The sequence below is a fragment of the Streptomyces tubbatahanensis genome (genome assembly GCF_022699385.1).
In the GTDB taxonomy this organism is placed as follows: domain Bacteria; phylum Actinomycetota; class Actinomycetes; order Streptomycetales; family Streptomycetaceae; genus Streptomyces; species Streptomyces diacarni.
Map to the genome: position 1 here is coordinate 1,895,144 of NZ_CP093846.1, position 55,540 is coordinate 1,950,683.

At 73.4% G+C, this 55,540-nt stretch carries 55 protein-coding genes and 1 pseudogene (2 of these 56 cut by a window edge); 20 read left to right on the forward strand and 36 right to left on the reverse strand.

Features of this window, described 5'->3' with window-relative positions; genetic code table 11:
* From gltB to MMF93_RS08155, 3 genes are all read right to left on the reverse strand, one after another.
* On the reverse strand, positions 1-528 hold the 5' end (the start) of the coding sequence (gltB, locus tag MMF93_RS08145) for a glutamate synthase large subunit (protein WP_242750518.1). 4,089 nt of this gene lie to the left of the window's left edge; only the first 528 of its 4,617 coding nucleotides appear in the window; the start codon lies at positions 526-528; its stop codon lies off the left edge, out of view.
* Between the two features lie 441 nt (positions 529-969).
* Positions 970-2,295: a cytochrome P450 family protein gene (locus MMF93_RS08150; protein WP_242750520.1), complete on the reverse strand. Its 1,326-nt coding sequence runs from the start codon at positions 2,293-2,295 to the stop codon at positions 970-972.
* On the reverse strand, positions 2,295-3,602 hold the full coding sequence (locus MMF93_RS08155) for a cytochrome P450 (RefSeq protein WP_423835374.1): 1,308 nt from the start codon (positions 3,600-3,602) through the stop codon (positions 2,295-2,297). The genes MMF93_RS08150 and MMF93_RS08155 overlap by 1 nt, the downstream gene beginning before the upstream one ends.
* A 329-nt stretch (positions 3,603-3,931) precedes the next feature.
* Here MMF93_RS08155 and MMF93_RS08160 point away from each other — a divergent pair, with 329 nt between their 5' ends.
* The 10 genes and pseudogenes from MMF93_RS08160 to MMF93_RS08205 all read left to right on the forward strand — a co-directional run bounded on the left by MMF93_RS08160 (position 3,932) and on the right by MMF93_RS08205 (position 15,972).
* On the forward strand, positions 3,932-5,026 hold the full coding sequence (locus MMF93_RS08160) for a LacI family DNA-binding transcriptional regulator (RefSeq protein ID WP_242750522.1): 1,095 nt from the start codon (positions 3,932-3,934) through the stop codon (positions 5,024-5,026).
* The gene (locus MMF93_RS08165) at positions 5,023-6,030 is read left to right on the forward strand and encodes a carbohydrate ABC transporter permease (RefSeq protein WP_242750524.1); all 1,008 of its coding nucleotides are present in this window, start codon (positions 5,023-5,025) and stop codon (positions 6,028-6,030) included. The genes MMF93_RS08160 and MMF93_RS08165 overlap by 4 nt, the downstream gene beginning before the upstream one ends.
* Positions 6,027-6,932 carry a carbohydrate ABC transporter permease gene (locus MMF93_RS08170; protein WP_242750525.1) on the forward strand — a complete coding sequence of 302 codons (906 nt, stop codon included), beginning with the start codon at positions 6,027-6,029 and terminating at the stop codon, positions 6,930-6,932. The genes MMF93_RS08165 and MMF93_RS08170 overlap by 4 nt, the downstream gene beginning before the upstream one ends.
* Entirely contained in the window at positions 6,932-8,281 is a 1,350-nt protein-coding gene (locus tag MMF93_RS08175; RefSeq protein ID WP_242750527.1) for an ABC transporter substrate-binding protein, read from the forward strand. The genes MMF93_RS08170 and MMF93_RS08175 overlap by 1 nt, the downstream gene beginning before the upstream one ends.
* 330 nt (positions 8,282-8,611) lie before the next feature.
* Positions 8,612-9,607, forward strand: coding sequence for an ADP-ribosylglycohydrolase family protein (locus MMF93_RS08180; RefSeq protein ID WP_242757365.1), 996 nt, complete (start codon positions 8,612-8,614; stop codon positions 9,605-9,607).
* A pseudogene (locus MMF93_RS33665) lies at positions 9,499-9,867 on the forward strand (ADP-ribosylglycohydrolase family protein); the annotation flags it as partial. The gene MMF93_RS08180 and the pseudogene MMF93_RS33665, both read left to right, overlap by 109 nt.
* A 1,296-nt stretch (positions 9,868-11,163) precedes the next feature.
* A complete protein-coding gene (locus tag MMF93_RS08190) occupies positions 11,164-12,336 on the forward strand; it encodes an ADP-ribosylglycohydrolase family protein (RefSeq protein ID WP_242750529.1) in 1,173 nt (390 codons plus the stop codon).
* On the forward strand, positions 12,333-13,823 hold the full coding sequence (locus MMF93_RS08195; RefSeq protein ID WP_242750531.1) for an ADP-ribosylglycohydrolase family protein: 1,491 nt from the start codon (positions 12,333-12,335) through the stop codon (positions 13,821-13,823). The genes MMF93_RS08190 and MMF93_RS08195 overlap by 4 nt, the downstream gene beginning before the upstream one ends.
* Positions 13,824-13,828: 5 nt before the next feature.
* Positions 13,829-15,064 (forward strand): CaiB/BaiF CoA transferase family protein, encoded by a 1,236-nt coding sequence (locus MMF93_RS08200; protein WP_423835583.1) that lies wholly within the window; start codon positions 13,829-13,831, stop codon positions 15,062-15,064.
* Between the two features lie 20 nt (positions 15,065-15,084).
* On the forward strand, positions 15,085-15,972 hold the full coding sequence (locus MMF93_RS08205) for an HpcH/HpaI aldolase/citrate lyase family protein (RefSeq protein ID WP_423835584.1): 888 nt from the start codon (positions 15,085-15,087) through the stop codon (positions 15,970-15,972).
* 26 nt (positions 15,973-15,998) lie between these two features.
* Here the strand turns inward: MMF93_RS08205 and MMF93_RS08210 are convergent, their stop codons facing one another.
* The 18 genes from MMF93_RS08210 to hisI all read right to left on the reverse strand — a co-directional run bounded on the left by MMF93_RS08210 (position 15,999) and on the right by hisI (position 32,951).
* Complete coding sequence (locus tag MMF93_RS08210; RefSeq protein ID WP_242750535.1) at positions 15,999-16,730, reverse strand: VIT1/CCC1 transporter family protein; 732 nt, start codon at positions 16,728-16,730, stop codon at positions 15,999-16,001.
* 114 nt (positions 16,731-16,844) lie between these two features.
* Entirely contained in the window at positions 16,845-17,222 is a 378-nt protein-coding gene (gene mnhG / locus MMF93_RS08215; RefSeq protein WP_242750537.1) for a monovalent cation/H(+) antiporter subunit G, read from the reverse strand.
* The gene (locus tag MMF93_RS08220) at positions 17,219-17,632 is read right to left on the reverse strand and encodes an MrpF/PhaF family protein (protein WP_242757369.1); all 414 of its coding nucleotides are present in this window, start codon (positions 17,630-17,632) and stop codon (positions 17,219-17,221) included. Before MMF93_RS08220 ends, mnhG begins: the two co-directional genes overlap by 4 nt.
* Entirely contained in the window at positions 17,629-18,213 is a 585-nt protein-coding gene (locus MMF93_RS08225; protein ID WP_242750539.1) for a Na+/H+ antiporter subunit E, read from the reverse strand. The genes MMF93_RS08220 and MMF93_RS08225 overlap by 4 nt, the downstream gene beginning before the upstream one ends.
* A complete protein-coding gene (locus MMF93_RS08230) occupies positions 18,213-19,883 on the reverse strand; it encodes a Na+/H+ antiporter subunit D (protein WP_242757371.1) in 1,671 nt (556 codons plus the stop codon). Before MMF93_RS08230 ends, MMF93_RS08225 begins: the two co-directional genes overlap by 1 nt.
* A gap of 127 nt (positions 19,884-20,010) precedes the next feature.
* A complete protein-coding gene (locus tag MMF93_RS08235; protein ID WP_242750541.1) occupies positions 20,011-20,643 on the reverse strand; it encodes a Na(+)/H(+) antiporter subunit C in 633 nt (210 codons plus the stop codon).
* Entirely contained in the window at positions 20,640-23,723 is a 3,084-nt protein-coding gene (locus MMF93_RS08240) for a Na+/H+ antiporter subunit A (protein WP_242750543.1), read from the reverse strand. The genes MMF93_RS08235 and MMF93_RS08240 overlap by 4 nt, the downstream gene beginning before the upstream one ends.
* Before the next feature lie 142 nt (positions 23,724-23,865).
* Positions 23,866-24,879, reverse strand: coding sequence for a prolipoprotein diacylglyceryl transferase (gene lgt, locus MMF93_RS08245; RefSeq protein ID WP_242750545.1), 1,014 nt, complete (start codon positions 24,877-24,879; stop codon positions 23,866-23,868).
* A 104-nt stretch (positions 24,880-24,983) separates the two neighbouring features.
* A complete protein-coding gene (locus tag MMF93_RS08250) occupies positions 24,984-25,715 on the reverse strand; it encodes a DsbA family protein (protein ID WP_242750546.1) in 732 nt (243 codons plus the stop codon).
* 323 nt (positions 25,716-26,038) lie between these two features.
* Positions 26,039-26,851 carry a tryptophan synthase subunit alpha gene (trpA, locus tag MMF93_RS08255; protein WP_242750547.1) on the reverse strand — a complete coding sequence of 271 codons (813 nt, stop codon included), beginning with the start codon at positions 26,849-26,851 and terminating at the stop codon, positions 26,039-26,041.
* Positions 26,848-28,086 (reverse strand): tryptophan synthase subunit beta, encoded by a 1,239-nt coding sequence (trpB, locus tag MMF93_RS08260; protein WP_242750548.1) that lies wholly within the window; start codon positions 28,084-28,086, stop codon positions 26,848-26,850. Before trpB ends, trpA begins: the two co-directional genes overlap by 4 nt.
* 135 nt (positions 28,087-28,221) lie before the next feature.
* Positions 28,222-28,374: a tryptophan biosynthesis modulator TrpM gene (gene trpM / locus MMF93_RS33670; protein WP_369126522.1), complete on the reverse strand. Its 153-nt coding sequence runs from the start codon at positions 28,372-28,374 to the stop codon at positions 28,222-28,224.
* A 4-nt stretch (positions 28,375-28,378) separates the two neighbouring features.
* A complete protein-coding gene (gene trpC, locus MMF93_RS08265; protein WP_242750549.1) occupies positions 28,379-29,188 on the reverse strand; it encodes an indole-3-glycerol phosphate synthase TrpC in 810 nt (269 codons plus the stop codon).
* Positions 29,189-29,398: 210 nt separating this feature from the next.
* Positions 29,399-29,818, reverse strand: coding sequence for a DUF2752 domain-containing protein (locus tag MMF93_RS08270; RefSeq protein WP_242750550.1), 420 nt, complete (start codon positions 29,816-29,818; stop codon positions 29,399-29,401).
* 23 nt (positions 29,819-29,841) lie between these two features.
* Positions 29,842-30,126, reverse strand: a complete 285-nt coding sequence (locus MMF93_RS08275) for an HGxxPAAW family protein (RefSeq protein ID WP_242750551.1) — start codon at positions 30,124-30,126, stop codon at positions 29,842-29,844.
* Between the two features lie 152 nt (positions 30,127-30,278).
* On the reverse strand, positions 30,279-31,019 hold the full coding sequence (locus MMF93_RS08280) for a TIGR02234 family membrane protein (protein ID WP_242750552.1): 741 nt from the start codon (positions 31,017-31,019) through the stop codon (positions 30,279-30,281).
* A complete protein-coding gene (locus tag MMF93_RS08285) occupies positions 31,016-32,533 on the reverse strand; it encodes an anthranilate synthase component I (protein WP_242750553.1) in 1,518 nt (505 codons plus the stop codon). Before MMF93_RS08285 ends, MMF93_RS08280 begins: the two co-directional genes overlap by 4 nt.
* Before the next feature lie 61 nt (positions 32,534-32,594).
* Positions 32,595-32,951 (reverse strand): phosphoribosyl-AMP cyclohydrolase, encoded by a 357-nt coding sequence (gene hisI, locus MMF93_RS08290; protein WP_242750554.1) that lies wholly within the window; start codon positions 32,949-32,951, stop codon positions 32,595-32,597.
* Positions 32,952-33,044: 93 nt separating this feature from the next.
* Here hisI and MMF93_RS08295 point away from each other — a divergent pair, with 93 nt between their 5' ends.
* Positions 33,045-33,677, forward strand: a complete 633-nt coding sequence (locus tag MMF93_RS08295) for a TIGR03085 family metal-binding protein (protein WP_242750555.1) — start codon at positions 33,045-33,047, stop codon at positions 33,675-33,677.
* 91 nt (positions 33,678-33,768) lie between these two features.
* Positions 33,769-34,998: a serine hydrolase domain-containing protein gene (locus MMF93_RS08300; RefSeq protein ID WP_242750556.1), complete on the forward strand. Its 1,230-nt coding sequence runs from the start codon at positions 33,769-33,771 to the stop codon at positions 34,996-34,998.
* A 24-nt stretch (positions 34,999-35,022) separates the two neighbouring features.
* Here the strand turns inward: MMF93_RS08300 and MMF93_RS08305 are convergent, their stop codons facing one another.
* Both MMF93_RS08305 and MMF93_RS08310 read right to left on the reverse strand, forming a co-directional pair.
* Positions 35,023-35,832: an SAM-dependent methyltransferase gene (locus MMF93_RS08305; RefSeq protein ID WP_242750557.1), complete on the reverse strand. Its 810-nt coding sequence runs from the start codon at positions 35,830-35,832 to the stop codon at positions 35,023-35,025.
* 73 nt (positions 35,833-35,905) lie between these two features.
* Positions 35,906-36,799 (reverse strand): LysR family transcriptional regulator, encoded by an 894-nt coding sequence (locus MMF93_RS08310; protein ID WP_242750558.1) that lies wholly within the window; start codon positions 36,797-36,799, stop codon positions 35,906-35,908.
* Between the two features lie 96 nt (positions 36,800-36,895).
* On the opposite strand from MMF93_RS08310, the gene MMF93_RS08315 reads away from it, so the two are divergent.
* From MMF93_RS08315 to MMF93_RS08335, 5 genes are read left to right on the forward strand one after another with little or no spacing between them, the layout of a single operon-like run.
* A complete protein-coding gene (locus MMF93_RS08315) occupies positions 36,896-37,651 on the forward strand; it encodes a succinate dehydrogenase cytochrome b subunit (protein ID WP_242750559.1) in 756 nt (251 codons plus the stop codon).
* On the forward strand, positions 37,651-39,609 hold the full coding sequence (locus MMF93_RS08320) for a fumarate reductase/succinate dehydrogenase flavoprotein subunit (RefSeq protein WP_242750560.1): 1,959 nt from the start codon (positions 37,651-37,653) through the stop codon (positions 39,607-39,609). The genes MMF93_RS08315 and MMF93_RS08320 overlap by 1 nt, the downstream gene beginning before the upstream one ends.
* Positions 39,606-40,346 carry a succinate dehydrogenase/fumarate reductase iron-sulfur subunit gene (locus MMF93_RS08325; RefSeq protein ID WP_242750561.1) on the forward strand — a complete coding sequence of 247 codons (741 nt, stop codon included), beginning with the start codon at positions 39,606-39,608 and terminating at the stop codon, positions 40,344-40,346. Before MMF93_RS08320 ends, MMF93_RS08325 begins: the two co-directional genes overlap by 4 nt.
* A gap of 21 nt (positions 40,347-40,367) precedes the next feature.
* Positions 40,368-41,135 (forward strand): class I SAM-dependent methyltransferase, encoded by a 768-nt coding sequence (locus MMF93_RS08330; protein ID WP_242750562.1) that lies wholly within the window; start codon positions 40,368-40,370, stop codon positions 41,133-41,135.
* Positions 41,132-41,491, forward strand: coding sequence for a hypothetical protein (locus tag MMF93_RS08335; RefSeq protein ID WP_242750563.1), 360 nt, complete (start codon positions 41,132-41,134; stop codon positions 41,489-41,491). The genes MMF93_RS08330 and MMF93_RS08335 overlap by 4 nt, the downstream gene beginning before the upstream one ends.
* Positions 41,492-41,559: 68 nt before the next feature.
* On the opposite strand, the gene MMF93_RS08340 is transcribed toward MMF93_RS08335, so the two are convergent.
* The 9 genes from MMF93_RS08340 to hisD all read right to left on the reverse strand — a co-directional run bounded on the left by MMF93_RS08340 (position 41,560) and on the right by hisD (position 47,891).
* Positions 41,560-41,919: a DUF6463 family protein gene (locus MMF93_RS08340; protein WP_242750564.1), complete on the reverse strand. Its 360-nt coding sequence runs from the start codon at positions 41,917-41,919 to the stop codon at positions 41,560-41,562.
* Between the two features lie 19 nt (positions 41,920-41,938).
* Positions 41,939-42,697: an imidazole glycerol phosphate synthase subunit HisF gene (gene hisF, locus MMF93_RS08345; RefSeq protein WP_242750565.1), complete on the reverse strand. Its 759-nt coding sequence runs from the start codon at positions 42,695-42,697 to the stop codon at positions 41,939-41,941.
* Positions 42,694-43,116, reverse strand: coding sequence for a RidA family protein (locus MMF93_RS08350; RefSeq protein ID WP_242750566.1), 423 nt, complete (start codon positions 43,114-43,116; stop codon positions 42,694-42,696). The genes hisF and MMF93_RS08350 overlap by 4 nt, the downstream gene beginning before the upstream one ends.
* Positions 43,113-43,841 (reverse strand): bifunctional 1-(5-phosphoribosyl)-5-((5-phosphoribosylamino)methylideneamino)imidazole-4-carboxamide isomerase/phosphoribosylanthranilate isomerase PriA, encoded by a 729-nt coding sequence (gene priA, locus MMF93_RS08355; protein WP_242750567.1) that lies wholly within the window; start codon positions 43,839-43,841, stop codon positions 43,113-43,115. Before priA ends, MMF93_RS08350 begins: the two co-directional genes overlap by 4 nt.
* 53 nt (positions 43,842-43,894) lie before the next feature.
* Positions 43,895-44,545 (reverse strand): imidazole glycerol phosphate synthase subunit HisH, encoded by a 651-nt coding sequence (hisH, locus tag MMF93_RS08360; RefSeq protein ID WP_242750568.1) that lies wholly within the window; start codon positions 44,543-44,545, stop codon positions 43,895-43,897.
* Positions 44,545-44,709, reverse strand: a complete 165-nt coding sequence (locus MMF93_RS08365) for a hypothetical protein (RefSeq protein ID WP_181856503.1) — start codon at positions 44,707-44,709, stop codon at positions 44,545-44,547. The genes hisH and MMF93_RS08365 overlap by 1 nt, the downstream gene beginning before the upstream one ends.
* Positions 44,710-44,845: 136 nt before the next feature.
* Positions 44,846-45,436, reverse strand: a complete 591-nt coding sequence (hisB, locus tag MMF93_RS08370) for an imidazoleglycerol-phosphate dehydratase HisB (RefSeq protein WP_242750569.1) — start codon at positions 45,434-45,436, stop codon at positions 44,846-44,848.
* A complete protein-coding gene (locus tag MMF93_RS08375) occupies positions 45,433-46,569 on the reverse strand; it encodes a histidinol-phosphate transaminase (protein WP_242750570.1) in 1,137 nt (378 codons plus the stop codon). The genes hisB and MMF93_RS08375 overlap by 4 nt, the downstream gene beginning before the upstream one ends.
* Positions 46,566-47,891: a histidinol dehydrogenase gene (gene hisD / locus MMF93_RS08380; protein ID WP_242750571.1), complete on the reverse strand. Its 1,326-nt coding sequence runs from the start codon at positions 47,889-47,891 to the stop codon at positions 46,566-46,568. Before hisD ends, MMF93_RS08375 begins: the two co-directional genes overlap by 4 nt.
* Before the next feature lie 240 nt (positions 47,892-48,131).
* Between hisD and MMF93_RS08385 the strand changes: the two genes are divergently transcribed.
* The 3 genes from MMF93_RS08385 (at position 48,132) to ybaK (ending at position 51,296) form a co-directional block, all read left to right on the forward strand.
* Positions 48,132-49,751 carry an oxidoreductase gene (locus tag MMF93_RS08385; RefSeq protein WP_242750572.1) on the forward strand — a complete coding sequence of 540 codons (1,620 nt, stop codon included), beginning with the start codon at positions 48,132-48,134 and terminating at the stop codon, positions 49,749-49,751.
* Positions 49,752-49,945: 194 nt separating this feature from the next.
* On the forward strand, positions 49,946-50,764 hold the full coding sequence (locus MMF93_RS08390; RefSeq protein WP_242750573.1) for an LON peptidase substrate-binding domain-containing protein: 819 nt from the start codon (positions 49,946-49,948) through the stop codon (positions 50,762-50,764).
* Positions 50,765-50,798: 34 nt separating this feature from the next.
* Positions 50,799-51,296: a Cys-tRNA(Pro) deacylase gene (gene ybaK, locus MMF93_RS08395; protein WP_242750574.1), complete on the forward strand. Its 498-nt coding sequence runs from the start codon at positions 50,799-50,801 to the stop codon at positions 51,294-51,296.
* A 93-nt stretch (positions 51,297-51,389) separates the two neighbouring features.
* Here ybaK and MMF93_RS08400 read toward each other — a convergent pair whose 3' ends face one another.
* The 4 genes from MMF93_RS08400 to MMF93_RS08415 all read right to left on the reverse strand — a co-directional run.
* Positions 51,390-52,073 (reverse strand): hypothetical protein, encoded by a 684-nt coding sequence (locus MMF93_RS08400; RefSeq protein WP_242750575.1) that lies wholly within the window; start codon positions 52,071-52,073, stop codon positions 51,390-51,392.
* A gap of 68 nt (positions 52,074-52,141) precedes the next feature.
* The gene (locus tag MMF93_RS08405; RefSeq protein ID WP_242750576.1) at positions 52,142-53,062 is read right to left on the reverse strand and encodes an ABC transporter permease; all 921 of its coding nucleotides are present in this window, start codon (positions 53,060-53,062) and stop codon (positions 52,142-52,144) included.
* Positions 53,063-53,240: 178 nt separating this feature from the next.
* Positions 53,241-54,248, reverse strand: coding sequence for an ABC transporter ATP-binding protein (locus tag MMF93_RS08410; RefSeq protein WP_114022707.1), 1,008 nt, complete (start codon positions 54,246-54,248; stop codon positions 53,241-53,243).
* Positions 54,249-54,395: 147 nt separating this feature from the next.
* On the reverse strand, positions 54,396-55,540 hold the 3' portion of the coding sequence (locus MMF93_RS08415) for an NYN domain-containing protein (RefSeq protein WP_242750577.1). 196 nt of this gene lie beyond the right edge of the window; only the last 1,145 of its 1,341 coding nucleotides appear in the window; the start codon falls outside the window, past its right edge; its stop codon occupies positions 54,396-54,398.

Here is a 55,540-nt window from a genome sequence, read left to right on the forward strand (position 1 = left end):
GAGCCGGTCGAGTGCGATGCCCTCGCGCTCGCCGTCCGCCGCGGTGACGAACAGCTGGCGGAAGGTCGGCATGGTGGCGCGGGCGCCGGGGCCCAGCAGCTCGGGTGCGACGGGCACGTCGCGCCAGCCGAGTACCGTCAGCCCCTCTTCGGACGCCAGCGTCTCGATGTGTGAGACGGCTGCCGAGGTGGCTTCGGCGTCCTCGTCCTCGTGCGGCAGGAAGCCGATGCCGACGGCGTAGGACCCGGGCTCGGGCAGGGCGAAGGGGACGTTCTCGCGCAGGAAGGCGTCGGGGATCTGGAGGAGGATGCCGGCGCCGTCGCCGGTGTCGGGGTCGGACCCGGTGGCGCCGCGGTGTTCGAGGTTGCGCAGGACGGTCAGCGCCTGCTCGACGAGGTCGTGGCCGGCCTCGCCGGTCAGGGTCGCCACGAAGCCGACACCGCAGGCGTCGTGCTCGTATCGGGGGTCGTACATGCCCTGCTTGGCAGGGCGGTGGGCGGCCCAATCCGCTGTCGGCACAGCACGCATCGGCAGCTCCCGTCGTCTCGTGGCAGTGGTACATACCGAGGGACGACGTTGGCCCTCTTGTGGCAGAAGAATTTTCGAGCAGGTTACAGGGTGGCCGATTCCCCGGGAAGTGGAAGACGCGTCTCGCGATGCGGACACGGGGCGGCCTGGTCCTCGTGGGACCTGCACGGAAAGGGGGCGGGGTCGAAGGTGGTGACCCCGGTGAGGAACAGCTTGCTCGCCACCCGCGTCGTTGCCGGCGGCGTTACGGACTACTGCCCGGGGCCGCACGAAATGAAACCGCCGGGTAACACGCGGATCATGCCCCGGAAGGCCCGCACGACGCTGTGACCTGGCCCACGGCCTTCCGCCAGGCGGACGGACCGATGTCCCGGTCCGTCCGCCTGGCGGGGGCCGGAGAGGCGGGCGGGGGCCCGGCAGGAGGCGGTGCCGGTAAAGGGCTCAGCAGGCGGCGGCGCCCAGCACCACAGGCAGCACCTCCAGCTCGTTCTGGCTGAGGACCGGACGGTTGCGGATCCGCTCCGCCGGGACGGCGAGCCGCAGCGCCGGGAACCGGGCGAACAGCGCGGGGAGCGCGATCGACGCCTCCAGCCGGGAGAGCGCGGCGCCCGGGCAGATGTGCGGCCCGTGTCCGAAGGCGAGGTGCCGCACGGGCCCGGCGGCCGCTCTGCGCAGGTCGAAGCGGTCGGCACCGTCCCCGTGCTGCGCGCGGTCCCGGCCGATGGCGCGGTAGGACATCACGACGCCCTCGCCCTCCTCGATGACCGTGCCGGCGACCTCGATGTCCGAGGTCGCGAACCGCATGAGCAGATGCGTGGAGGGCGACTCCCAGCGCAGCGTCTCCTCGATGACCGCGTCCCAGCCGACCTCACCGTCGAGCACGAGCCGCAGCTGCTCCGGATGGGTGAGCAGGGCCCGCACGGCGCACAGGATGAGGGTCACGGTCGTCTCGTGTCCCGCGGCGACCATGGCTTCGAGGTTGCCGCGCACCTCTTCGGGGGTGAGCGGTTCGCCGCCCTCGTCGGCGAGGACGAGGGCGCTGGTGAGGTCGTCACCGGGAGCGGCCGTCTTGGCGCGGACCATGTCGTGGTAGAGCCCGTCGAGCTCCTCGATGACGGCGAGGCGCTCGTCCTGCGGGGTCAGCAGCGAGAAGAAGGCCTCGTACAGCTCGTGCAGCCGGGGTTCGAGTGCGGGGTCGACGCCCATCAGGGAGCAGACGACCGACATGGGCAGCGGCTGCGCGAAGGCGGCCTTCAGATCGACGGTCTCCTCGGGGCCGTGCTCCGCCATGCGGTCCAAGAGCGCGGTGGTGATGCCCTCGATCACGCCCCTGTTGGCCTCCAGCCGGCGCGGGGTGAGGGCCTGCGCCGTCTTGACCCGCAGGCGGCGGTGTTCGGCGCCGTCGACGGTGAACATGGAGCGGCCTGCGTCGACCATGCCGATCAGCGGCCAGGTGTGGTCGATGCGGCCGCTGCGCCACAGGTTCCAGCGGCCGATGTCCTTGACGAGCCGGCTGTCGGTGAGCAGCTTGCGGGCCTCGGCGTGGGTGGTGATCGTCCAGGCCTCGGCGCCCATGAGCGCGATCCGGACCACGGGTCCCGCGGTCCGCAGCGCCTCGGTCTCCTCGGCGAGGCCGCCGACGAGCGGGTCGATCTCCAGGGGGCAGCCCGCGGACGTGTCCTGCGCGGGCGCCGCGGGGCCGTGGGCGGGGCAGCGGCTCTCGGGCACCTCGGCGAGGGGGCTCTCGGCCGTGGGCTGTGGATACATCAGTGTCCTCCGTGGGGCGGGGTGGTCTCGAACCTGACGGGGAGCACCGTCATGCCGCGCAGGAAGGGCGAGGGGCGGCGTGCCAGCGCCTGCGCGGGCACGGCGAGTTCGATCCCTGGCAGCCTGTCGAGGAGCACCTCGATGCCGGTACGGGCGAGGATCTCGGCGATCTCCTGGGCGGGGAAGGGGCACTGGTACTCGCCGTGGCTGAAGGCGAAGTGGGCGAAGTTGTTGTTGCGGAGCCCGTCGCCGGAGTGCGGGGTGTGGGCGTCGGGGTCGGCGTTGGCGCCGGCCAGGCCGAGCAGCAGCATGTCGCCCTTGGCGATGTGGCGCCCGGCCAGCCGGGTGTCGCGGGCGGCCCAGCGTCCTGCGAGGATCTGGGTGGGGGTGTCCTCCCACAAAACCTCGTTCATGGCCTCGGGGATGCTGTGGCGGCCGCCGGTCAGCGAGGCGGCGAAGCGGTCGTCGGTGAGCATGAGGCGCACCGAGTTGCCGAGCCAGTCGGACGTGGGCAGGAACCCGGCCGAGGTGAGCGCCATCAGGTTGAGGACGTACTCCTCGTCGGTGAAGGGCGCGGGGTGGGCTGTCATCGCGGAGGCCATGTCGGCTCCGGGGCGCAGGTGGACGCGTGCGACGAGCCGGCTCATCGCGGCGAGCGCGTCCTGGAACCCCTGGAGCGCGTCGGGTCCGCCGTCGCACATGTCGCTGAGGGAGCGGATGAGTGCGGGTCCGTCGGAGTCGGCGAAGCCGAGGACGCGGGCCAGCGCGAGGATGGTCAGCGGCCGGGCGTAGCCGGAGATGATCTCGGCTTCGCCCGTGCCGCAGAAGCCGTCGATGAGCCGGTCGGCGATCTGTTCGGTGGTACGGCGCAGTTCGATGTGGTCGACGCTTTCGAGCGCGTCCTGGACCATCGCCAGGTGGCGGCGGTGCTCTTCGCCGACGGTGAAGTAGACCGAGGGCTGCGGGGTGCCGATCATCGGGCGCAGCGGCCAGTCCTCGGGCACGTTGGGCCACTGGTTCCACAGGCCCTGGTCGCGGGGGAAGAGCAGCGGGTCGCCGGTGACGCGGAGGAGTTCGCGGTAGCCGATGACGAGCCAGGCGGGGACGTTGCCCGGGAGGGTCACGGGGACGACGGGGCCGTGGTCGCGGCGCATGTCCCGGTGGAGGGCCTCCAGATCGGTGTGGAACCTGGGCCCCATGAGGGGGACCGCGCCCGGCGGGGCCGCGGTGGCGTTCGAAGCGTGTGCGGGGCACCTGTCCGCGGTGTGTGCGGAGGCGCTCCCGGCGGGCCGGGGCTGACTGGTCATGGTCGTTGATTCCCCTGTGAGCGGCGGCACTTGGTGTCTGCACGTGTCACTTCCTGCACACCTTAGACACGTTCCCGATCAGTGGGAGGCGGTTCTTGACGATCCGCGCCTTCTCGTTCTCTCCACCCCTCTCCACCCCTCTCCACTTCTCGCCACTTCTCGCCCGCCAACGTTCGGATGCGTCCGACCCCTTGACAGGAGGGGAGGGCGCACCCAATATCTGTAAACGTTTTCAGTCGCTGTAAAGGTTTACAGCCCGCGCGGCGGCTGCCTCATCGGACACTCCGGCGGAATCCCCGGCGGACCACCATCGCGAAGGGGCCGAAGTGATGTCTGACGGCGGACCACCGACCGTCGTGTCGATCGCGGAGCGCGCGGGCGTCTCGATCGCCTCCGTCTCCCGCGTCCTCAACGGCGTGGGAGCGCGCCCCGAGACCGTGCGGCGGGTCGAACGGGCGGCGGCCGAGCTCGGCTACGTGCCCAACGCGGTGGCCCAGTCCCTCAAGGGCGGGCGCACCAAACAGCTGACGTTCGCCATGCAGGACATCGGCAACCCCGTCTACGTGGCGATGGTCCGCCAGATCCAGGCCGTCGCCCGAGCCGCCGGGTACCGGCTGCTGCTGCACTCCACCGACGCGGTGATCGAGGACGAACTCGCCGTCGTGCGCAGCCTCGGGGACCGGACGAGCGACGGGCTGATCCTGTGCCCCATCCGCATCACACCCGAGCACGTGGAGGTGCTGACGGCCGCGGCCGGACCCGTGGTCGTGATCGGCTCGCTGCCCCAGGGCGTGCCGGTCGACGCGGTGCAGGCCGACTCGGTCCTCGGCGCCCGGCTCGCCGTCACCCACCTCGTCGAGAGCGGCAGGCGGCGGATCGCGTTCGTCAACGGCCCCCTGGACACGGTGCCGGGCCACAACCGCCGCCAGGGCTACCTCAAGGCGCTCGCCGAGGGCGGCGTCGTGCCGGACCCGTCGCTGGAGCGCGCCACCTCCTTCGGACTGGGTGCCGGACGCGAGGCGCTGCACGACCTGCTCGACGCGGGCACGGCCCCCGACGCCGTCTTCTGCGCCAACGACCAGCTCGCCCTCGGCGCGGCGCAGGCCGCGCACGAGCGGGGCCTGCGCATACCCGAGGAGATGGCCGTCGTCGGCATGGACGACAGCGACCTCGCCCGCGCCTGCTGGCCGCCGCTGAGCAGCGTGGACCTCGGCTCAGAGGAGCGCGGCAGGACGGCGGCGCGGATGCTACTGGAGCGGCTGTCGGACACCCCCGACGACCGCCAGGACGCCGCCCCCGAACCCGGAGGGCCCCGCCCCGGCGCGGCGCGGCGCGTGACCACGGCGCCCCGGCTGGTCGTGCGCGCCTCGTCGGCCGCGGCCCCGACCGCGGACGCGACCGCGGCGAGAGGCGGTGTGCGATGAGCACGGCCTCCCCCGCTTCGCTCGGCGACGAGACGACAGGCACCGTCCCCACGGCCCGCGGCGGCGGGCGGGGCGGGCGCGGCACCCCGCCGCCGCGCACCCCGGCGGCCCGCAAGCGCCTCCTCGGGCTCGACCACGGCGCCTGGTTCCTGCTGCTGCCCGCGCTGCTGCCGATCCTGGTACTGAGCGTGGGACCGCTGCTGTACGCCATCTCGCTGGCCTTCACCGACGCCCAGTTCGGGCGGACCGTGGAGACCGACTTCATCGGCGTCACCAACTTCGCCGACCTGCGCCTGGACTCGCTGTTCTGGGAGTCCTTCCGCATCGGCCTGGTGTGGGCGGTGGCGGTCACCGCGCTGCAACTGGTGCTCGCGCTGGGCCTGGCGCTGCTGCTCAACCAGAACCTGCGCTTCCGCTGGCTGGCCCGCACCCTGGCGCTGGTGCCCTGGGCGATGCCGGAGGTCGTGGTCGGCATCATGTGGCGGCTCGTCTACCACCAGGACGCCGGCATCCTGAACAAGACGCTGCGGCAGGTGGGCCTCCTCGGTGGGCCCGCCGAGAACATCGACTGGCTGACGAACCTCTCCCTCGCGCTGCCCGCCGTCATCCTCGTCGGCGTGTGGGCGGGCATGCCGCAGACCACCGTCGTGCTGCTGGCCGGGTTGCAGAACGTGCCCCACGAGCTGACGGAGGCCGCACAGCTGGACGGCGCCGGAGTGTGGCGGCGGTTCGCCTCGGTGACCTGGCCCGCGCTCAAGCCGGTGGCCGTGGCGATGACCGCGCTGAACTTCATCTGGAACTTCAACTCCTTCGGGCTGGTCTACGTGCTCACCCAGGGCGGGCCGGGCGGCCAGACGCGGCTGCCGATGCTCTTCGCCTACGAGGAGGCCTTCAAGTACGGCCAGTTCGGCTACGCCGCCGCGATGGGCGTCGTGATGATCGCCGTCGTCGCCGTGTTCCTCACGGTGTTCCTGCGCAAGCGCCTCAAGGAGGACGCCATATGAGCGGCACGAGCAGCCTCGGCGCCCCGACCGCACGCACGAGCGCGCCGTCCGCGGGACACGGGCGGCGGCGCACCCTGCGCCTCGCGGGCCGCACCGGGCAGTACGCCGGGCTCCTGTGCTACCTCGTCTTCCTCGCCTTCCCCCTGGTGTGGCTGGTCTCCACCTCCTTCAAGTCACCGCAGGAGCTGGGCCGGATCGACCCGACGTGGCTGCCGCAGCACCCGACGCTGGAGAACTTCCGCGCCGCCTTCGAGGCCCAGCCGCTGGCCCGCTCGGCGCTCAACAGCCTGATCGTCGCCGGCGGCGCCACCCTCATCTCCGTGGCGCTGGCCGTGCCGGCCGCCTACGCGCTGGTGCGCCACCGCTCCCGGGTGAGCACGGCCGCCAACGGGTGGGTGCTGGTCAGCCAGATGTTCCCGTTCGTGCTGGTGATCATCCCGCTCTTCCTCGTCCTGAAGAACCTGCACTTGGTCAACTCCCTCGGCGGGCTGATCATCGTCTACGTCGTCTGGAACCTGCCGTTCTCGCTGTGGATGCTCCAGGGCTACGTCAAGGCGGTGCCCGTCTCGCTGGAGGAGGCCGCGGCGGTGGACGGGGCGAGCAGGCCGCGCATCCTGCGCAGTGTCGTGCTGCCCCTGCTGGCGCCCGGCCTGGTGGCGACGCTGATGTTCTCCTTCGTCACCGCCTGGAACGAGTTCTTCTTCGCCCTCGTCCTGCTCAAGTCCCCGGAGACCCAGACGATGTCCGTCATCCTCACCCGCTTCCTCGGCGACGAGGGCGTCGCCGACCTGGGCCCGCTGGCCGCCGCCTCGGTGCTCGCGACGATCCCGAGCCTGCTGTTCTTCGCCCTGCTCCAGCGGCGGCTGGCCTCCGGGATGCTGGCCGGGGCGGTGAAGGGCTGATGCGCTACGCACCGAGGGGTACGCGCGGAGCCGTCCGCGCCGCGACCGCCACCCTGCTGGCCTGCGCCCTGCTCACCTCCTGCGCGGGTGGCGGCGAGGGCGACGGCGAGGGCACCGTCACCCTGGACTACTACAGCCTCGCCTGGCAGAAGGAGTCCGTCGCCGCGAACAAGAAGCTGGTCGCGCGGTGGAACAAGACCCACCACAAGGTGAAGGTCCGCTACGTGCAGGGCGCCTGGGACACCGTCCACGACCAGCTGCTGACCTCCTTCGAGGGCGGCGAGGCACCCGACGTCATCCACGACGACGCCAGCGACCTGACCGACTTCGCCTACGGCGGCTACCTGGCCGACCTGCGCGACTACCTGCCCAAGGAGGCGCGCGCCGCGATCCCGCAGGCCGGCTGGGACTCCGTGACGATGAACGGCGGCCGCGTCTACGGCGTGCCGTTCCTCCAGGAACCCAAGGTGATCATCGCCGACAAGAAGCTGCTGGAGCGCTCCGGCGTGCGGATACCGACCGCGGGCCACCCCTGGACGTGGCAGGAGTTCGAGCGGGCCGCGAAGAAGCTGACCCGCGACAAGGACGGCAACGGCACACCCGAGCGGTACGGCACCGTGTGGCCGATGAAGGAGCCGGTCAAACAGTCCGTCAACCTCTCGCTGTCCACCGGCGGACGCCTCTTCACCCGCGAGCGGACCGGCGACGGCACCAAGAACACCGTGCGGTTCGCCGGGCGCGACGCGGCCATCAGCGAGCTGATCCACCGCCAGGTCAACAAGGACCGCACCGCGCCGCGCAGCGGCCTGGGCATGGGCGGCTCCGACACGCTGCCCGGGTTCTTCGCCGGGCGCTACGCGATGGTGCCGCTCAACTTCTCCTTCCGCCAGCAGGTGCAGCAGCAGGCGCCCGACGGCTTCGAGTGGACCGTGCTGCCGCTGCCGCGCGGCCAGCGCGAGGGCGAGAACGCGCAGGGCGTCGTCCCGCAGACCCTCTCCGTGGCGCAGGAGAGCGCGCACAAGAAGGCCGCGGCCGACTTCGTCGCCTACATGACCACCCCCGAGCACCAGGCGGTGCTCGCCAAGGGCGACTGGCTGCTGCCCACCGCGAAGGAGGCGCTGAAGGACCCCGAGATCAACCGGCGCGAGGACGGCTGGCGCACGGGCGCCCGGATCGCCCGCACCCTGCGGCCCTCGCCGACGCTCGGCGTGCGCGGCTACGCGGAGTGGTCAGACAAGGTCGCCACCCCCGCCTTCCAGCGCTACTACAGAGCCGACACCGACCTGGACGCGCTGCGTGACGCGCTCGTCGACGACGGCAACCTGATCCTCGACCGCTACCAGAGATGACCGCTGCGGTGGGAAGAGCCGCACGGCACGGCCCCGGCCGGCCGTCCTCCCCCGCCGCCTGATCCGCACCGAGGCCGGCTTCCGGCCGCCAGGTGCCCCGGTTCTCCGCCGTCGCGGCGGAGAGAGTGCGCCCCAGCGCACGGCACGGAAAACGCACAGAAAGAGCTCCGCATGAGCGCCGAGCTGTCGGCCGCAGCACCGCCCGCACGATCCGCGTCCTCCGCTCCCTCGCCCGCCCCCTCCGCCGCGCCCGCCCCCGCACCCGCCCCCTCCCTTCCTCGCGCTCCTCGCGCCCTCACCCCCTCACCGACCGACCGCGCCAGGGGCGCGATGGTGGGGCTCGCCGTGGGGGACGCGCTCGGCGCGCCCGCCGAGAACATGAAACCGTCGCAGATCCGCGAGAGGTGGGGCCGCATCGAAGGGTTCGTCAGCGACGATCCGGCCGGCACCGACGACACCGAGTACGCCCTCTTCTCCGGGCTGCTACTGGCCGAGCACGGCTCCGCGCTGACCGTGGAGCACGTCGAGGCGGCCTGGCACCGGTGGATCGCCGACCTGGACGAGGGCTCCTTCCGCGGCGCCGGCTTCAGCGAGCGCGGCACGCTGGAGAACCTGCGCCGTGGCCTGGCCGCGCCCATCTCGGCGCAGCACCGGCACGCCTGGAGCGACGGGCTGGCCATGCGGGCCGCGCCGTTCGGGGTGTTCGCCGCCGGGCGGCCCGCCGAAGCCGCGCGGCTGGTGGCCATCGACGGCACCGTCAGCCACGAGGGCGAGGGCATCTACGGCGGCCGTGCGGTGGCCGCGGGGGTCGCGGCGGCCATGGTCAGCGACAGCCCCGGCGCCGCCGTGCAGGCCGCGCTGTCGGTGATCCCGGAGAACTCCTGGACCTCCCGCTCCCTCCAGCGCGCCGTCTCGGCCGCGCGCCGCGCACCGCTGCGGCCGGACGCGACGCGGCTGAGCGTCGAGCGCGCCGTGCGCTCGTCCGTCGTCATCGGCGGCTACCCGTGGACGGACCTGGCACCCGAGGCGATCGGGCTGGCGTTCGGCGCGTTCACCGCGGCGCGCGGCGACTTCACCCACGCGGTGCTCACCGCCGTCAACATGGGCCGCGACGCCGACACCACCGCCGCCGTCGCCGGCGCGCTCGCCGGCGCGCTGCGCGGGCACGCGGCCATCCCCGAACGGTGGTCGTCCGCGATCCGCCCCGTACGGGGCAGCTGTCTGCCCGCCATGGCGGGGCGGCACGTCCGCGAGATCGCCGACCGGCTCGTGGGCGCCGCAGGCGGCCACCTCGCCCCCTCCGACGCGGCGCGGGACGCCTCATGAGCACCACCATCACCGCGCCCACGAGCGCCCACCCGTCCGGCGGCGACGGCGCGGCCAGGATCGAGGGGCTGCTGCTGGGGCTGGCCGCGGGGGACGCCGCCGGCTGGCCCTCGGGGCGGCACCGCGCCGCCCGGCTGCCGGACTGGACCCGCAGGCTGACCCGCGAACTGGACACCTTCGCCGAACAGAACGCCACCACCACCCTGCCGGTGCCCATCGCGCTCAACCAGCCGCCCGAGCCGCTGCGTCTTGGCCCCTCTGGTGTCAAAGGGGGTGGGGGGAAGAAGGATAATGGAGGTAGAAGGGAGGGGGAAGAAGGGTAAAGGAAGGATATATGAGTAAGGGAGAAAGTAATAGGGGGGAGAGGGAAGAGGAGGGTAGAGGGAGGGGGTTAGGAGGAGGGGGGAGGGGGGAGGTGGGGGGGGAGGGGGAGGGTAGAGGGTGAGGAAGTGGTGTGAGTGGAGGAGATGTGAAAGAGGAGAAGAAAGATGAGAAGGTAGGGGGAAGGAAGGGGATTAAGAGGAAGGAAGGGAGGAGGAAAAAGGAGTAAGGGGGGGATAGGTATTAAAGGATAGTTGGAGTAGGTAGAAGAAGGGGAGGGGGAGGAGGAAGGAAGGGAGGGAAGGGGGAGGAATAAAGGGGAGGTAAAAGGATGGATAGAGGGGAAGAAGAAAGGTGGAGGTAGGAAAAGTATATAGGGGGTATATAGGAGGTATAGGAGAAAGAGAGTGGGGAAGAAGAAGGGGAGGGGAGAGAGGGGAGGGGAAGGGGGTAGTAGGGAAGGGGGGGGGGGGAGGGGAAGGATAATAATGAGAAAAGTAGGATAAGGGGGGGTGTGAAGAAGGGATTAGATAGCAGGGAAACGAGAGGGGCGGGGGAGGATAGAGGAACGGGAGGGGGGGGTGGGGGTATGAAAGGGGGGAGCAATGGAAGTCAGTTAGGAGTGCTCGGAGAGGGGGAGCGGTTGGCAGGGGAAGGGAGGTAGAGGGGGCGGGCGGGGGCGGTCGATATGGGTGGCGAAAGATCTAGTAATGCTAACAGTAGATATGTGTTACGCGGATGAGCATATGGAGGCAAGTGTCGGCTGGAGAACGGGGCGATGGTGGACAGAGACGGCGGGGAGGTGCAGAGACGGTACAGAGCGAAGGTCACGGTTTGAGACAATAGAGTTAGTCGAACAAAGTCTTAAGATACGGAATCGAAGAAGCACAGTTAGGGGACCAGTGCGTACTCGGGTGGCATACGCGGACAACGGGCCGGATGAGCAGGCGGTAAAGAGGCACGTGGGAAATGTAACGGAGCACGACTAGAAGAACGCGATGAACGGGGGAACTGGCAGGGCAGATACAGGGCGGGGCGGAGCGCGGTGCCCGCAGACTCGGAGGAGCGTTTGAGGCTGCCTGCACGGCTTGTCCGGCTGCGCGCTGCCCCATGTTCGCGGGCGCCGACCTGGTGGAGACGGCGGGCCGGCTGGCCGCGCACCACCCGGCGCCCACCGACCGCCGTGCGGTCACCACCGCCCGTCCAGACCACGCCCCGGAAGGACCCCACACGCCATGAGCTCCCCCACCGCACCCGCCGCGACGCTCTCCCTCACCGACCGGACCGTGGGCTGCCTGGTCGGCGCCGCCGTCGGTGACGCGCTCGGCGGGCCCGTCGAGGGCTGGTCGCCCGCCGCGATCGCCGAGCGGCACGGCGGTCGCGTCCGCGGCATCGTCGAACCGTTCCACAAGGACGCCTGGCGCACCGCCCGCCCCATCGCCCCGTACCACAAGGGCGACGGGCACGTCACCGACGACACCCTCATGACGCACGCCCTCGTCCGCGTGTACGAGAAGGTCCGCGGCCATCTGGACGCCTACGCCGTGGCCGACCACCTGGTGCCCGACCTGATCGGCGAACCGCGCTGGGTACCCGAACTGGAGGCCGAGGCCCTGCTGTTGCAGCGCATCTTCCTGGCCGAGAAGTGGCTGGTCGCGCGGATCCACTACGGGCACGTGGACCCGCGCGAGGCGGGCGTCGGCAACATCGTCAACTGCGGCGCCGCGATGTACATGGCCCCGGTCGGCGCGGTCAACGCGGGCAACCCGGACGCCGCCTACGCGGAGGCGCTCGACGTGGCGGGCGCCCACCAGTCCTCCTACGGGCGGGAGGCGGCCGGGGTGTTCGCCGCGGCCGTGGCCGCAGCCTTCCGGCCCGGCGCCACGCCCGAGTCCGTCGTCGCCGAGGCGCTGCGGCTGGCCAAGGACGGCACGCGGGCCGCCGTCGAGGCCGTGAGCGAGACGGCCGCCGGGTACGACGACTGGGAGGCGGCGCTGGCGCCGCTGCGCGAGGCGGTCGCCCCGTTCGACACCGTCGGCCCCGAGTACCGCAGCCCCTCGCTGGGCGCCCGCCGCCCGTCCCGGCTGCACGCCATCGAGGAGTTGCCGATCGCCCTGGGCATGCTGCTGGTGGGCGGCGGCGACTACCGCGCCACCGTCCTCGGCTCCGTCAACTACGGCCGCGACTGCGACTCCATCGCCTCCATGAGCGGCGCCCTGGTCGGCGCCCTGCACGGCGAGGCGGCCGTACCCGCCGAGTGGAGCGAGGAGATCACCGCGGCCAGCAAGCTGGACCTGCGCTCCCCCGCGCTGGCACTGGCCGCCGTGGCGCGCGACGTGTACGCGCGCGACGTGGAGCGCAGGCGCGCGCACGAGGCGGCGTTCACGGCACTGGCGGGTGAGCGATGACACCCGGGCACGACGAGGGGGCGGCGAGGGCGCCCGTCGGCGAGGAACCGCTGGTCCGGCTGACCTGGGTGCAGCCCGAGGACCTGGTCGGGCACGAGCTGCGGCAGGCGGCGCAGGACGGCCGGGACGTCGCGGACGTGGAGCGGCGGTGGCGGGAGGCGGGCGGCGGCCTCGCCCCCGAGCGGGCCGGAGCGTCTCCCGCACCGGCCGCCCCGCGGCTGCGCGCGCTCGCCGGGGAGTTGCTGGACGAGCTCGCCCGAATCGAGGCGCCTGCCGCCGCGTACGAGCCGACCGGCCTCGACGCGATCCGGGCCGCCTGCCCGAACTGGCCGAGGCCGGGCCACCGGGTGCGCTCCGGGTACGCGGAGCGGCTGCACGCCGCCTGGCTGGGCCGTGCCGCCGGTTGCGTGCTGGGCAAGCCGGTGGAGAAGGTGACGCTTCAGGGCATCAGGGCGCTGGCCAGGGCCACCGGCAACTGGCCGCTGTCCGGCTGGTTCACCGAGCGCGGCCTCGACGCCGCGACCGCCGCGGCGCACCCGTGGAACCGCCGCTCCGCCGCGAACTCGCTCGCCGAGAACATCGACGGAGCACCCGAGGACGACGACCTCAACTACCCGCTGCTCGGCGTGCTGCTGCTGGAGCGGTACGGGCACGGCTTCACCACGGGCGACGTGGCGCGGCTGTGGCTGGACGAGCTGCCCGCGGGGCGCACGTTCACGGCCGAGCGGGTGGCGTACCGCAACCTGCTGGCCGGCGTCGAGCCGCCGCTCACCGGCGCGTACCGCAACCCGTTCCGCGAGTGGATCGGGGCGCAGATCCGCGCCGACGTCTTCGGCTGGACCCACCCGGGCGACCCGGGTGCCGCGGCCGAGGCGGCGTGGCGGGACGCCACGCTGACCCACACGGCGAACGGCGTCTACGGCGCGATGTTTGTCGCCGCGGCGCTCGCCCACGCGGCGGGCCTCGGCGACGGGGCCACGGTGGAGGGGTGCCTGGAGGCGGGGCTGTCCGTCGTGCCGCCGGCGTCGCGGTACGCGACCGCCGTGCGCACGGGCATCGCCGCGGCGCGCGAGGCGCCCGACGACTCGCCTGCGGGCTTCGCGCACGTGGTGGACGGGCTGCACGCCGCCTACGGGGACCACCACTGGGTCCACGTGCTGCCGAACGCGGCGCTGCTCGCCGCCGCGCTGACCCACGCGCGGGGCGACTTCGAAGGCGCCGTGTGCCGGGTCGTCTCCGGCGGCTGGGACACCGACTCCAACGGCGCGAGTGCCGGTTCCCTGACGGGGCTGCTCGCCGGAGCGCCCGGAGCCCTCCCCGCCCGCTGGACGGCCCCGCTCAAGAACCGCCTGGCGACGAGCGTGGGCGGCCTGGACGGCACGGGCTTCGACGCGCTGGCGGCCCGTACCCACGCGCTCGCCGCCACCGTCCGTCCGTCTCCCTCCTCCCCCTCCTCCCCCGACGCCACAGGAGACACCACGCCATGAACGACATGCACGAGGCCCCTTCGCACGGGGCCGAGATCCCTTCGCACGGGGTCGGGGCGCCGCTGCGCGACCTGCGCGTGCTCGACCTCGCCACCCTCTTCGCAGGACCCCTCGCCGCCACCATGCTCGGCGACTTCGGTGCCGAGGTCATCAAGGTGGAACACCCGCACAAGCCGGACCCGTCGCGGGGGCACGGCCCCAGCAAGGACGGGGTCGGCCTGTGGTGGAAGCTGCTGGGCCGCAACAAGCGCACGGTCACCCTCGACCTGTCGTCCCCGCAGGGGCGCGAGGTGCTGCTCAGGCTCGCGGCCGACGCCGACGTGGTCATCGAGAACTTCCGCCCCGGCACCCTGGAGCGGTGGGGCCTGGGCTGGGACGCGCTGTCCGAGGCCAACCCGCGTCTCGTGCTGGCCCGCGTGACCGGGTTCGGGCAGCGCGGCCCGTACGCGCAGCGGCCCGGGTTCGGCACCCTCGCCGAGGCGATGAGCGGCTTCGCCGCCGTCACCGGCGAACCCGACGGGCCGCCGACGCTGCCGCCGTTCGGGCTCGCCGACTCCATCGCGGCGCTGTCGACGGCGTACGCCGTGATGACGGCGCTGGCCGGACGCGCGCACACCGGGCGCGGCCAGGTGGTGGACATGGCCATCATCGAGCCGATGCTGACGGTACTGGGGCCGCAGCCGCTCTGGTACGACCAGCTCGGCTACGTCCAGCCGCGCACCGGCAACCGTTCGGCCAACAACGCGCCCCGCAACACCTACCGCACGGCCGACGGCCGCTGGGTGGCCGTCTCCACCTCAGCCCAGTCCGTGGCCGAGCGCGTGCTGCGGCTGGTGGGCCGTCCTGAGTTCCTGGACGAGCCCTGGTTCGCGACGGGGGCCGGGCGCGCCGAGCACGCGGCCGAGCTGGACGAGGCGGTCGGCGGCTGGATAGCCCGCCATACCAGGGACGAGGTCGTGAGCGCCTTCGAGGACGCGCAGGCGGCCGTCGCGCCCGTCTACGACGTGCGCGACGTGATGGCCGACCCGCAGTACCGGGCGCTCGACTCGATCACGAGTGTCGAGGACGACGAGCTCGGGCCGGTGAAGATGCAGAACGTCCTCTTCCGGCTGTCGGAGACCCCCGGCGCGATCCGCTGGGCGGGGCGGCGGCACGGCGCCGACACCGACGCCGTGCTCGGCGGCCTCGGCCTGAGCGAGGAGGAGATAGCGGCGCTGCGCGAGGCGGGTGTGGTGCGGTGAACGCCTCCTCCACGGCGGCTGTGGGCCGCCCGCACCCGGCCGCCGCCGACACCTTCCTGACCTGGCTCACCTGGCTCTACGTACCCGGTGACCGGCCCGACGTCGTCGCCAAGGCGCTGCGTTCGGGCGCCGACGTGGTGCTCGTCGACCTGGAGGACGCCGTCGCGCCGGAGCGGAAGGCGTACGCGCGCGCGGCGACCGCCGAACTGCTGGCGCAGGGTCCGCCAGGGCCCGTGCCCGTCCACGTGCGGGTCAACGCGCTGGACGGGCCGCTGGCCGCCGACGACATCGGCACGCTCGCCCACCTGCCGGGGCTGGCCGGGCTGCGGCTGCCGAAGGTGACGGACCCTGGCGACCTGCGGCGGGCCGCCGGTTGGGCCCGGGCCGGCACGCACACGCCGCCGCTGTACCCGCTGCTGGAGTCCGCGCTCGGCGTCGAGCGCGCCTTCGAGATCGCCACGGGGCACGGCGCGGTGCGGGGCCTGGCGCTCGGCGAGGCCGATCTGCGGGCCGACCTGGGCGTCGGGGGTGGCGGGCTCGGCTACGCGCGGGGCCGGGCGGTCGTCGCCGCACGCGCCGCCGGGCTGGCGCCGCCGCCCCAGTCGGTCTACCCCGACGTGCGGGACACCGAGGGCCTGGCCCGCGACTGCGCCGAGGGCCGCGCGCTCGGCTTCCTGGGCCGTACCGCCATCCATCCGCGCCAGCTCCCCGTCATCGAGGCCGCCTACCGGCCCTCGCCCGCACAGGTCGAGGCGGCGGAGGAGATCGTGGCGGCCGCCGAACAGGAGGCGGGCGCCCTCGCGCTGGCGGACGGCCGCTTCGTCGACGCCGCGGTGGTCGCGGGCGCGCGGCGCACCCTGGCGCTGGCCTCCCGCAGCTCCCGCTCACCCGGGGGCGGGGCCCGGTGAGGTGACCGGGCGGGCGGGGGGCCGCGTCAGCCGACCGCGACCCCGAACAGTGCGCCCAGGCCGTAGGTGACGCCCGCGGCGGCGGCGCCGAGGCCCAGCTGGCGCAGGCCGCTGAACCACCAGGGGCGTGCGGTGACCCGCGCGACGACCGCGCCGCAGGCGAACAGGCCCACCAGTGCCAGCACGACGGCGGGCCACAGCGCGGTGGTGCCGAACAGGTACGGGAGCACGGGCAGTACGGCTCCCAGCGAGAAGGAGAAGAAGGAGGAGACCGCGGCGACGGTCGGCGAGGGCAGGTCGGCGGGGTCGACGCCCAGCTCCTCCCGCGCGTGTATCTCCAGCGCCTGTTCCGGATCGCGGTGCAGCTGCTCGGCCACCTGCAACGCCAGGTCGCCGTCCACGCCGCGGGCCTCGTACAGCGCGGCGAGCTCCCTGATCTCCTCGCCGGGGCTGCGCCGCAGCTCCCTGCGTTCGACCTCCAGTTCGGCCTGGACGAGCTCTCGCTGCGAGGCGACGGAGGTGTACTCGCCCGCGGCCATCGAGAAGGCACCGGCCGCCAGGCCCGCGAGTCCTGAGATGACGATGGTCTGCGGTGCGGCCGAGCTTCCTGCCACGCCGGTCATCAGACCCAGGTTGGAGACCAGACCGTCCATCGCGCCGAAGACGGCGGGCCGCAGCCAGCCACCGTTGACGTCGCGGTGGGTGTGGTTGTCGCGGTGGGCGACGTGTGTCGGGTCTGAGACTCCGGCTTCGGACATGGCCGGTACGGCTCCTTCACGGTGAGCGGTGCCTGCGCCTTTCGTGCGCCGACGTTCGAAGAGTAGGCACGAAACCCGCAGGGCTGCCAGCAAGTAAGGCCGTACTTACCCCGCTCACCTGCGGTTTTCCCTCTCGTCCTCGGCGGCTGCCCGCCGCAGCGCCTCCTCCAGTTCGTCGAGCACGATGTCCTCGCTGTCCATGCGGCCCGTCCGGTAGGCGGCGCGGCCGACCATGTGCGCGGCCACCGGGGAGGTCGCCAGCTGGAACAGGCCGACGAGCAGCAGGATGCCCAGGTCGATGAGGCTGCGCAGCCACAGGCCCGAGCCGACGAGCACGAGCAGCAGGCCGAAGGACTGCGGCTTGGTCGCGGCGTGCATCCGGGTGAGCACGTCGGGCAGGCGCAGCAGCCCGATGCCGGCCAGGAGGCAGAGCACGCCGCCCGCCAGCATGAACACGGCGCCCGCGACATCCGCCACGGCACTCCAGTTCACCGCGCCTCCCCTGGCCCCTGGCCGGGCCGCCGCCCGGTCTCCTCCGCGGAGCGGGCGTCGCCTGCCGCGCCGTTGTCCTGGTCGCCGTTGCCCTCCTCGCCCGTGTCCTGGCTCTCGTCCACGTCGCCGGTTCCCGCCTCGTCCCGCAGCGCCATGAAGCGGGCGACACCGACGGAGCCCGTGAAGCCGAGGAAGGAGAGCACCAGCAGGACGGGCAGGTAGAAGGCGTTGCCGCGGACGGCCGTCTGGAGGCCGATACCGGCCATGACGACGGCCACCAGCGCGTCGAGGGCGACCGCGCGGTCCAGTGTGGAGGGGCCCAGCACCATGCGCAGGGTCACCATCAGCCCGGCGGCCAGCAGCAGCCCCGCGATCACCGTGGCGACCACCTCGTGCGCCGTCGCGGTCATCGCCACCGCCCGAACAGCTCCTGCGCGCTTTCCGAGGCGCGGATCGCGTCGATGTCGGCGCGGGTGCCGAACGCCCGCACGACGCGGGTCTCCAGGCGCAGCGCGTCGCGCCTGGCGCGGTCCCGCTCCTCCTCCAGCTCGCCGCCCATCACGTGGAGGTAGAGGGTGCCCGAGCGGCGGTCCACCTCCAGGACGGTGCTGCCGGGCACGGCGGTGACGCACACGGCGGTCACCGTCAGCATCAGGTCGCCGGGGCAGCGCATCGCGACGCCGAGCACGGCGCAGCGCGGGCGGCTGGGGGCGAGCAGGTAGCGGTTGACCCGCCAGCTGGAGACGACGAGGTCCAGGGCGAAGCGCGCGGTGAAGCGCACGATGCCCAGCGGGTGCGGGCGCGCCTGCTTCTCGATCGGCGGGAGTGGGAAGACCAGCACCACGAAGAGCGCGACGAGCACCCCGGTCACGATGTTGGCGGGCGTCGGGGTGCCCCACAGCAGCATCCACAGCAGGGTCAGGCCCGCCACCATGGGCCACTGGGTGGCGCGCAGCCTGCTGGCCTCGGGCAGTCGCTGGGGTGAGGTCATCAGCGGGTCACCGCCTGAACGTAGGGGGTCCGCGCGATGAGTTCGTCGGCGGCGCGGTCGGTCAGGGAGAACAGGGGGCCCGCGAGGACGGTGAAGGCGAGCCCGAAGAGCACGAGGCCGGCCGTGGCGACGGTCATGCTCGGCGGCAGCGTGGCGCTGGTGGTGATCTCCTGGCCGCCGAACGTGGCCGCTCCCCTGCGCCGTACCGGTGCCGGCTCCCAGCGGTCCAGGACCGCGTGCGGGGCCGTGGAGCGCGCGTACGGGCCCACGGCCGCCTCGTCCTCGTCCGCGTCGTCGTCGCTGTCCGCCTCGGTGTCCTCCAGCACCGTTCCCGCGGCGCACATCTCGGGGGTGGGGGCGCGCCAGAAGGCCAGGTTCCACGCCTTGGCGAGCGCGTACAGGGTGAGCAGGCTGGTGGCCGTACCACCGGCGACCAGCACGTAGGCGAGCGCTCCCCCGTCGTCGACCCCGGCGCGCAGCAGCCCCAGCTTGCCGAGGAAACCGGAGAGCGGCGGGATGCCGGCCAGGTTCATCGCGGGGACGAAGAACATCACGCCCAGCAGCGGGGAGAGCCGGGCCAGCCCGCCGAGGCTCTGCAGGTCGGTCGTGCCGCTGCGGCGCTCGATCAGTCCTGCGACGAGGAAGAGGGTGGTCTGCACGGTGATGTGGTGGGCGACGTAGAAGACGGCCCCTGAGATGCCGCCGTGGGTGGCCAGGCCGATCCCGAAGACCATGTAGCCCATGTGGCTGATGAGGGTGAAGGACAGCAGCCGCTTGAGGTCGGTCTGTGCGACGGCGCCCAGGATGCCCACCAGCAGCGACAGCAGCGCCAGCACCATCAGCACGTCGCCGATGCGGTGCCCGGGGAAGAGCAGGGTCTGGGTGCGGAGTATGGCGTAGACGCCGACCTTGGTCAGCAGCCCGGCGAAGACGGCCGTCACCGGGGCGGGGGCCGTCGGGTAGGAGTCGGGCAGCCAGGCGGCCATCGGGAAGACGGCGGCCTTGATGGCGAAGACCCCCAGCAGCGCGATCTGGATGAGCATGCCGACCCCGTCGGGCAACGCGTCCAGGCGCGCGGGCAGTTGCGCCATGGTGACGGTGCCGGTGGCCGCGTAGACCATGGCGACCGCGGCCAGGAACAGCATGGACGACAGCAGCGAGACGACCGCGTAGGTGGCGCCCGCGCGGATCCGCGACAGGGTGCCGCCGATGGTCATCAGCACGTAGCTGGCGGTCAGCATCAGCTCGAAGCCGACGTACAGGTTGAACAGGTCCCCGGCCAGGAACGTGTCCGAGACCCCGGCGACCAGCACCAGGTAGGAGGGGTGGAAGACGGACAGCGGCGTCACCTCGTCGTTGTCGGCCATGCCCTGGCCCACGGAGTAGACGAGCACGCACAGCGTCACGGCGGAGGAGATGACCAGCATCAGCGCGGAGAGCCGGTCGGCGACCAGCACGATGCCCACCGGCGGCGCCCACCCGCCCGCGAACATCACCTGCGGCCCGTGCCGGTCGGCGGCCACCAGCAGCACCAGCGAGACGACGAGCACCGCGGCCAGCACACCGGCGCTGATGAACCGCTGCAACCGCTCCAGGCGGGCCCCGATGGCCAGCTTCAGCCCGGCCGCGCACAGCGGCAGGATCACCGGCAGCGGCACCAGCGCCGACATCACGGCAGCCGCCTGGGACGGCTGGCCTCCGCCGCTCACCGCCCGCCCTCCGCGCGGGAGACGAGGACGCGGCGGGCGCCGTCGTCCCGAGCACCCGGGCGGGCGCTTCGGGGGCGCAGCTCGGCGCTCACCGGTCGGCGCCCAGGATGGTCTGCCACGGGTCGTCCTCCCCTTCGATCTCCTCGGCCGTCTCCTCGGCGCGGGCCTGGCGTGCGCGGAAGACGCGGGCGTCGGCGCGGGCGCGCCTGCGCATCTCCCGGTAGCGGTCGCGGGCGGTGCCCAGCCGCTGGTAGGCGCTGTGTTCGCGGGCCTCCCGCTCCTCCTCGCCGCGGGCCAGCGCGCGGTACTCGTGGCGGCGCTTGCGGTAGGCGGCGCGCAGCCGCTCGCGCTCCTCGGCGTAGGTGGCGCGGCGCACGACCCGGATGTCCTCGATGTCGTCGGGGACGTCGTCGTTGCCCGAGTGCTGCCAGGAGCGGTAGGCCATGGTCACCAGGAAGGCGGTGACGGCGAGGGTGATGACGATGGCCGTGAGGATGAACGCCTGCGGCAGCGGGTCGGCCATCCGCCCCGGGTCCGAGTCCGGGTAGAGCAGCGCGGCGCGGCCCGCGGCCCCCGAGGTGGCCAGGACCAGGAGGTTGACGCCGTTGCCGATCAGCACGATGCCGAGCAGGATGCGGGTGAGCGGCCGGGCCATCAGCAGCGCCGTACCCGAGGCGAACAGCACACCGCCGCAGCACACCAGGGCGAGCGTCCCCGTCACGATCCGCTCCCCTTCGTGGTGCGTTCCGCCTCGCGGCGGGCGCGTTCGCGCTCCATGCGGCGGTCGATCTCGGACCCGAGGCTGCGCAGCACGTCCAGGACGACGCCGAGGACGAGCAGGTAGACGCCGGTGTCGAAGAGGACAGGGCTGGCGGCGTGGAAGTGGCCCACCAGCCAGAACGCTCCGGTGACCTTGCCCGCCTCCAGCACGCTGCCGCCCAGCCACAGCCCCGCGAGCCCCGTGCCCGTGACCAGCAGCAGCCCCAGCCCGAGCAGGAAGCCGGGGTCCACGGGCGCCGCGGCCGCCAGCTCCAGACGCCCGCCCGCCAGGTACCGCACGGCCAGCGCGAGCCCGGCCACCAGCCCGGCGGTGAAGCCGCCGCCCGGCAGGTTCTCGGCGGAGAAGAGCAGGTAGAGGGAGAGCACCAGGATCGGGTGGAAGACGAGCCTGGCCACCACCTCGAACATCACGGAACGCCCCTCGGGGGCGAGCGTGGAACTGGCCGCCAGCCAGGTGCGGCGCGGCGCGACGGGCGAGCCGCGGGACGGACGCGCACCGGTGCGCACCGGCTGCTTCCACGCGTCCCAGCGGCCCGCCGCCGGCTTGTCCGCGCCGGACGTGCCCGAGGCCGCGGCCGACTGGTCGAGCGCGACGCTCGCGGAGCCCGGAGTGCGCAGCGGTCCTACAGTCGGTCGTCCCGGGCCCGCGACGGGAGCCGAGGGCGCGGGTCCGCCGCCGGGGCCCTCGGATCCCGGCACCGGCTGGGCGACCGGCACCCGGGCGCGGCGGCGCAGGTAGACCAGGCTGGTGACGCCGACGGCGGCGACCGCGAGCACGGCGGACTCGCCCATGGTGTCCCAGGCCCGCAGGTCCACCAGCGTGGTCGCGACCACGTTCTTGACGTCCTCGTGCGCGGTCGCGCTCAGCAGCGCGGGGCCCGAGGCCGGTCCCGTCCTGGCCGCGAGGGAGAGGTGGATGAGCCCGGCGACGAGCCCGCCGGCGGCCACGGAGATCACCAGCTGGACGCCGCGCCGCACCCGCCAGGTCCGGTGGCCGTCGGGGAAGCGCGCCGGCAGCCTGCGCAGCACCAGCACGAACACCGTCAGCGAGACCGTCTCGACGGCGAACTGCGTCAGCGCCAGGTCGGGCGCGCCGTGCAGCACGTACAGCAGCCCGGCGCCGTACCCGGTGACGCCGGCGAGCACGGCCGCCTTCATCCGCTGCCGCGCGAGCACGCACAGCACCGCCACCCCGCAGACCCCGACGGCCACGACGAGCTGCGGAACCGAGTCGTAGAAGCGCAGCCCCTGCGCCTGCTGCCAGGGGCCTTCGGCCAGCAGCTGCGCGCCCTCGAAACCGAGCAGGACGACGAGGATGGTGCCCAGGTAGACGGGGAGCGAGCCGCGCTGCACGGCGCCCGTGGCCTGGAGCGAGAGCCGTTCGAGTCCCCACAGCGCGCGGGCGAACACCTGGTCGCCGTCGACCTGCGAGATCCGCTCGCCCAGCTCGGCGAGCGGCCGCCCGGCCCAGAAGAGCGCCACGCCCAGCACCCAGGCCAGCGCCGAGAGGCCCAGCGCCGGGCCGAGACCGTGCCACAGCGCCAGGTGGTAGGGGGCGCCCTCGCTGGGCAGGTTGTCGGCGTACCGGCCCAGCAGCGGGTCGATCCACGGCGCCGCGGGCCCGAGCACGAGACCGGCCAGCGCGCACAGCAGGGGCGGTGCGAGCAGCGGCAGCGAGGTCCTGGTGCCCTTCTCGACGGTGACCGGTTGCAGGGGCGGGGAGCCGCCCTTGGTGGCGAAAGCACCCCACAGGAACCGCAGCGTGTACGCGGTGGTCAGCGCCGATCCGGCGATCACGGCCGCCAGCGTCCAGGTGTGCGCGGCGCCGCCGTGCAGCAGCGCGGAGACGGCCGCCTCCTTCGCGGCGAACCCCAGCAGCGGCGGCAGCGCGGCCATCGACAGCCCGGCCGCCACGGCGACGCCGCACAGCACGGGCAGGGCGCGGCCCAGCCCGGAGAGCCGGTCGATGTCGCGGGTCCCCGTGTGGTGGTCGATGGCGCCGACGACGAGGAAGAGCGGCGCCTTGAACAGCGCGTGCGCCAGGATCATCGCGATGCCGGCCAGCTCGGTGTTCCGGTCGCCGTCACCGACCAGCAGGGTGAGGAAACCCAGCTGGCTGACGGTGCCGAAGGCCAGCAGCCGCTTCAGGTCCGTCTCACGCAGCGCCCGCCAGCCGCCGATCAGCATGGTCACGCTGCCCAGCACGAGCACCAGTGCCCGCCAGGGCACCACGTCGGCGAAGCCGGGGGCGAGCCGCGCGATCAGGTAGACGCCCGCCTTGACCATGGCGGCCGCGTGCAGATAGGCGGACACCGGTGTGGGCGCGGCCATCGCCCCCGGCAGCCAGAAGCTGAACGGCCACACCGCCGACTTCGACAGCGCCCCCACCAGGACGAGCACCAGGCCGCCCGAGACGAGCGCCCCGCCGCCCGGTGGGTCCGCCAGCAGCAGCGAGATCCGGTAGGTGCCGGCGGCGTGTCCCAGCATCAGGAAACCGACGAGCATCACCAGACCGCCGACCGTGGTGACCAGCAGCGCCTGCAGCGCGGCACGCCTGTTGGTCCTGCGTGCGGAGTCGTGGCCGATGAGCAGGAAGGAGAAGACGCTGGTCAGCTCCCACAGCACGTACAGCAGGATCAGGTCGTCCGCCAGGATCAGCCCGAGCATGGCCCCGGCGAAGGCGGTGAGGGCTCCGGCGAAGGAGCCCAGCCGCGGCGCGTAGGAGCTGAAGTAGCCCGCGCAGTAGACCATCACCAGGGCGCCGACGCCCCCGGCGACCAGCACCATCTCCAGGGCGAGCGGGTCGCACCGCAGCGCGATGTCGACGCCGAGCGAGGGGACCCACGCGGTGTGCTCGCTGAGCGCCTGCCCACCGGAGACGTCGCCGTAGTGCACCGCCGCCCACACGGCCGCGCTCGCGGGTGCCGCCGCGAGCGCGAGGAAGGCGCGCGGCCCCAGCCACCGCACCAGGGGCCCGGCGCAGCACGCGACGGCGAAGTGGACGACGATCAACCACAGCACGCACAGAGAATTGCATACATAACCATGCAATTCGGACAGGCGGCCCTGCGGTGCCGGTGGGGGCTGCGCCCTCCCGGCGGAGTGGTGGCTCAGCCTGGCTCAGCCCGAGATGGGGCCTCACCCCGGGCCCCAGGGGCAAGCGTCAGGCCTTCGGCCTGTCGGCCGTCCTGTCGGGGGAGCTCCCCGCCTTGCCGGCCGTCTTGCCCGCGGGGCTTCCCGCCGTGTCGGCCTTGTCGGCTTGGTCTGCCGCATCGTCCTCGACGGCCTTGTCGGGACCGACGGCATCCTCGCCGGTCTTGGCGGCCTCGTCGGCCCCGGCGTCCTCGTCGGCCCCCGGCTCGACGATCTCCTCACGTCCAGGCCGCTTCCTCGCCGAAACGGCGATGTAGGCGACCGCGGCGAGGAAGACGACGATCGCCGTCCAGTTGTTCAGCCGCATGCCCAGCACGTGGTGGGCGTCGTCCACCCGCATGTACTCGATCCAGAATCGCCCGACGGTGTAGGCGGCGACGTACAGCGCGAACGCCCTGCCGTGCCCCAGCTTGAACCGCCGGTCCGCCCAGATCACCACGAGCGCCACCCCGACACACCACAGCGACTCGTAGAGGAACGTCGGGTGGTACGTGGCCATGTCGGGGGTGTCGACAGGGCGGTGCGCCGGGTCGATCTCCAGCGCCCAGGGCAGGTCGGTCGGCCGCCCGAACAGCTCCTGGTTGAACCAGTTGCCCCAGCGGCCCAGCGCCTGCGCCAGCACGATGCCCGGCGCCACGGCGTCCGCGTAGGCGGGCAGCGGAATGCCGCGACGGCGGCAGCCGATCCACGCGCCCAGCGCGCCCAGCGCGATCGCACCCCAGATCCCCAGGCCGCCGTCCCAGATGCGGAAGGCGTCCACCGGGTTGCGGCCCTCACCGAAGTAGAGCTGGTAGTCGGTGACGACGTGGTAGAGCCGGCCGCCGACCAGGCCGAACGGCACGGCCCACACGGCGATGTCGGCGACCGTCCCGGGCCGCCCGCCCCGAGCGACCCACCGGCGCCCACCGAGCCAGACCGCGACGAAGACGCCGGCGATGATGCAGAGCGCGTAACCGCGCAGCGGGATCGGCCCGAGATGGATCTCGCCGGCCGACGGACTGGGGATAAAGGCAAGGGTCTCCATGGCGCACCCGACGCTACCGTGCCCGGCGGCGCCCCGGGCAATCAGGCCGCACAACGGCTGCATAACGGCCGCCGCGGCCCGCGAGCCCAGCAAGACGAGAGGCCCTAGCTCTTGCGCTCCACCATCTTCTTCAGCTTCTGCGGTGTCAGCGGATTCGACTGGTCGGCGTAGATGTTCTTGCCGTCCAGCAAAACCGTGGGCGTTCCCTGGTGGCCCGAGGCGCCGAAGCTCTCGCTGGAGCGGCGCACCCACGCGTCGTGCTTCCCCGTGGACACGCACTCCTCGAACGCCGGGGAGACCAGCCCCTCGACCTTCTTCGCCAGCTCGAGCAGCCGCTTCGTGCTCGCGAACGCGTCGTCCTGCTCGGCCGGCTGGTTGCGGTAGAGCACGTCGTGGTAGGCCTCGAACTTCCCCCGGTCCTTGGCGCAGACCGCCGCGTTGGCCGCCTCCTCGGAGCCGCTGCCGCCCATGTTCTTGTCGATGAGCGCCACCAGGTGGTACTCGGCCCGAAGCTTGCCCGCCTTCTCCAGGCTCTTGATCGTGCTCCGGTAGGTGTTCTCGAACTGACCACACGCGGGGCAGCGGAAGTCCTCGTAGACGGTGAGCTTGGCCGGAGCGCCCTTGTCGCCCACGGTGATCGGCTTCGCCGACTGGCTGTTGTCCGCCTCGCCGCCACCGGTCTGGTGGGCGACGGTCGCCCCGACGCCCGTGGCGACCGCCAGCGCGCCGATCACCGCCGCGGCGACCTTCACGGTGCGGCGGCGCTTCTCGGAGGCCTTGTGTCGTTGCTGTTCGGCCCGCAAGCGGTCGCGGGCCGAGGTCTTGTTCTGAGTCACGCCCGGCCCAACGAGGGGTTCCGCCCGTGGCGGGGGGCCGACGTGAGGACTTCACCCGAAAGATGCTTTGCCCTAGCGGGGGGTCGCACCTCCCATGGTCTTCCCCTTCTTTCGTGAGGGTGCCCTCGGCCGTGGTTGGGGCGCTCCGCCCCCAAACCCCCGGGGCCTCGCCGGCCAGGCGTTGGGGCGGCTCCTCCCCCAGACTCCGTCCGGGGGGACCCCCACCCCAACTGCCCCCCGCTACGGGGGCTCCGCCCCCCTAGGAGCCCCCGCAGGGAGAGGGGGCGGGCGCCTTTGTCGGGGTGCCCGCCCCAGGGGTGTGCTCAGCGCCGGACGCTCTCGGCCAGGGACGTCGCCAGCTCGCGGACATCCGCGAGCCCCGCCTCCAGGTCATCCGCGGCCAGCAGCCGTTTGACGAACGCGGAGCCCACGATCACGCCGTCGGCGAAGGTGGCGACCTCCGCGGCCTGCGCGGGGGTGGAGACACCCAGGCCGACGCAGACCGGCAGGTCGGCGCCGGTGCGGACGCGGGAGACCAGCTCCCGCGCCTCCGCACCGACGGACTCGCGCGTGCCGGTGACGCCCATCAGGGACGCCGCGTAGACGAAGCCGCTGCCCGCCTCGGTGATCCGGGCCAGGCGCGCGTCGCGGCTGCTGGGGGCGACGACGAAGACCGTCGCGAGGCCGGCCCGCTCGGCGGCCTTGCGCCAGCCGTCGGACTCCTCGACGGGCAGGTCGGGCAGGATGCACCCGGCGCCGCCCGCTGCCGCCAGCTCCTCGGCGAAGCGTTCGGCGCCGTACCGGTCGACGGGGTTCCAGTAGGTCATGATCAGCACCGGCTTGCCGGTGGCGGCGTGCGCCTCGCGGACCGTGCGGATCACGTCCGCGATCCGCACACCGCCCTTCAGGGCGATGGTGTCGGCCGTCTGGATGACGGGTCCGTCCATGACGGGGTCGCTGTGCGGCAGCCCGACCTCGACGACGTCGCAGCCGCTCTCCAGGAGCGCCGTGCAGGCCGCGATGCCCCCCTCGACGGTGGGGAAGCCGGCGGGCAGGTAGCCGACGAGCGCGGCCCGGTTCCCGGCCTTGGCGCGTGCCAGGGTCTGCTCCAGGAGTGCGATGTTCCCGCTGCTCATTTCTGGTCCTCCCCGTCGTAGAGGCCGAAGTAGCGCGCGGCCGTGTCCATGTCCTTGTCGCCGCGTCCGGAGAGGTTCACCAGGACGAGGGACTCGGGGCCCAGCTCCCGGCCCAGGTCGAGGGCGCCCGCGAGCGCGTGCGCGCTCTCGATCGCCGGGATGATGCCCTCGGTCTCCGAGAGCAGCCGCAGTGCGCGCATCGCCGCCTCGTCGGTGACGGGACGGTACTCGCCGCGCCCGCTGTCCTTGAGGTAGGCGTGCTCGGGGCCGATGCCCGGGTAGTCGAGCCCGGCGGAGATCGAGTAGGGCTCGGTGATCTGCCCCTCGTCGTCCTGGAGGACGTAGGAGCGCGAACCGTGCAGGATGCCGGGCTCGCCCGCCGTGAGGGTGGCGGCGTGCTCGCCGGAGTCCACGCCGTGCCCGGCCGCCTCGAAGCCGACGATCCGCACGTCGGCGTCGGGCAGGAACGCGTGGAAGAGGCCGATCGCGTTGGAGCCGCCGCCCACGCAGGCCGCGACGGCGTCCGGCAGCCGTCCGGTGCGCTGAAGGATCTGGCGGCGCGCCTCGACGCCGATGACGCGGTGGAAGTCGCGGACGATCTGCGGGAAGGGGTGCGGACCCGCGACGGTGCCGAACAGGTAGTGGGTGCGGTCCACGTTCGCCACCCAGTCGCGGAACGCCTCGTTGATGGCGTCCTTGAGGGTGCGGCTGCCCGAGGTGACGGGGACGACCTCGGCGCCGAGCATCCGCATGCGGGCGACGTTCAGCGCCTGGCGCTCGGTGTCGATCTCCCCCATGTAGATGGTGCACTCCAGGCCGAAGAGGGCGCAGGCGGTGGCGGTGGCCACGCCGTGCTGGCCCGCGCCGGTCTCGGCGATGACGCGGGGCTTGCCCATGCGCTTGGTGAGCAGCGCCTGGCCGAGCACGTTGTTGATCTTGTGGGAGCCGGTGTGGTTGAGGTCCTCGCGCTTGAGGAACACCCGGGCGCCGCCCGCGTGTTCGGCGAACCGCTTGACCTCGGTCAGGGCGCTGGGACGGCCCGTGTAGTCGACGAGCAGCTCGTCGAGCTCGGCGGCGAAGGCGGGGTCCGCCTTCGCCTTCTCGTACTCCGCGGCCACCTCGTCGACGGCGGCGACGAGGGCCTCGGGGATGAACTTCCCGCCGAACGCGCCGAAGTAGCCGGCGACGTTGGGACTGTGACCCTCAGGGTCGGGGATGAAGTAGTCGGATGGCATGCCGATGGTGCTCCTTGGTGTGGGCTGACGCCGATGTCCTGGCCCTGCTCGTGCCCGTGCCCGGTGAGCCGGCGACCCACGGGGTCCGGGAAGCGGGTTCCCCCGGACGGCGTCCGGGGGAGGATGAGGGAAGCGTCAGCGCCATCGGCGGCCGCGGATCACACCGGGCTCGCAGCCGATGTGATACCGCACCGAACGCCCCCGCACCCGCCGCGCGGGGGCACGGCACCCGCGCGGCCTGCACCCGCGCGCCAGCGCGAGGGAGCACAGGGAGACGGAGGCGGTCACGGTCTCAGCCCCTGCCGTGCCGCAGGGCCGGGTGGGCGCCGGCCGCGACCAGGTCGGAGACGGCGGTCCTGGGGTCCTTGCCGGTCACCAGGGACTCCCCCACCAGCACGGCGTCGGCGCCCTCGTTCGCGTAGGCGATCAGGTCGTGGGGGCCGCGCACGCCGGATTCGGCGACCTTGACGACGTGGTCGGGGATCTCCGGGGCGATGCGGGTGAAGTTGCCCCGGTCGACCTCCAGGGTCTTGAGGTTGCGCGCGTTGACCCCGATGATCCTGGCTCCGGCGTCGAGGGCCCGCTCGGTCTCCTCCTCGTCGTGGACCTCGACCAGCGGCGTGAGCCCGATGGACTCGGCGCGCTCGATGAGGGAGACGAGCGCTTCTTGTTCGAGCGCGGCGACGATCAGCAGGATAACGTCGGCACCGTGCGCGCGGGCCTCCCACAGCTGGTAGGAGGAGAAGATGAAGTCCTTGCGCAGCACCGGGATGTCCACGCGGGCGCGGACGGCCTCGAGGTCGGCGAGTGAGCCGCCGAAGCGGCGGCGTTCGGTGAGGACGGAGATGACGCCCGCGCCGCCCGCCTCGTAGTCGGCGGCGAGCCCGGCGGGGTCGGCGATGGCGGCGAGCGCGCCCTTGGAGGGGCTGGAGCGCTTGACCTCGCAGATCACCCGGACGCTGTCGCCCTTGAGCGCGGCGAGCCCGTCCTTGGCCTGGGGCGCTCGGGCCACGCGCTCTTTGAGCTCGTCGAGGGTGACGCGCGCCTGCCGCTCGGCGAGGTCCTCACGTACGCCTTCGATGATCTCGTTGAGCACACTCACCGAGCGACCTCCTTGCTGGCTGGGTTTGGCTGGCTGACGGGCCCTCGCGGGCGGGCGAGGGTGGTCAGGTGGGGCACTGCGATGGTATCCGCCGGTGGACGGAGGTCTCGCATCCGGTTGCACCGAATCCCACATAGCGGACAAATCGAGGGAGCGGTCCGCATCGCGGGTGACGACCTCGTCACCGGGGGTCAGACGGGGCGACGCGGCTCACGGAGTCAGCGCCGTCCCCAGGGGCGTGTTCCGGACAACCGTGAACGCCGCCAGCAGCACCCCCGCGGCCCAGGCGTGCCACACCCGGGGCCGCACCGGGAGGGCGAAGGGACGCGCCCCGGCGGCCCGGACGGTCCAGTACAGCCAGCCGAGGGCGAGGACGGCGAAGAGGGCGACGGCCGCCGCGTTCGCGCCCAGCGCGGTGACCAGGTCACCGTGCGCGACGGCGTGGGCGCTGCGCAGCCCGCCGCAGGCGGGGCAGTAGAGCCCGGTGGCGGCCAGGAAGGGGCAGGGCGGGTAGTGCCCCGGCTGGTTCGGGTCGACGGCGGCGACATACACGAAGGCCGCGCCCGCCGCGGCCAGAGAGCCGAGGGGCGCGGCCAGCCGCGGCACCGCGCCGGTCAGGCGGTGCCGCACCGTCGCGGCGTACTGCCGTTGCCTCAGGAGTGCGCCTTGGCGTGGGGCTCGTGGGTCCTGCGCGCCTCGTCGTGCTGCTGCTTGTGCGCCCGGGCCTGCTCGGCGTTCATGCCCTTCGACTTCGTCTGGCCGAGCCCCATCGCGCTCATGACGCCGCCGACCACGGCGGCCAGCAGGAGAAGGGCCAGCCCGGCGATCACACCGGCAGGCTGCGCCATCACCGTGAAGACGGAGGCAACGCAGAAACCGACGAAGGCGATGAGCACGCCGGTCCAGGCGGCCGGGGTGTGTCCGTGGCTGTGCGCCATGAATACTCCTTGAGTCACAACGTGAAAGAGGGCCACCGGGCCCGTTGCCTGCTCATTCTCCCCCTTCCACACGCCGGCGACAGCACGGGGGTCGCCCGTGCGGGCCACTCGGGGCCCACCGGGCGTCCGCGCGCCCTTCGGGCGCCGCGGGTTCAGGCGGTGCCGTGCGTGGGATCCTCGCCCCGGTCCATGGCCTTCCACAGGTCCTCGGGGCGGTCGGGGTCGACCCGCTGCGCGCGGGTGGCCCGCTGCCGCAGCGGCACGCGCTCGTAGCGGGCGCTGCCCGACATGGAGGGCCAGGTCCGCCCGTAGCGCAGGGCGAGCAGGCCGGCGAGCAGCAGCAGCGCGCCGCCCGCGGCCGAGACGTAGGGCCAGGCGGTGACGTCGACGGCGCCGATCCCGCTGTCCGTCAGACCGCTGGTCTTGGCCGCCTGCTCGGTCAGCGGTCCGGTGTCGTCCGCGCCCAGCAGCGCGGCGGCCATGACGGCGCCGCCGCAGACGGTGAGCAGCCCGGCGACGAGGTAGCGCCCCAGGCGGCGTACGGCGAAGACGGCGACGAGCGCGGCGAGGCCGACCAGGGCGAGCGCGCTGGGCAGGCCCGTGACGTCGCCGCCCTCGGCGCTGACGGGGACCGTGCCCTGCGCGAACGCGGCGCTCGACTCGCTCCACGTCTGTCCCGCGGCGACCAGCGCGAGCGCGGCGCCCACCGCACCGCACAGCAGCGCCGCCGCGAGCGCGACGCGGGGCGCGCGGGAGCGCGCGCCACCGGCGTCGGGGGCCGCGGTCCCGGTGCCGGCCTCGGCGGCGGGAGTACCGGTGTCGGCCTCGGCGGCCGGGGGGCCGGAGTCGGCCGGGTCCGTCTCGGCGTCCGGGGCGGGGGGTGGAGAAGTCACCCTTCCACGCTACCCCCGAGCCGTTCGGCCGTTCGGACCGCCCTCAGTACGGCCGCGGCCTTGTTGGCGCACTCGGTGTCCTCGGCCACGGGTTCCGAGTCGGCGACGACGCCCGCGCCCGCCTGCACGTACGCCACCCCGTCGCGCAGCAGTGCGGTGCGGATGGCGATGGCCGTGTCGGAGTCGCCGGCGAAGTCGAGATAGCCGACACAGCCGCCGTAGACCCCGCGCCTGGTCGGCTCCAGCTCCTCGATGATCTGCAGCGCCCGGGGTTTGGGCGCTCCCGAGAGGGTGCCGGCGGGGAAGCAGGCGGTCAGCGCGTCGAACGCCGTACGGCCCTGGGCGAGTTGTCCCGTGACGGTGGAGACGATGTGCATGACGTGGCTGTAGCGCTCGATCGACATGAAGTCGACGACCTCGACGCTGCCGGGCTCGCAGACCCGCCCCAGGTCGTTGCGGCCCAGGTCCACCAGCATCAGGTGCTCGGCCCGCTCCTTGGGATCGGCCAGCAGTTCCTCCGCCAGCGCCGCGTCCTCGCCCGGGGTGGCGCCGCGCGGCCGCGTGCCCGCGATGGGGTGCATCAGGGCGCGCCCGTCCTCGACCTTGACCAGCGCCTCGGGGCTGGAGCCGACGATGTCGAACCCGTCGAAGCGCAGCAGGTACATGTACGGGCTGGGGTTGGTGGCACGCAGCACCCGGTAGACGTCCAGCGCGCTCGCACCGCAGGGGGTCTCGAAGCGCTGCGAGGGCACCACCTGGAACGCCTCGCCGCCGCGGATGCGCTCCTTGATGTCCTCCACCCAGCCCCGGTAGGTGGCGCCGCCGGACCTGGCGTCGATGTCGGGGAGTTCGGACGGCGGGAGGGAGACGGGGGCGACCGGTGCGGGGCGGGCGAGGTCGGCGGCCATCGCGTCCAGCCGGCGCACGGCGCCGGCGTGCGCCTCCTCGACCCCGGTGTCCAGGTCGTTGTGGTTGATCGCGTTGGCGATCAGCAGCACCGTGCCGTCGCGGTGGTCGAGCACGGCCAGGTCCGAGGTGAGCAGCATGGTCAGCTCGGGCAGGTCGAGATCGTCGATGGTGTCGGGGTGGTGGCCCACCTTCTCCAGACGCTGGACGATGTCGTAGCCGAGGTAGCCGACCATGCCGCCGGTGAACGGCGGCAGGTCTCCGGCCTCGTGCAGGTCACGGGGGGTGTGCAGGGCCTCCACGGTCGCGCGGAGCGCGGCCAGCGGGTCGCCGTCGACGGGCACGCCCACCGGCGGGGTGCCCTCCCAGTGCGCCCGGCCGTCCCGCACGGTCAGCGCGGCGTCGCTGCGTACGCCCACGAAGGAGTACCGCGACCAGGTGCGGCCGTTCTCGGCGGACTCCAGCAGGAAGGTGCCGGGGCGCTCGGCGGCCAGCTTGCGGTACAGGGCGATGGGGGTGTCGCCGTCGGCCAGCACGCGGCGGGTCACGGGGATGACCCGCCGGTCCTTGGCGAGCCTGCGGAACGTTTCGAGGTCGGGCGCCGTCATGGCCCCTCACCCTACTGGCAGGCGCGGCGCCTCCCGTTCAGTCGTGGGACAGCAGCACGTCTCAGTCGTGGGACAGCAGCACGTCGGCGTCGAAGCACGTCCGCTCGCCGGTGTGGCAGGCGGCGCCGACCTGGTCGACCTTGAGCAGAACGGTGTCGGCGTCGCAGTCGAGTGCGACGGACCTGACCCGCTGCACGTGCCCCGAGGTGTCGCCCTTCACCCAGTACTCCCGCCTGCTGCGGCTCCAGTAGGTGGCACGCCCCGAGGTCAGGGTGCGGTGGAGCGCCTCGTCGTCCATCCACCCCAGCATCAGCACCTCCCCGGTGTCGTACTGCTGGGCGATCGCGGGGACGAGGCCGTCCGCGTTGCGCTTGAGGCGGGCGGCGACGGCGGGGTCGAGGGAGCTGCGCTGGGACATGGGCCCATTGTCCCGCACTCCGCGCGGCAGCGGTCGCGGACACACCTCGCGCACAGCCGGGCACTGACCGCGTGCCCGCCGTACCCTGGCGGCATGTCGACCCATGCGAAGCGAGAACGACTCCTTTTCGCCGATCTGTTGGAGACGCACGGCCCCGAGGCCCCCACCCTGTGCGAGGGGTGGCGGACCCGCGACCTGGCGGCGCACGTCGTCGTGCGGGAGCGCCGCAGCGACGCCGCGGGCGGCCTGCTGATCAAGCCGCTGGCCGCCCGACTCGAACGGGTGCAGGCCGAGTTCGCCGCGAAGCCGTACGACGAACTGATCCAGCTCATCCGCACCGGACCGCCGCGGATGTCGCCCTTCGCCCTCAAGCAGGTGGACGAGGCGGCGAACACGGTGGAGTTCTTCATCCACACCGAAGACATCCGCCGCGCGCAGCCCGACTGGGCGCCGCGCGAGCTGGACTCCGTCTTCGAGGACGCGCTGTGGCGCCGCCTGGAGACGGCGGCGCGGATGTACGGCCGCAAGTCCCCCGTCGGTCTCGTGCTGCGGCGGCCGAACGGGCAGACCGCCGTCGCCCACCGCGGCACCCCCGTCGTCACGGGTGTGGGGGCCCCTTCGGAGCTGCTGCTGCTCGCCTCGGGCCGCCAGGAGCACGCCGACGTCGAGCTGGACGGCGAGAAGGAGGCCGTCGACCGCCTGCGCCAGGCGAAGCTGGGCATGTGAGGAAGCCCCGAGGGGCGAACCAGGGCCGAACCAGGGGGAGTTCGGGGTCTCCCCCGATGGAGGGGCGGCCGCGGCCCGGGAGTGTGGAGGCATGTTCTCCTCGCCTTCTCGTCTCTCCCGCCGCCTCCCCTCCCGCAGAGCCCTGCTCACCGGTGTCGCCGGCGGCGCGGCGGCGGCCGCCGTCGGCACCCCCGCGCCGGGCGCCGTCGCCGCGCCGCCCCCGGCCGGGGCGAGCGGTACGACGCTGCCGCCGCCCGTCGGGCGGGCGTTGCGCGCGGCCGTCGACGACCTGGCGCACCCCCGCTCGTCGGGCGCTCAGCTGCGCGTCAGCGGGTCGGCGGGCCGCTGGTACGGGACCTCCGGCGTGGCGGACCCGGCCACAGGCCGGCCCATCGGACTGAACGACAAGGTACGCGCCGGCAGTGTGACCAAGGCGTTCGTGGCGACGGCGGCGTTGCAGCTCGTCGAGGAGGGACGGCTGGAGCTGCGCACCCCGGTCCGGGACCACCTGCCCGACCTGCTGCCGGAGCGGTTCGGCGCCGTCACCGTCGCGCAGCTGCTCGACCACACCAGCGGCCTGCCCGACCACGTGGGCCTTCCGGACATGAGCACACCCGAGGCGGTGGTGCGGCACCGCTTCGACCGGTGGACCCCGCGGCAGCTCGTGGAGACGGTCACCGGCGGTGAGCTGAAGTTCGCGCCGGGCACGGCACAGGAGTACCGCGGCATCAACTACGTACTGGCCGCGCTGGTGATCGAGCGCGTGACGGGGCGCCCCTACGGCATCGAGATCCGCGACCGCGTCCTGCGTCCGCTGCGCCTGGGCCACACCTCCTTCCCCTCGGCGCAGGGGAACGAGCGGCGGCTGCGCGGTCCGCACGTGCACGGCTGCCTGGAGATGAGCGACGGCTCGCTGAGGGACGTCACCGTGTTCGACTCGTCCCGCTCGTGGGCGGACGGCGAGATCGTCTCCAGCTCCGGCGACCTGCACCGCTTCCTGACGGCGCTCTTCTCCGGGGCGCTGCTGCCCGAGCGTCAGCTGCGGAAGATGTTCACGCTGCCGCCGCGGCACGTGCGGATGGCCGACGGCAGCCCGGCCCGCTACAGCACCGGGCTGCAGACCGTCACGGTCAACGGCGTCACCCTGTGGGGCAAGACCGGTGAGCAGTACGGCTACGCCACGGCCGTCTTCGCCACCCGTGACCAGCGGCTGCGGCTGGCGTGGACGTTCAGCCCCGTGGAGCTGGGGGCCGACCCGTCACCGATGAGCCAACGGATCGCCGAGGCCGCGACGGGGGCTCTGGCGGACGCACAGCGGTGACGGGTGCGGCGTGCCCGTTGGTGTTCACGGCTTGCGGCCGACGCCTCCATAGAGCGGGGAGAACTCGGTGGCGCCCGCGCCCTGCGCCTCGGGCCGCCACAGCGGGCACGAGACGACGCCGGGCTCGACCAGCTCCAGCCCGTCCAGGAACCCGGCCACCTGCTCGGGGCTGCGCGGCCGGTAGGGCACGGCGCCGCTGCGGTTGTAGTCGGCCAGTCCCTTCACGTAGCGGGGGTCGGTGTCGGTGCCGTCGCGGACCGCCAGGTAGCTGCCGGAGGGCAGGGCTTCCACCAGCCGCCGCACGATCGAGACGGCCTCGTCGTAGTCGGCCACATGCGCCAGGATGCCCATGAGCATCACCGCGACGGGCCGGTCGAAGTCGAGGGTGCGGGCGGCCTGCCGCAGGATCGTCTCCGGGTCCTCGACGTCGGCCTCGATGTAGTCGGTGGCGCCCTGGGGGTCGCTGGTGAGCAGGGCGTTGGCGTGGGCGAGCACGAGGGGGTCGTTGTCGACGTAGACGATCCGGGACTCCGGGGCGGCCCGCTGGGCGACCTCGTGGGTGTTGTCGACGGTCGGCAGCCCCGTCCCGATGTCGAGGAACTGGCGGATGCCCGCCTCCTCGACCAGGTAGCGCACGGTGCGTCCGATGAAGTGCCGTCCGACGCGGGCGAGGGTCACGATGTCGGGGAAGACGGCCCGGATGCGTTCGCCCGCCTCGCGGTCGACCTCGTAGCAGTCCTTGCCGCCGGTCCAGTAGTCCCAGATCCGCGCCGAGTGCGGCACGGAGGAGTCGATCCGGTCCGCCCGGTCCGCCTTGCGAGGGGCATCCGCCATGAGTGAACTCCCGTTCGTCTGCGTTGCTGCCACCAACCTATGCCGTCAACTGCTCGCTGTCGTCCGCCGACTGCTACTGGGACACCGTCGTCAGCCGCTCGGTCAGGATGTGCTGGAGTTCGCCGGCCGCGCGGGTCGGCGAGACGTCGCCGCGGTGGGCGACGGAGATGGTGCGGTGGAGCCCGGGGGACGCGAAGCGGGTGACCCGCAGCCCTGAGCGGGCCGCGACCATGCTGGGCACGACCGCCAGCCCGAGGCCCGCCCGGACGAAGCCGAGCACGGCGTCCATCTCGCCGCCCTCCACGCCGAAGACCGGCTCGAATCCGGCCTCGCGGCAGGCGGCGACCGTCAGCTCCCGCAGGTCGTAGCCGCGCCGGAACATCGCCAGCGGGCGGCCCCGCAGGTCCTCCACGCGAATGCGGGAGCGGCGCACCGGCGCGGGCTCGTCCGGCGGGGAGACGACGACCAGTTCCTCCCTGAGCAGCTCGGAGGTGCTCAGCACGGGGCCCTGCCCGGCGAGCGGGGTGATGATCAGCGCCAGGTCGAGTTCGCCCTCCGCCAGCACCCGCACCAGATCCTGGGAACCGCCCTCGTGCACGACCAGGTCGACGCCCGGGTAGCGGTCGCGGAAGGCGCGCAGCACGTCGGGGACGAGGCTGGCGCACAGGCTGGGCGGGGCCCCCAGGCGCACCCGGCCGCGGCGCAGCTGCGCGACCTCCTGCACCTCGCGGCGTGCGGTCTCGGTGTCGGCCAGCACCCGGCGGGCCATCGGCAGCAGGGCGGCTCCCGCGTCGGTGAGGGAGATGTGGCCGCGCGCCCGGTGGAAGAGCTCGGCCCCCAGCTCCCGCTCCAGTGCGCGGATCTGCTGGGAGAGGGAGGGCTGGGCCACGTGCTCGCGCTGGGCCGCGCGCGTGAAGTGGCGGGTGTCGGCGACGGCCACGAAGTAGCGGAGCTGCTGGAGCTGCATGGGTCCAGGATACGGAAGCACGATAGCCACCACCTATGGTACGCAACTGTTTCATGTCTTGGACTGATGCCCGATCGCTTCCCTACCTTCGTGGCCATGGCGACGGCGACGCGCACCCCTCCCTCCCCCGCCGGGCAGAGCACCCCGCGGGCCACCCCGCCCCCACGGCCGCGGCGGGGCGGCCTCCCGCGGGCCCTGTGGGGCTCCACGATCGGCAAGAAGGCGGTCATGGCGGTCAGCGGGCTGGTCATGCTGGCCTACCTGGTCGCGCACATGCTCGGGAACCTGAAGGTGTTCTTCGGCCCGGACGACATGAACGGCTACGCGCACTGGCTGCGGACCCTCGGTGAGCCGGTGCTGCACCACGGGTGGTTCCTGTGGGTGGTGCGGGTGGTGCTGCTTACGGCCGTCGTCCTGCACGGCGTCTGCGCCTGGCAGCTCAGCCGGCGCGACCTCGCGGCCCGCCCCGTCGGCTACCGGCACCGGCGGCACCGCGCGAGCTACGCGACCCGCACCATGCGCTGGGGCGGGATCATCATCGCCCTGTTCCTCGTCTGGCACCTGCTGGACCTGACGACGGGCACCGTCAACCCGCGCGGCCAGGCAGGACACCCCTACGAGAACATCGTCGCCGGGTTCGGCACCTGGTACACGAACGTCATCTACTGCGTCGCCATGCTCGCCGTCGGACTGCACGTCCAGCACGGCTTCTGGAGCGCGGCGCAGACCCTGGGCGTGACCCGGCCGGGCCTCGCGCGGCTGTGCAAGGGCGGCTCCACGGTGCTCGCCGTGGTGCTCACCGCCGGCTTCCTGTCCGTACCCCTCGGCGTCATGACCGGATTGGTGGAGTGATGAGCACCCCGTACACCCGCTATGCGACCGGCGCCCCCGTCGCCGACACCAAGGCACCGGACGGGCCGATCGAGCAGCGCTGGACCCGGCGCCGCTTCGAGGCGAAGCTGGTCAACCCGGCCAACCGGCGCAAGCACACCGTCATCGTCGTCGGCACCGGGCTGGCGGGCGGCTCGGCGGGCGCCACGCTGGCCGAGGCCGGCTACCGCGTGGTGCAGTTCTGCTACCAGGACTCCCCGCGCCGCGCCCACTCGGTCGCCGCGCAGGGCGGCATCAACGCGGCGAAGAACTACCGCAACGACGGCGATTCCGTGTACCGCCTCTTCTACGACACGGTCAAGGGCGGCGACTTCCGCTCCCGCGAGTCGGGCGTGCACCGGCTGGCGGAGATCTCGACCGCGATCATCGACCAGTGCGTCGCCCAGGGCGTGCCGTTCGCCCGCGAGTACGGCGGGCTGCTGGACACCCGCTCCTTCGGCGGCGTCCAGGTCTCCCGCACCTTCTACGCCCGCGGCCAGACCGGACAGCAACTGCTGCTCGGCGCCTACCAGGCGCTCTCCCGGCAGATCGCCGCCGGCAGCGTCGAGATGCACCCGCGCACCGAGATGCTCGACCTGCTCGTCATCGACGGGCGGGCCCGCGGCATCGTCGCCCGGGACCTGCTCACCGGCCGCGTCGACACCTATACCGCGGACGCCGTGGTGCTGGCGACCGGCGGCTACGGCAACGTCTTCCACCTGTCCACCAACGCCAAGAACTCCAACGCGACCGCGATCTGGCGCGCTCACCGCAGGGGTGCCTACTTCGCCAACCCCTGCTTCACCCAGATCCACCCCACCTGCATCCCGCGCTCCGGCGACCACCAGTCGAAGCTGACGCTGATGAGCGAGTCGCTGCGCAACGACGGCCGCGTCTGGGTTCCCAAGGCGCCCGGCGACGCGCGCGCCCCGCAGGACGTCCCCGAGGACGAGCGGGACTACTACCTGGAGCGCCTCTACCCCTCCTTCGGCAACCTGGTGCCCCGCGACATCGCCTCCCGCGCGGCGAAGAACGTCTGCGACGAGGGGCGGGGCGTGGGCCCCGGCGGACATGGGGTCTACCTCGACTTCGCCGACGCCCTCGCCCGGATGGGGCGGGCGGCCGTCGAGGAGAAGTACGGCAACCTCTTCGAGATGTACGCGCGCATCACCGCCGAGGACCCCTGGACGCGGCCCATGCGCATCTACCCGGCCATCCACTACACGATGGGCGGGCTGTGGGTGGACTACGACCTGATGACGACGGTCCCCGGGCTGTTCGCCGTCGGCGAGGCCAACTTCTCCGACCACGGCGCCAACCGGCTCGGCGCCTCCGCGCTCATGCAGGGCCTGGCCGACGGCTACTTCGTCCTCCCTGCCACCCTCGGCGACTACCTGGCCCGCCACCCGCACGAGGACCGCGAGGACCCCGGCGAGAACCACCCGGCGATCCACGAGGCGACCCGCGCGGTCACCGACCGCCTCGACGCGCTGCTGTCCACCGAAGGCGACCGCACCCCCGAGTCCTTCCACCGCGAACTGGGCGCTCTGCTGTGGGACCACTGCGGCATGTCCCGCACCGAGGAAGGGCTGCGCAAGGCGCTGGAGCGCATCCCCGAGCTGCGCGCCGAGTTCTGGCGGCGGGTCAGGGTGCCGGGATCCGGCCGGGCCCTCAACCAGTCGCTGGAGAAGGCCAACCGGGTGGCCGACCATCTGGAGCTGGCCGAACTCATGTGCCTGGACGCGCTGCACCGCACCGAGTCCTGCGGCGGCCACTTCCGCGAGGAGTCGCGCACCGCGGACGGCGAGGCCGCGCGCAAGGACGAGGAGTTCGGCTACGTCGCCGCCTGGGAGTTCACCGGCGCCGGCCGGGCGCCCGCACTGCATCCCGAGGCCCTCCACTTCGCCCACGTCCACCCCACCCAGCGGAGCTACACGTGAACCTGACCCTGCGGATCTGGCGGCAGCCAGGCGCCGAAGCGCCCGGCGAGATGGTCACCTACGAGGTGGACGGCATCTCCCCCGACATGTCGTTCCTGGAGATGCTCGACACGCTCAACGAGACCCTGACCGCACGCGGCGAGGAGCCGGTCGCCTTCGACCACGACTGCCGCGAGGGCATCTGCGGCGCCTGCGGCATGGTCATCAACGGCCGGGCCCACGGCCCGGAGCGCACCACCACCTGCCAGCTCCACATGCGCCACTTCGCGGACGGCGACACCGTCGACATCGAGCCCTGGCGCGCCGCCGCGTTCCCCGTCGTACGGGACCTGGTGGTCGACCGCTCCGCCCTCGACCGGGTCGTCGGCGCGGGCGGCTACATCACCGCACCCACCGGATCCGCCCCCGAGGCACACGCGACCGCCGTACCGAAACCCGCGGCCGACGCCGCGTTCGCGCACGCCGAGTGCATCGGCTGCGGCGCCTGTGTGGCCGCCTGCCCCAACGGCTCGGCCATGCTGTTCACCTCCGCCAAGGTCAACCACCTGGGCGCGCTGCCGCAGGGGGCGCCCGAGCGGGAGAGCCGGGTGCTGGGGATGGTCGAGCAGATGGACGCCGAGGGGTTCGGCGGCTGCACCCTGGCAGGCGAGTGCGCCACCGCCTGCCCCAAGGGCATCCCCATGCCGTCGATCGCCGCCATGAACAGGGAGTACCTGCGGGCCGCCGCGAAACAGTGAGGCACCTACACTCGGGGCACGATGAGTGATCCTTCGCGCCCCACCCTTCCCGAACTGGCCCGCCAGGCCCTCTCCTCGGTGCAGCACGGCTACGACCTGCTGGCGCCGAAGTTCGACCACACGTCCTACCGCACTCCGGAGGCGGTACTGGACGCGGCGGCCGAAGTCCTCGCGCCGCAGGGCCCGTTCGGTGACGGTCTCGACCTGTGCTGCGGCACCGGCGCGGGCACCCGGGTGCTCCGCCGGGTGTGCGGCGGGCGCACCGTGGGCGCGGACTTCAGCGCGGGCATGCTCGCGGAGGCCAGGTTCCGGTGGGCGACCGATCCTGACCCCGCACCGCACTGGGTGCGCGGTGAGGCACACGCGCTGCCGTTCCGTCCGTCGACGTTCGACCTGGTCGTGAGCTTCGGCGCCTTCGGGCACTTCCTGCCGGCGCAGCGGCCGCACCTGTTCGGCCAGGTCCGCGAAGTGCTCCACGAGGGCGGTACGTTCGCGTTCCCGCTCGCCGCCCCGCCGCGCCCGGGGACGGCGGCCTACTTCTCGCTGCTCGGCTTCGACGCGGCGATGCGCGTCCGCAACGCCGTGTGGCGGCCGCCCTTCGTCATGTACTACCGCACCTGGCCGCTGGCCGCCGTCCGCCGCGACCTGGCGGAGGCGGGCTTCGACGTCGCGCTGCGGGCACTGCCCGCGCTGGGCCGGCGCGAGGACGGCTCCCCGCGCTGCCGGCTCCTCGTCGCGACCAAACGGCCTGCCACGGCCGGCACCGCACCGAAGAAGGGAACCCCATGACCGAGAAGGAGCTCCGGACCGAGGAGCGGACCGAGACAGGGACCGAGACAGGGACCGAGACGCTGCCCTCCGAGCCCGACCGGGAGCCCACCGAGGCCACCGAGCCCTCCGAGGCCGCCCCTGGCGTGGAGGACGACGCCTGGTGGTCGGGCATGGGGCCGGTCGGCGGCGCCGTCTTGATCGTGCTCGGCTCCGTCAGCGCGCTGTTCCTCTTCCTCGGACCGTGGAAGCCCGACGACCACCTGGGGATCGCCTTCGGCTTCGCCAAGGTCGTGGCCGTCGGCCTGGTGGTGACGGGCACGACCCTGCTGAGCCGACGGCGCGGCACGGACGGTGCCGACGGCGAGGAGGCCTGAATAGCCCCGCAAGGGCCGCGGGGCCCCGGGGCCCTGCCGCAGCCGCAGCCGCAGCCGCAGGAGAAGCGCTACCCGCGCCGCGACCTGCGCAGCGCCTCGCCGCCGAGGCCCAGCAGCGCCCAGAACCCGCCCTTGGGCATCGCCGCGGCGCCCACCGCGCCCACGCCCAGCAGCGTGGCGCCCGCGGCGCGTTGCGCGGCGGTGTCCCCGTGCTCCTCGGCTGAGCGCAGCAGCCGGCCGCCCATCCACAGGGCGGGGGCCGCGGCCAGGAACCAGAAGGCGGCGGCGCGATCGCCGCGCTCGGGCACGGAGCCGACCACACCGGCACGCGCCATGTCCGCGAGCACGTCGCGGTAGAGCACGGCGCCGATCGCCCCGTGTCCGACCGCGGTCGCCTGGACCCACCACCCCACCGAACGTCGCCTCATGGGGCGATCGTAGGCGCTTTCAGCGCACCGGACAGTCCGCCTCGCGCAGAGTCTGCTTGGCCTCGCCGATGCGCAGGTCGCCGAAGTGGAAGACGGAGGCGGCCAGTACGGCGTCGGCTCCGGCGCCGATGGCGGCCGGGAAGTGGTCGAGGCGCCCGGCGCCGCCTGAGGCGATGACGGGGATGGTGACGTGTGCGCGGACGGCGGCGATCATCTCGGTGTCGTAGCCGTCCTTGGTGCCGTCGGCGTCCATGGAGTTGAGCAGGATCTCCCCTGCGCCCAGTTCGGCGGCGCGGTGGGCCCACTCGACGGCGTCGACGCCGGTACCGCGCCGTCCGCCGTGGGTGGTGACCTCGAACCCGGTGCCCTCGGCGCGGCGCCGCGCGTCGACGGAGAGCACGAGCACCTGGCGGCCGAAGCGTTCGGCGATCTCCCGGATGAGCTCGGGGCGGGCGATCGCGGCGGTGTTGACGCCGACCTTGTCGGCGCCGGCGCGCAGCAGCCTGTTCACGTCATCGGGGGTGCGGACGCCACCGCCGACGGTCAGCGGGATGAAGACCTGCTCGGCGGTGCGCCGTACCACCTCGTAGGTGGTCTCGCGGTCGCCGGAGGAGGCGGTGATGTCGAGGAACGTCAGCTCGTCGGCGCCCTCGGCGTCGTAGACCTTCGCCATCTCCACGGGGTCGCCCGCGTCGCGCAGGTTCTGGAAGTTGACGCCCTTGACGACCCGCCCCGCGTCGACGTCCAGACAGGGGATGACTCGGACGGCGAGGCTCATGCCTGTGGTGCTCCTTCTGCTGCTGGGTCCGGCTGCGCCCGGTACGCCTCGACCTCCACCTCGACCACGAGGCTGGGGTCGACGAAACCGGAGACGATCACCATCGACGCGGCCGGGCGCACCTCGCCGAACAGTTCCTTGTGGGCGCGGCCGACCTCGTCCACGTCCCGCGTGTGGGTGAGGAACATGCGGGTCCGCACCACGTCCTCGGCGCCCAGGCCGAGCCCCTTGAGGGCTTCCAGGGCGACCGAGAACGCGTTGACCGTCTGCTCGTAGGGGCCGCCCTCGGCGATCACCCCGTCCACCACCGAGGTGCAGCCCGCCACCAGGACCAGCCCGTTCGGCAGTTCCACGGCGCGGGAGTAGCCGAACCGCTCCTCCCAGGGGCCGCCGGACGCCACTCGGTGTGTTCCGGTCATCGGGCAACCGCCTCCAACGCTTCTTCCAGGGTGAACGCCTTGGCGTAGAGCGCCTTTCCCACGATGGCCCCCTCGACACCTTCCGGCACCAGAGAGGCGATCGCCCGCAGGTCGTCGAGGCTGGACACGCCGCCGCTGGCGACGACGGGCCGGTCGGTGCGGGCGCACACGTTACGCAGGAGCTCCAGGTTGGGGCCCTTGAGGGTGCCGTCCTTGGCGATGTCGGTGACGACGTAGCGGGCACAGCCCTCGGCGTCCAGACGGGCCAGCGTCTCGTACAGGTCGCCGCCGTCGCGGGTCCAGCCGCGGCCGCGCAGGGTGGTGCCGCGCACGTCGAGGCCGACGGCGACCGCCTCGCCGTGCTCGGCGATGACCTTGGCGACCCACTCGGGGGACTCCAGCGCGGCGGTGCCCAGGTTGACGCGGCGGCAGCCGGTGGCCAGCGCCGCCTGAAGGGAGGCGTCGTCGCGGATGCCGCCGGACAGCTCGACCTTCACGTCCATCGCGCGGGCGACCTCGGCGATCTGCGCGCGGTTGTCCCCGGTGCCGAACGCGGCGTCCAGATCGACCAGGTGCAGCCACTCGGCACCGGCCCGCTGCCAGGCCAGTGCCGCCTCCAGCGGATCACCGTAGGACGTCTCGGAACCGGACTCGCCGTGGACGAGACGGACGGCCTGGCCGTCCCGGACGTCGACGGCGGGCAGCAGCTCAAGCCGGTTGCTCACGGCGCTCTCGCTCTCGGTGCTCTCGGGGCCGACGGAAACCGGCGTCGGCGGGGTCACAGGGCTTCGATCCAGTTGCGCAACAACTGGGCTCCGGCGTCGCCGGACTTCTCGGGGTGGAACTGGGTGGCCCACAGCGGCCCGTTCTCCACGGCGGAGACGAACCGGCTGCCGTGCGTCGTCCAGCTGACGGCCGGGGGCCTGAGCGCCGGGTTGGCCGTCTCCAGCTCCCAGTCGTGCACCGCGTAGGAGTGCACGAAGTAGTAGCGCTCGTCGGCCGGCAGCCCCGCGAACAGGCGCGAGCCGGCCGGGGCTTCCACCGTGTTCCATCCCATGTGCGGCACGGGGTGCTCGGCGTCGGTGGCCAGCGGTCCCACGGTGCCGGGCCACTCGTCCATGCCGTCGGCTTCCTCGCCGTGCTCGATGCCGCGCGAGAAGAGGATCTGCATGCCGACGCAGATCCCCATGACGGGACGGCCGCCGGCCAGCCGCCGCCCGATGACCCAGTGGCCGCGCGCCTCGGTCAGCCCACGCATGCAGGCGGCGAACGCGCCGACACCGGGCACGAGGAGGCCGTCGGCGTTCATGGCCTTGTCGTAGTCGCGGGTGATCTCCACGCGGGCGCCTGCCCGCTCCACGGCCCGCTCGGCGGAGCGCACGTTGCCGAAGCCGTAGTCGAAGACCACGACGCTCTTGCCCGCACTCATCACGACCACCAGTCCAGTCGCAGGATTCCGGCCAGCAGCGCGAGGGCGGACGCCGCACCGAGCAGCACGACGACCCCCTTGGGCAGCTGCTGCTTCCAAAACGAGATGGCTCCGCCCGCCAGGAAGAGCCCGACGAAGATCAGGAGCGCGGCAAGCCCTGTCATGGCATCTCTCCGTTCGCTTCCCCGCCCGCGCGGCCTGCGGGCTTCTTGCCCGTGTGCCGCCCGGCAGCCGCGCGCGCTCCCCCAGCGACCTCCCCCAGCCTCCGGCCGGGCGGTGCCCCCAGGCGGTGCCCCCAGCTCACAGAGCGCCCTTGGTGGAGGGGATCCCCGTCTGCCGGGGGTCGATCTCGCTGGCGTAGCGCAGGGCGCGGGCCAGCGCCTTGAACTGGCACTCCACGATGTGGTGCGCGTTACGCCCGTACGGGACGTGGACGTGCAGCGCGACCTGCGCCTGGGCCACGAAGGACTCCAGGATGTGCCGGGTCATCGTCGTGTCGTAGGAGCCGATCATCGGGGCGATGTTCTCGGGCTCGGTGTGCACGAGGTAGGGGCGGCCCGACAGGTCGACCGTCACCTGGGCGAGCGACTCGTCCAGCGGCACCGAGGCGTTCGCGAACCTGACGATGCCGCGCTTGTCCCCGAGCGCCTGGCGGAAGGCGGCGCCGAGCGCCAGCGAGGTGTCCTCGATGGTGTGGTGGCTGTCGATGTGCAGGTCGCCGTCGGTCTTGACCGTCAGGTCGAACAGACCGTGGCGGCCGAGCTGGTCGAGCATGTGGTCGTAGAAGCCCACACCCGTCGAGACGTCGACCACGCCGGTGCCGTCGAGATCGATCTCGACGGTGACGGACGTCTCCTTGGTGGTGCGCTCCACCCGGCCCTTGCGCGTCATGCTTCGCTCTTCTCCTTCAGCTCCTTCGTCACGGCTCGCACCGCGTCGAGGAAGGCGTCGTTCTCCTGAGGCGTCCCCGCCGAGACCCGCAGCCAGCCGGGCACACCGTTGTCCCTGACCAGCACCCCGTGCTCCAGCAGCGCCTCCCACACCGCGTGGGATCCGGCCGCCCCCTCGAAGCGGCCGAACTGCACGAAGTTGGCGTCCGACTCGGTGACCTCGCACCCCAGGGCCCGCAGCTCGCGCACCAGCCGGTCGCGTTCGGTCTTCAGCTGCTCGACGTAGCCGAGCAGGGTGTCGGTGTACTCCAGCGCCGCCAGCGCGGTGGCCTGGGTGACGGCCGAGAGGTGGTACGGCAGCCGCACCAGCTGCACCGCGTCGACCACGGCCGGGTCGGCGGCCAGGTAGCCCAGCCGCAGCCCGGCGGCGCCGAACGCCTTGGACATGGTGCGCGAGAGCACCAGCGTGGGGCGGCCCTCGATCAGCGGCAGCAGCGAGGGGCGGTGCGAGAACTCGCCGTACGCCTCGTCCACCACCACCAGCGCGCCGTGTTCGGGGCGCGCCGCCTGCGCGGCCTCGTACAGCGCGAGCACCGTCTCCTCGGCGACGGCCGTGCCGGTCGGGTTGTTGGGCGAGCAGATGAAGACCACGTCGGGCCGGTGCTCGGCGATGGCGGCGACGGCGGCCTCGGTGTCGATGGTGAAGTCGTCGTTGCGCGGCCCGGAGATCCAGCCGGTGCCGGTGCCGCGCGAGATCAGCGCGTGCATCGAGTACGACGGCTCGAAGCCCAGTGCGACCCTGCCGGGGCCGCCGAAGGCCTGGAGGAGCTGCTGGAGCACCTCGTTGGAGCCGTTGGCCGCCCACACCTGCGCGCGGGCGACGGGGTGCCCCGCGGTGCGCGAGAGGTAGTCCGCGAGGCGGGTCCGCAGCTCGACCGCGTCCCGGTCGGGGTAGCGGTTCAGGTCGCGGGCCGCCTCGGTGACGCGCTCGGCGATCCGGGCGACCAGCTCCTCGGGGAGCGGGTAGGGGTTCTCGTTCGTGTTCAGCCGTACCGGCACGTCCAGCTGGGGCGCGCCGTAGGGGGACTTGCCGCGCAGCTCCTCGCGGAGGGGGAGTTCGTCGAGAGTGCTCACGAGTCTTCGGGGACCTTCCATCCGAACCTCGCCCGCAGGGCCGCGCCGTGGGCCGGCAGGTCCTCCGCGTCGGCGAGGGCCACCACGTGCGAGGTGACCTCGGCGAGTGCTTCCTTCGTGTAGTCCACGACGTGGATGCCGCGCAGGAAGGACTGGACCGACAGGCCCGAGGAGTGGCAGGCGCAGCCGCCGGTGGGCAGCACGTGGTTGGAGCCCGCCGCGTAGTCGCCGAGCGAGACGGGCGCGAACGCGCCGACGAAGACGGCGCCCGCGTTGACGACCCGGGCCGCCCATCCGGCGGCGTCCTCGGTCTGGATCTCCAGGTGCTCGGCGGCGTACGCGTTGACGACGGCCAGACCGCTGTCCAAAGAGTCGACGAGCACGATGCCCGACTGCCGGCCCGCGAGCGCCTCGGCGATGCGCTCGCTGTGCTTGGTGGCGGGCACCTGCGCCGCCAGCTCCGCCTCGACGGCCCCGGCCAGCGCCTCTGAGGGGGTGACGAGAACGGCGGCGGCCACCACGTCGTGCTCGGCCTGGCTGATCAGGTCGGCGGCGACGTGGGCCGGGTCGGCGGAGTCGTCGGCGAGGATGGCGATCTCCGTGGGCCCTGCCTCGGAGTCGATGCCGATGACGCCCTTGAGCAGCCGCTTGGCGGCCGCCACGTAGATGTTGCCGGGGCCCGTGACCAGCTGCACCGGGGCGCACTCGGCGGTGCCGTACGCGAACATCGCCACAGCCTGGGCGCCGCCGGCCGCGTACACCTCGTCCACGCCCAGCAGCGCGCAGGCGGCCAGGATCGTGGGGTGCGGCAGGCCGCCGAACTCCTTCTGAGCGGGCGAGGCGACGGCCAGCGCGCCGACGCCGGCCTCCTGCGCGGGCACCACGTTCATCACGACCGACGACGGGTAGACGGCCCGGCCGCCCGGTACGTACAGGCCGACGCGCTCGACGGGCACCCACCGCTCGGTGACGGTGCCGCCCGGCACGACCCGCACCGTGGAGTCGGTGCGCCGCTGGTCGTGGTGGACGATCCGGGCCCGCCTGATCGACTCCTCCAGCGCGGCCCGCACGGCCGGATCCAGCTCCTCGAGCGCCTTCGCCAGCGCCTCGGCCGGCACCCGCGACCGCTCCAGCCGGACGCCGTCGAACTTCTCCGTGTACTCGATCACCGCCGCCGCGCCACGATGCCGCACGTCGTCGCAGATGGGCCGCACCTTGTGCAGGGCGGCCTCGACGTCGAGCTCGGCACGGGGCAGCAGGTCGCGGTCGATGGTTCCGCCCGCGGCGGGCGAGGAACCACGCAGATCGATTCGGGAGATCACACCTCCAAGTCTCTCAGACCCGCGGCGCGTGTCCGCCGCCCGTATCAGAGGCTGATACGGGCCGGGAGGCGTTCCACACGACCACGCGGGAGGTTTGTCGCCTCGTGCGTTCATCCCGTCACAGAGCGGGAAGAGGAGCGGTACGGCCCTCACGTTCGCACCCGCGGCCACGGCCTGGACCACGGCCCGCGCCGTCGGGGCTGGGCGGACGTGACCGCGAGGAGACGACGAGGGGGAGACGTGAGCGAGCCAGCGGACTCCGGCGAGCCGCCGCCGGAGCTGCGGTTGACGACCGCCGAGTGGGGGCTGTGGCAGGCCTTCCGCAACGGTACCCAGCACGACCTGCGCTGCGGCGAACCCGAACTGGACGACCCGAACGGCGACCACCCCTGGGGCCCCGAGCGCACCGTGCGGGCCCGGGTGATCGCGCTGCTGCTGCTGCACGGCCCTCCGCCGCTGCTGGGCCGGGTGGCCTCGCTCCACCTGACCGGCGCGTTGGTCACCGGCTGCCTCGACCTGGCGGGCGGCTCCGTCGAGCCGTACTTCGAGCTGCGGTCGTGCCGCTTCGAGGACGAGGTGCGGATGCCGGAGGCGCGGGTGAACACCGCGCGCTTCGTCGACTGCTACCTGCCACGCTTCGACGCGGCACGGCTGACCACCGACGGTGACCTGCACCTGCCCCGGTGCAGCATCCCGGAGGGCATCAAGCTGACGGACGCCACCATCGGCACCGACCTGCTGCTGAACGAGGCCACCGTCGGCAGCGGGCGGCGCACCCGCGCCATCGCCGCCGACGGCGTCCACGTCTCCCAGGAGCTCCAGGCCAGCCTGCTGGTCACCGACGGGCAGGTCAGCCTGCGCGGCGCCGCGGTCGGCAGCTCCCTGCACATGTTCGGCTCCGTCCTGCGCAACCCGCGCGGCCGCGTGGCCCTGTACGCGCCGCAGATGACCGTCGACCAGGTGGCCAGCTTCGCCGACGCGGGCCGCACCAACGCCCTCCAGCTCTACGGCGCCACCCCGCCGACCGGTACCCGCTACGACTTCTCCACCCAGGGCGGCACGAGGTGGAGGACCAAACACTTCGAGTGCACCGGCGGCATGGTGCTGGACGACGGGCGGTTCGGCTCCTCACTGGTGATCGACAACGCCCGGCTGGAGATGCAGCGGGACCAGGAGCTGTCGCTGCGGCGCATCACCACGCCGGAGCTGACCTTCACCCCGCAGCTGCCCGAGCGCGGCCTGGTCGTGCTCTCTGGGGCGGGTGTGGAGAAGCTGATGGACCGCGCCTCCAGCTGGCCGCAGGACCACCGGCTGTGGATGGCGGGCTTCACCTACGCGCACGCCATCCCCAAGGAAGGCCACTTCAACGTCCGCGAGCGGCTCCAGTGGATCAACGCGGCCACCGCCGAGTACGCGCCCGAGCCGTACGAACAGCTCGCGGCGATGTACCGCAACAGCGGCGAGGACACCAACGCGCGGATCGTGCTGCTGGCCAAACAGCGCCGCCGCCGGGAGACGCTGCCGCTGCCCGGCAAGGTGTGGGGCGTCCTGCAGGACTGGACGGTGGCCTACGGCTACCGCCCGGCCCAGGCCGCGCTGTGGATGGCCGTCCTGTGGCTGACCGGGGCACTGCTGTTCGAGGCGCACCGGCCGGCCGCGCTCAAGGACGGCGAGGCACCGCACTGGAACGCCACCCTCTACGCGCTGGACCTGCTGCTTCCCGTCATCTCCTTCGGACAGGACACGGCCTGGGATCCGGCGGGCGGCTACCAGTGGATCGCCGCCGTGCTGGTCCTCGCGGGCTGGGTGCTGGCCACGACGGTCGCCGCGGGCGCCACCCGGCTGCTGCGCCGCCAGTAGCCAGGGCCCCGCGGCCCCGCCGTCCGCGGCGGCGGCAGCGCACCCCCGCGGCAGCGGCCCGCGGCAGCGGCCCCGCGGCAGCGGCCCCGCGGCGGCGGTGGCGGGGCCGCGTAAGGGCCGCACGGGGGCCGCGCTGGGGCCGCACGGCGCACCAAGGCCCCCTTCGGCCGCCGGAGGCTTTAGGCTTACCCGTTGTGACAACCGCGCTTCCGCTCTTCCCCCTCAACTCGGTGCTGTTCCCGGGCCTGGTGCTGCCGCTGAACATCTTCGAGCCGCGGTACCGCGCGCTGATGCGTGACCTGCTCGCGCTTCCCGAGGACGCGCCGCGCCGCTTCGGCGTCGTCGCCATCCGGGACGGCCGCGAGGTCGCACCGACGGCCACCGGCATGCCCGACTCGGCGCCAGCGCAAGGCACCGACCCGACCGCGGGCTTCGGCCCTGACCCGATCAAGTCGTTCTACACCGTCGGCTGCGTCGCCGACGCCTCGACGATCCGCGAACGCGCCGCCGGACTCGGCGGGCCGGACGACGAGGACGAGAACGACGACGGGACGGCGGCCGACGCCGATCCGCGGGCCGCCAGCACGGGATACGAGGTGCTGGCCACCGGCACCACGCGCTTCCGGCTGCTGTCCGTGGACGCCTCGGGGCCTTATCTGACCGGCGAGATCGAGGAGTTGCCCGAAGAGGAGGGCGACGAGGCCGGCGCGCTGGCCTCCGGCGTGCTGCACGCCTTCCGCGGCTACCAGAAGCGGCTGGCCAGCGCCCGCGAGAGGACGCTTGCCGCCGGAGCGGAACAGGACCTGCCGGACGATCCGTCCGTCGTCTCCTACCTGGTCGCCGCCGCCACCGTGCTGGACACGCCCGCCAAGCAGCGGCTGCTCCAGGCGCCCGACACCGCGACCCGGCTCGCCGACGAGCTGAAGCTGCTGCGCAGGGAGACAGCCGTCATCGGCAAGCTGCCCTCGCTGCCCGCGGCCGACCTGACCAGGAACCCGACGAGCCAGAACTGACGAACCAGAACTGACGAGCGCCGGAGCGGCACACGTGGCGAGGAAGAACAGGCGGCAGGGGTCGGCGACCCCCGCGATCGTGGCCGCCACCGAGGCCGGGATCTCCTTCGAGACCCACGCCTACGAGCACGACGCGGCGGCCGCCTCCTACGGCGAGGAAGCCGCCGAGGCCCTCGGCGTGCCCGCGGAGCGGGTCTTCAAGACGCTGGTGGCCGAGGTCGACGGCGCCCTGACGGTGGCCGTCGTCCCGGTGTCGGCCTCGCTCGACCTCAAGGCGCTGGCGTCCGCCCGCGGCGGCAAACGCGCCGTCATGGCCGACCCGGCCGCCGCCGAGCGCACCACCGGATACGTACGCGGCGGCATCTCGCCGCTGGGCCAGCGCAAGCCGCTGCCCACCGTCCTGGACGCCTCAGCCGGGGAACACCCCACCATCTGCGTCTCCGCGGGCCGCCGCGGCCTGGAGATCGAACTCGCGCCGGGAGACCTGGCCGCGCTGACCGGGGCCGCGCTGGCCCCGGTGGCCCGCGCCTGAGGCCCACCCGGGGCCGGGCACCGGAACCCTTCCCCCGGGGAGGCAGCTGTGGCCCCGTCCGCGCCGTAGCTGTGGCCCCGTCCGCGCCGGGACTCAGCGCTCCCAGTCCTGGGGCTGCGCGGCCACCGCGTCGGGCGTCTCGCGGGGCCCGAACAGCGCGGTGGTCACCAGGTGCACGAGGGTCGCCGCGACCGGCCACGCCAACAGCATCCCGTAGGCGTGCAGTTCCAGCGGGGCGTCGAAGGTGGCGCCCTTGCCCGCGGCGCGCGCCGCGGCGGGCAGATCGGTTTCGGGGCCGAACCACACGCCGACCCGCCACGCCAGCACGGAGCCCAGCAGCCCGCCGAGCGCCAGGCCGACCACGAGGCCGACGCCCCCGCGCCTGCGCACCGCGAAGAGCACCAGGCCCGAGACCGCGCCGAAAGCCAGACCGAGCAGCGCGAAGACGCCCTCGGCACCGATGGCCTGCTCGCCCTCCGGTTCCTTGAACAGGACGACCTCGCCGTTGTTGTAGAGCGGCACCCGGGGAGCCAGCCACAGCCACAGCAGGCCCATCGCGATCCCGAGGACGGCGACGGCCACCGCGCACACGGCGGCCTCCCGCAGCTCGCGCCGGACAAGGGGTCCGCCCGCACCGCCGTAGCCCGCCTCCGCGCCGTACGGAGGCGTCGGCTGCGGCGCCGCGGGACCGGTGCCGGGCTGTTCGCCCGGCACCGCCCTGGGCGATCCGGCGTGCGGGTGGTCGGGGTCGTGCTCAGAGGGCGTCGGTACGGTCACGGGGCCATCGTGCCAGGCCCGTGCGGTGCGGGCGGCCCCGGCCCTCGCGGCCGCGCGCCCCCAGGGCGTCAGCGGGTGGCCGCCCACCGGTAGGCGCGGGTGGCGACGGCGAGGGACAGCACCCCGACGGCGGCACACACCCCGAGGTCGACCAGGACGCTGCCCCAGTCGGGGTGCGCCTCGAAGGTGTGCGCGAAGGCCTCCACGCCGTACGTCGACGGCAGCAGGTCCCGCGCCCACCCCACGACCGTCGGCAGCCCGCTCCCCGGCAGCACGCCCAGCAGCAGCGCCGCCGACATCCCCAGCTGGCCCCCCAGCGTCGCCAGCTCGGGACGCGGCGCCAGCAGCCCCAACGCGGCGCCGAGACCCGCCAGCGCCGCCCCGGCCAGCGGCACCACGGCGACGAGCACCCACAGCCCGCTCAGCGGCAGTTGGAAGAGCAGACTGCCCACCACCGCGGTGACCGCCACACCGGGCACCGTGAACGACGCGTACGCGGCCGCTGCGCCCAGCACCACGGAGGCGGCGGGCACCGGCAGCGTCGCGTAGTGGTCCAGGCCGCCCCCGGCGCGCAGCTGCCCGAAGTACTGGGCCAGCAGATTGAGCGCCACGAACGCGACGACCAGCACGCTCGACCCGGCCACGACGGCACGCGCCTCCGCACCGCCGTCCACCACGCCGCGCAGCAGGATCATGATGCCCAGCGACTGGAACGTCGCCACGAACAGCAACGGGATCCGCGCCACCCGCGCCCGCGAGAGCTGCGCCCGGTAGACCGCGCCCAACGCGGGCCACCACCGCGCCTTCGGCGCCAGGGGCACACAGCCCAGGGGTGCGGCGGAGTGCGGGGGATGCTGGGGAGGGGTCGCCGCTTCGGCGGATGGCGGTGCCGCTTCTTCGGGGCCTGCCGGCGTCCGGGCCGGCCGCGCCGGTTCCGGCGCGGTCTCGTCCGTGTGCCGGCCGTCCGCCGTGTCCGCCGTCGTTCTCATCCGAGCTCGCTCCTGACATCCCGCGCGCCGGGCCGCATCGTCCCGTGCCACCTCGTCGCTCCGCCTTCCGCCCGCGCACCGGACCGCCGGAGACGGGCGTCGCGGCCCGGCGCCGGTGCGCGTCCGTGGCCGTGGCCGTGGCCGTGGCCGTGGCCGTCGCGGACGGTGCGGGCCGCCCTCACGCCTTCACCAGCCCCTCGGCGCCGCTCTGGCCCGCCGGGCGGCCGCCGAGCGCCACGTAGACGTCCTCCAGGCTCGGGGTGGCGAGCCGGAAATCGTCCAGGGCGGGGAAGGCCGGGCCCCCGGTGACCAGCGTGACCGCCTCGCGGGCGCGAGCGGGCGGCAACCGGAGCGTCCAGCGGCGGCCGGAGACGGCCGCCTCGGCGGCGAGCGCGGCGATGCCGGGCAGCTCCACGGGGGCCCGCTCACGCCACACCAGTTCCAGCCGCACCTCGTCACCGACCGCGGCCTTGAGCCCGCCCGGCGTGTCGCAGGCGATGACCCGGCCCCTGTCCAGCACGGCGACCCGGTCGAGCACGGTCTCGGCCTCGATCACGTTGTGGGTCACCAGCAGCACCGTCGCGCCGCGCTCGGCGCGGCGGCGGTCGACGGCGGCCCACACCGCGCGCCGGGCGTGCGGGTCCATGCCGGTGGTCGGCTCGTCCAGCACCAGCAGGGGCCGGTCCCCCACCAGCGCGGCCGCCACGCACGCCAGCCGCCGCTGGCCACCCGACAGCTTCTTCAGCGCGCGGCCCGCCAGCTCCTCGAGGCCCAGCTCCGCGAGGATCTCATCGCGCGCGGCCCGCGCCGCGGCCAGGGGCATCCCGCGCAGTCTGGCGGTGGTCTCGGCGGCGAGGGAGACGGTCAGCTCGTCCAGCGCGGTGGACTCCTGGCCCAGGTACGCCAGCAGCCGCGCGGCTCGCTCGGGGTGGCGGACCAGGTCGTGTCCGAGCACCTCGACGGCGCCCGCGTCGGGCCGCAGCAGACCGGTCAGCTGCCGCACGAGGGTCGACTTGCCGGCTCCGTTGGGCCCGAGCAGCCCGAAGATCTCGCCGCGGCGCACGTCGAGGCAGACCTCGTCGGTGGCGCGTACGGCGGGCACCGCGGGCGTCCCGCGCCGGGCCCGCACCGCCGGGTACGTCTTGACCAGGCCCTCGACTCGCACGGCGGGCACGGGCTCACCCATGCGCGTCCTCGCGCCTGTCACCGAGCTGTCCTCCGCCCGCCGTGTGCCCGTATCCACGACCTATGAGGGTACGCGTCCCGGTTCCGCCGCCGGGTTCCGGGCCCGCCCGTCACCGCCGGCGGACGCCGGGCCGACCGTCTGACGTGCTCAGTCGGCGGCCGGAGTGGACCGCGGGGCCTCGGCCGAGGCCCCGGTGCGGGCGTCGACCTCGCGCCAGAACCCCGCACGGATCGCGTAGCGGTCGTGTTCGTCGATCTGGTCGTCCTTGTGCGCGAGCAGCCCGAACCGCGCGGCGTAGCGCAGCAGTTCACCGTCGATGCGGTGCGGGATGCGCGGGTACTCCTCCGAGAGCCGGCCCAGGGGCGCGTCGCTGGTCAGCCGCTCGATCCAGCGGCGCGCGAACACCTGCCCGACCTCGTAGGGATCGCCGCTGACCGCCGTGATGTCCTCCTCGCGGTCCGCCCAGCGCTGCTCTGCGGAGGTGAGCTGGGCCAGCATGGGCAGCGCCGCCGTCTCCGGCGGCTCGGCCTGCGCCGCCCGCTCGACCCACCCCCGGTCCGAGGACCAGCGCAGCGTCGCCGCCGGCGGCGGTCCCGGCACGGGGCCCGCGTGCTGCCCGTGCCGGCCGAGATCCGCGAGGTCCTTGGGTGTGGGCACCCCCTCGGCACGGTGCGGCGCGCCGCCGGGCCCGGGATCCTCCTGGACCGCCTCCGTCTCCGGCTGCGGCTCCGCTCCTGCCGGTGCCGCACGCTCCTGCGGCCCGACGGGTTGCGGCCCTGCGGCGGGCGGCGCGGGCGCGGGGGCGCGGCGCTCGCCCGCGCCGTCCCCGTTCTTGCCGGTCTCCGGCAGCGGCGCGGCCAGGATGGCGGCGATCTCCGGGCGCGGCGCGGGCTGCGGCGCGCAGGTGCCGCTCGGGTCCTTGGCGCGCACGACGGGGGTGATCCAGTTGCGGTCCAGCACCCGCCGCTCGTCCGCCTCCGCGACCAGGTCCTCGGACTGGTTGTAGTCGCCGTCGGCCGCCTGCACCGCCCACAGGTGGACGGCCACCCCGTGCTCCTTGGCGGACATCAGCCCGGGCAGCAGGTCGCCGTCGCCGGTCACGAGCACGATGTCGGAACAGGCCCGGTTGCGGGCGAGTTCCGTCAGCTCGGCGTGCATGGCCGCGTCCACGCCCTTCTGCGCCCACCGTCCGTCACTACGCGTGAGCGCACCCAGCCGTACCGTGACCCGGGGCATCACCCGGAGCCTGCGGTGCTCGGGCTGCGGCACGCGGTCCGGCGCGCCGTCGAACC

Coding starts and splice junctions, on each gene's coding strand:
- MMF93_RS08150 (WP_242750520.1), bottom strand. CDS start 2,295: ATGTATCCACAGCCCACGGCCGAGAGCCCCCTCGCCGAGGTGCCCGAG.
- MMF93_RS08155 (WP_423835374.1), bottom strand. CDS start 3,602: ATGACCAGTCAGCCCCGGCCCGCCGGGAGCGCCTCCGCACACACCGCG.
- MMF93_RS08160 (WP_242750522.1), top strand. CDS start 3,932: ATGTCTGACGGCGGACCACCGACCGTCGTGTCGATCGCGGAGCGCGCG.
- MMF93_RS08165 (WP_242750524.1), top strand. CDS start 5,023: ATGAGCACGGCCTCCCCCGCTTCGCTCGGCGACGAGACGACAGGCACC.
- MMF93_RS08170 (WP_242750525.1), top strand. CDS start 6,027: ATGAGCGGCACGAGCAGCCTCGGCGCCCCGACCGCACGCACGAGCGCG.
- MMF93_RS08175 (WP_242750527.1), top strand. CDS start 6,932: ATGCGCTACGCACCGAGGGGTACGCGCGGAGCCGTCCGCGCCGCGACC.
- MMF93_RS08180 (WP_242757365.1), top strand. CDS start 8,612: ATGGTGGGGCTCGCCGTGGGGGACGCGCTCGGCGCGCCCGCCGAGAAC.
- MMF93_RS08190 (WP_242750529.1), top strand. CDS start 11,164: ATGAGCTCCCCCACCGCACCCGCCGCGACGCTCTCCCTCACCGACCGG.
- MMF93_RS08195 (WP_242750531.1), top strand. CDS start 12,333: ATGACACCCGGGCACGACGAGGGGGCGGCGAGGGCGCCCGTCGGCGAG.
- MMF93_RS08200 (WP_423835583.1), top strand. CDS start 13,829: ATGCACGAGGCCCCTTCGCACGGGGCCGAGATCCCTTCGCACGGGGTC.
- MMF93_RS08210 (WP_242750535.1), bottom strand. CDS start 16,730: ATGTCCGAAGCCGGAGTCTCAGACCCGACACACGTCGCCCACCGCGAC.
- MMF93_RS08220 (WP_242757369.1), bottom strand. CDS start 17,632: ATGACCGCGACGGCGCACGAGGTGGTCGCCACGGTGATCGCGGGGCTG.
- MMF93_RS08225 (WP_242750539.1), bottom strand. CDS start 18,213: ATGACCTCACCCCAGCGACTGCCCGAGGCCAGCAGGCTGCGCGCCACC.
- MMF93_RS08230 (WP_242757371.1), bottom strand. CDS start 19,883: ATGTCGGCGCTGGTGCCGCTGCCGGTGATCCTGCCGCTGTGCGCGGCC.
- lgt (WP_242750545.1), bottom strand. CDS start 24,879: ATGGAGACCCTTGCCTTTATCCCCAGTCCGTCGGCCGGCGAGATCCAT.
- trpA (WP_242750547.1), bottom strand. CDS start 26,851: ATGAGCAGCGGGAACATCGCACTCCTGGAGCAGACCCTGGCACGCGCC.
- trpB (WP_242750548.1), bottom strand. CDS start 28,086: ATGCCATCCGACTACTTCATCCCCGACCCTGAGGGTCACAGTCCCAAC.
- MMF93_RS08275 (WP_242750551.1), bottom strand. CDS start 30,126: ATGGCGCACAGCCACGGACACACCCCGGCCGCCTGGACCGGCGTGCTC.
- MMF93_RS08285 (WP_242750553.1), bottom strand. CDS start 32,533: ATGACGGCGCCCGACCTCGAAACGTTCCGCAGGCTCGCCAAGGACCGG.
- hisI (WP_242750554.1), bottom strand. CDS start 32,951: ATGTCCCAGCGCAGCTCCCTCGACCCCGCCGTCGCCGCCCGCCTCAAG.
- MMF93_RS08295 (WP_242750555.1), top strand. CDS start 33,045: ATGTCGACCCATGCGAAGCGAGAACGACTCCTTTTCGCCGATCTGTTG.
- MMF93_RS08300 (WP_242750556.1), top strand. CDS start 33,769: ATGTTCTCCTCGCCTTCTCGTCTCTCCCGCCGCCTCCCCTCCCGCAGA.
- MMF93_RS08305 (WP_242750557.1), bottom strand. CDS start 35,832: ATGGCGGATGCCCCTCGCAAGGCGGACCGGGCGGACCGGATCGACTCC.
- MMF93_RS08310 (WP_242750558.1), bottom strand. CDS start 36,799: ATGCAGCTCCAGCAGCTCCGCTACTTCGTGGCCGTCGCCGACACCCGC.
- MMF93_RS08315 (WP_242750559.1), top strand. CDS start 36,896: ATGGCGACGGCGACGCGCACCCCTCCCTCCCCCGCCGGGCAGAGCACC.
- MMF93_RS08320 (WP_242750560.1), top strand. CDS start 37,651: ATGAGCACCCCGTACACCCGCTATGCGACCGGCGCCCCCGTCGCCGAC.
- MMF93_RS08330 (WP_242750562.1), top strand. CDS start 40,368: ATGAGTGATCCTTCGCGCCCCACCCTTCCCGAACTGGCCCGCCAGGCC.
- MMF93_RS08335 (WP_242750563.1), top strand. CDS start 41,132: ATGACCGAGAAGGAGCTCCGGACCGAGGAGCGGACCGAGACAGGGACC.
- MMF93_RS08340 (WP_242750564.1), bottom strand. CDS start 41,919: ATGAGGCGACGTTCGGTGGGGTGGTGGGTCCAGGCGACCGCGGTCGGA.
- hisF (WP_242750565.1), bottom strand. CDS start 42,697: ATGAGCCTCGCCGTCCGAGTCATCCCCTGTCTGGACGTCGACGCGGGG.
- MMF93_RS08350 (WP_242750566.1), bottom strand. CDS start 43,116: ATGACCGGAACACACCGAGTGGCGTCCGGCGGCCCCTGGGAGGAGCGG.
- hisH (WP_242750568.1), bottom strand. CDS start 44,545: ATGAGTGCGGGCAAGAGCGTCGTGGTCTTCGACTACGGCTTCGGCAAC.
- MMF93_RS08365 (WP_181856503.1), bottom strand. CDS start 44,709: ATGACAGGGCTTGCCGCGCTCCTGATCTTCGTCGGGCTCTTCCTGGCG.
- hisB (WP_242750569.1), bottom strand. CDS start 45,436: ATGACGCGCAAGGGCCGGGTGGAGCGCACCACCAAGGAGACGTCCGTC.
- MMF93_RS08405 (WP_242750576.1), bottom strand. CDS start 53,062: ATGAGAACGACGGCGGACACGGCGGACGGCCGGCACACGGACGAGACC.
- MMF93_RS08410 (WP_114022707.1), bottom strand. CDS start 54,248: ATGGGTGAGCCCGTGCCCGCCGTGCGAGTCGAGGGCCTGGTCAAGACG.